The following is a 57,671-nucleotide window of genomic DNA, read 5'->3' on the forward strand; positions in this document are numbered from 1 at the left end:
GACCTCGCCGGCGCCACCGTCTTCCTCGCCTCCGACGCCGCCGCCTACATCCACGGCGTCCTCCTCCCCGTCGACGGCGGATGGCTCGGCAGATGACCGCCGATCTGGGGCTCGTCCTGGGCGGGGCACGCGTGCTGCCGGTGCTGACGGTGCCCGACCCGGCCACGGCCGGGTCGCTCGCCGAAGCGCTCGTGGCGGGCGGCGCCCGGTGCGCCGAGGTCACCTTCCGCACCCCGGGCGCCGAGCAGGTGCTCAAGACGATGGCCGCGCACGGCGGCCTGGCCGTCGGCGCGGGCACCGTGCTCACCGCCGAGCAGGCGGAGCGGGCCGTGGCGGCCGGAGCCCGCTTCGTCGTCTCCCCCGGCTTCGACGAGGAGGTCGTCGCCAGGTGCCGTGAGCTGGAAGTGCCCGTGGTGCCCGGTGTCGCCACGGCGACCGAGCTGATGCGCGCCCTGCGGGCCGGTCTCGACACCGTCAAGCTGTTCCCCGCCGAGCCCCTCGGCGGACTGCGGACGCTGCGCGCGCTCTCGGCCCCCTTCCCGGGGGCGCGTTTTGTGCCGACCGGCGGGATCGACGCCTACCGCCTGTCCGCCTACCTCGGCGACCCGGCGGTCCTCGCCGTCGGCGGCAGCTGGATGGCCACCCCCGCCCACCTCGCGAACGGCGATTACGAGGAGATCCGCCGGCTGACCGCGGACGCGGTGGAACGGAGCGCGCCGTGACCGACGTGGTGGCCCTGGGCGAGGTGATGCTCCGCTTCGACCCGGGCGAGGGCAGGATCCGTACCGCCCGCTCCTTCCAGGTCTGGGAGGGCGGCGGCGAGTACAACGTCGTGCGCGGACTGCGACGCTGCTTCGGGCTGCGGACGGCCGTGGTGACCGCCCTCGCCGACAACGCGGTGGGCCGGCTCGTCGAGGACCTGATCCTCCAGGGCGGGGTCGACACCTCGTTGCTCCGCTGGGTTCCCGACGACGGCATCGGCCGTACCGCCCGCAACGGCCTCAACTTCGTCGAACGCGGCTACGGCATCCGCGGCGCGCTCGGTGTCAGCGACCGCGCCCACACCGCCGTGTCCCAGCTGCGCAAGGGTGACGTGGACTGGGACGCGGTCTTCGGGGCCGGGGTGCGCTGGTTCCACACCGGAGGCATCTTCGCCGGCCTGTCCGACACCACCGTCGACGTCGCCGACGAGGCCATGGCAGCGGCCCGCCGCCACGGCGTCACCGTCTCCTACGACCCCAACTACCGCCCCAGCCTCTGGGCCGGCCGGGGCGGCGCCGACCGGGCGCGTGAGGTCGACCTGCGGCTGGCCCGGCACGCCGACGTGGTCGTTGGCGCGCTGGGTCTCGTGGGCACGCATCCCGGAGCCACCCGTCTGACGGGCGACGAGGTTCCCGACGCGCTCACCGTGGTCGCCTCCCTGTTGCCGGACGTGAAGGTACTGGCGACGAGCTTGCGCGAGGTGCCCTCGGCCGCCGTGAACGACTGGAGCTCGGCGGCCTGGTCGCCCGGGACCGGTTACGTCACCGGTCCCCGGATGCCCGGTCTGCACGTCCTGGACCGCGTCGGGTCCGGCGACGGCTTCGCCGCCGGCCTGATCCACGGCCTGCTCACCGGCGCCGGTCTGGAACGCGCCCTCGCCTACGGCACCGCCCACGGCGCCCTCGTCATGACCACCCCAGGGGACGTCTCCATGGCCACCCTCGCCGAGGTGGAGGCACTCATGGCGGGCGCCTCCGCGGCGGTCAGCCGCTGACCCACCGGCCGTACCCGCCACCGCCGGCGCATCCCTCAAGGAGCACAGATTGCGACACCGGAAGATCACCAGCACTCCCGTCGAACTGACCGACCTGGGCTTCGGCGCCTCGGTCATCGGCAACCTCTACCGCGTGACTCCGGCGGAGCAGGCCTCGGCCGCCGTCGACGCTGCCTGGGACGCCGGCATCCGGTACTTCGACACGGCGCCCCACTACGGGCTCGGCCTCTCCGAACGCCGTCTGGGAGCCGCCCTGCGGAACCGTCCACGCGGGGAGTACGTCGTCTCCTCCAAGGTCGGCCGCCTGCTCGTCCCCAACGAGCGGCCCAGCGGCGTCGACACCGAGGGCTTTGTGGTGCGGGACGACCTGCGCAGGCAGTGGGACTTCAGCCGCGACGGAGTGCTCCGCTCCATCGAGGCGACCCTGCGGCGCACCGGCCTGGACCGCCTGGACGTCGTCTATCTGCACGATCCCGACGACCACTGGAGGAAGGCGGCCGAGGAGGCCATGCCGGCCCTGGCGGAGCTGCGCGACCAGGGGGTGATCGGGGCGATCGGGGCCGGTATGAACCAGTCGGCGATGCTCGCCCGCTTCCTGCGCGAGACCGCCGCCGACGTGGTGATGCTGGCCGGGCGCTACACGCTCCTGGACCAGTCGGCGCTGGACGACGTGCTGCCCGCCGCGCGGGAGCACGACAAGAGCGTGGTGGCCGTGGGCGTGTTCAATTCCGGACTGCTCTCCCGCGACCGGCCCGCCGAGGGCATGAAGTACGACTACCAGGACGCCCCGGCGGCCCTGGTGGACCGTGCCCGGGCGATCGCCGACGTCTGCGCCGCGCACGGGACCACCCTGCCCGCGGCCGCGATCGCCTTCCCGTACACGCATCCCACTATCATCAATGTCACCCTCGGTATGCGGAATCCGGAACAGGTCGTACGAAACGTGGAACTCCACGCTCAGCACATCCCCGACGGTCTCTGGGACGATCTCCGCGCTCAGGGTCTGATCAGGTCGGACGTGCCCGAGAGGCACGCCGGGGGGAGGGAGTCGCGTTGTCTCTGACGGACAGGGCCATCGAGCAGATCCGTGAGCTGATCCGGACCGGTGCGCTGCCGCCCGGTTCCAAGCTCCCGCCGGAACCGGACCTGGCAGTCCAGCTGGGTCTGTCCCGCAACCTCGCCCGTGAAGCGGTCAAGGCGCTGGCCGTCGCGCGGGTCCTGGAGGTGCGGCGGGGCGACGGCACCTATGTGACCAGCCTGCAGCCGAGCCTGCTCCTTGAGGGGCTGGGCGGTGCGGTGGAGCTCCTGCAGGGCGACTCGGCCGCCCTGCAGGACCTCATGGAAGTACGCAAGCTCCTCGAACCGATCGCCACGGCGCTGGCCGCGACCCGGATCTCCGACGAGCAATTGGCGGAGGTGAAACGGCACTTGGACGCGATGCGGGAGGCCCGCGAGGACGTCGAACAGCTCAACGCCCATGACGCCGCCTTCCACCGCGCGGTCATCTCGGCCACGGGCAACGAGACGCTCCTCACCCTTCTGGAGGGCATCTCCGGCCGTACGCTGCGTGCCCGCATCTGGCGCGGCCTGGTCGACTCCCAGGCCGCGGGCAGGACCCTCGCCGAGCACGAGGCGATCTTCAACGCCCTCTCCACCCGTGACGCCCTTCTCAGCCAGTCCGCGGCACTGCTCCACGTGAGCAACACCGAACAGTGGCTGAGAGAACACCTGCGCACCACCGACGCCCTCCCCTTCCGCCCCGTGGCGGAGAGGTGACGGGCGGCGGCCCTCAGGACCGGGGCACGAGCCGCGGCGGGTCGCGTGCCGCGGGCTTCAGCGGTGGGCGCGGTGCGTCATGAGTGGCTACGGAACGGTTCCGGCTCGGGCTGCGAGGTGTGGTCGCTGCGGGGAAGCAGGAGCGGGGTGGCCAGGATGAGCAGCCCTGCGACCGCGAGAGCGGTGCGTGGGCCGGTGGCGTCGGCGAGCAGCCCGGCGAGTGCGGTGAGGACGGCGATGGACGCCTGCTGGCCGATCGACCAGGCCGTCAGGGTGCGGGCGACGAGATGCCTGGGGGTGCGCTCGAGCCGGTAGGTGGCGAGCACCGGGGTGTACAGGCTCATGTTGATGATGATCGCCAGCTCGACGGCGATCACGGTGACGAGCCCGACGACGCCGGGACGGACGAAGGCCAGACCGATCAGCCAGACGGCGCGCAGGGTGCCGACGGTCCGGAAGACCCGGTGTCGGCCGTAGCGGGCCACGACGCGTGGGGCCAGCCGGGAGCCGATGAGTCCGCCGAGGCAGGGGGCGGCGAAGGCGAGGCCGTACTGCCACGGTGGGAAACCCAGTCGGCGAAGCAGGAGTACGGCCAGCAGCGGCTCGGTGGCCATGATCAGACCGGCGACGAGCATTTGGTTGAGGTAGAGCGCCCGCAAGCCGGGATGCCCCATGATGTGCCGCCAGCCGTCAAGCAGTGCGCCCGCCCGGGCCGGGCTCTTGCCGGTGGGGTGCGGCACTTCTTCCCGGTCGCGGATCGCGGTGATGCCCAGCGCGGAGAGCAGGTAGCTGAGCGCGTCGGCCACCACGGTGGTGACCGGCCCGAACAGACCGATCGCCGCCCCGCCCAATGGTGGCCCGACCGCGATGGAGCTCCAGTTCGTGGACTCGAACCGCGCGTTGGCCACGAGCAGGTCGTCCGGCCGGACGAGGGCCTTGAGGTAGGCGCCGCTCGCCGCGTTGAAGGCGATCTTGGCTGCCGCGACCACGGCCGAGATCACGAGCAACTGGACGAACCCGAGCCGGCCGAAGGCGTAGGCGAGCGGGATCGTCGCCATGGCCGCGAACCGGGTCAGGTCCATTGCGATCATGACCGGGCGCTTGCGCCGGAACTCCACCCACGGCGCGAGCGGCGCCGCGATCAGCGCGCCCACCGCGGGCCCCACCGCGGACAGCGCGGACACCTCGGCGGGGCCGGCCCGCAACAGCAGTACGGCGATCAGCGGCAGTGCCCCGAACCCCAGCCCGGACCCGTACGCGCTCACCGCGTAGGCCGCCCACAACCAGCCGAACCGCCGGCCCAGCGGTCTCCTGCCCACCATGCTCAGCGCACTCCCCTTGGGCGACCCACTCGAACAAACCGGCGTTGACCCGGGAGAGCTAAGCGGGCGGCACAACGGCAGGTCAAACAACTGATCTGCCCGCTGTCAACAACCATCCGTTGTTCACTAGGGTGGCTCGACGTGGATCTCGAAGCCGTACGTACCTTTGTCGCCGTCGCGGAAGCGGGCCAGTTCCTGAGGGCCGCCGCCGACCTGTCGATCACCCAGCAGGCTGTCTCCAAGCGCATCGCCGCGCTGGAGGGCGACCTGGGCGTGCGGCTGTTCACCCGCACGCCGCGCGGCGCCGAACCGACCATCGACGGGCAGGCGTTCCTGCCCCACGCGCGCGAGCTGCTGCGCGTCTCCGAGCGGGCGGTCGCATCCGTGCGCACCGGCCGCCGTCCGCTGCGCGTCGACGTGATCGCTTCCCGGGTCGCGCCGTCGGGCCTGATGCGCGGCTTCCACCAGGCACACCCCGAGATCGACCTCGACGTGGTGATGCTGTTCGACGTCGAGACGGCCGTCGCCGCCATCCGGTCCGGTGCGATCGACGCGTCCTTCCGCGCCGTCGCCATGCCCGGCCGGCCCCTCCCCGAGGACATCGAGTCCGTCCGGGTGCTCGACGAGACGCTTCAACTCCTCACCGGCCCCGCCCACGCGCTGGCTGGGGCCCGGTCGGTGACCGTCGCTCAGCTCGCCGGGCACCGGATCTGGATGCCCGGCATCGTCCCCGGCACCGAGTGGGCCGCCTACTACGACGACCTCGTCGCCGAGTTCGGCCTCACCATCGAGGCGACCGGTCCCAACTTCGGCTCCGACGCGCTCCTGGACACCATCGCCGACACCCCGGCGCTGGCCACCCTCATGGGCGGGCAGACCCGCCTGGTCTGGCCCGCGGGCCACGGCCTGCGCCGGATACCGGTGACCGACCCGACGCCCGTCTACCCGCACTCGCTCCTCTGGCACCGCGACAACCCGCACCCGGCGCTGGCCGCCCTCCGCTCCCACCTCGCCGCCGCGACAGCCGGCCACGACGCCGCCGGGACCTGGAGGCCGGGCTGGGTGAGGGCGCGCTGAACCAGTGAGTGGGGCCTACGCGGGCGTGGGCCGGCCCACGCCGCAGGTCAGAACACGGTCGAGCGCCGCCCGGCCCGCGGGTCCCCATGCCGGCTTGCCGCCAGGAAGGCCCCGCTCCCCGTTCTGGCCCATGAGGATGAGGAAGAGGCTCTTCATGGCGGCCAGCCCGCGGGCGCGCCGGATCGTCGCCTCGTCGGCGTGCGCGTACGCCTCGAAGAACCGGGAGCCCGCGCCCGCGGGAAGCAGCACCCACGCGGCCGCGAGGTCCCACGCCGGATCGCCGGCGAACATGGCGTCGAAATCGATCACGCCCGAGAGCGTCCCGTCCGAGACGACGACATTCGCGGGGTGGAGGTCACCGTGCAGCCATACCGGCGGGCCCTCCCACTCGGGGGCCATGACGGCGTCGTCCCAGATGTCCCGGACGGCCCGGACGTCGGCGGCAAGGCCGCCGGGGGCAATGGCTTGCAAGAAATTCTCGAAGCCGCCCGTGCAGTTCTTGGGGTGAGCGCCGCGGTCCGAACTGGCCGGCGCCTCGGCGGGCGCCTCCACATGGAGCGCCCTGAGGAAGCCCGCCAGAGTGTCGGCCGCGTGCTCGCCGCGACTGATCGAGGTGTGGTCGAGTGGCTCGCCGCGAACCCACGTCATGATGCTCCACGGCCTCGGGAAGCGCGCGGACGGTTCGCCGATCCGCACAGGCGTCGGAACCGGGAGCGGGAGACGCGGGGCCAGGACGGGCAGCCACCGGCACTCCTTGCGCAGGAGATCCGGGGCACCTTCGGTGCGCGGCATACGCACGGCCAACTCGTCCCCGAGGCGCCACATCTGGTTGCCCCAGCCGCCCGCCACCTCGCTCATGGGCAGACCCGCGAGGTCCGGATGCTGGTCCTTGAGAAGGTCGTGCACGAGCTGCGCGGTGATCTCGATCTCGGCGTCGTTCATGCGAAGCCACGGTACGTGAGACAGGTGGAACGGACTCGCCCGCTACGGTGACGGCCGGGGCGGGCATCCTCCGCCCCGGCCGTCCTGCGCGTGGTCAGCGGATGCGGATCTCGGCGAGTTGCAGGCGGTACTTGGTCGTCTCGTCGGAGGCGGGTGCTCCGAGCCTGGTGGCGTTGATGCGCAGGTAGCGGCCGGTCGCGCCGGTGAGGCTGTAGGTCTGGGCGGCTCCGGCCGGGTTGGCCTGGCCGGTGACCGTGCGGACGGTGGTGTAGGAGGTGGCCCCCTCGGCGCGGGTCCGGATCGTGAAGTCGGCCGGGAAGCCCGCCGAGCCACCGCCGGCCGCTGCGGTGTCGGTGCGGGGCTGGAGGGTCACGGAACCGACGGCCCGGTCGGCGCCGAGGTCGATCTCGATCCACACGGGTGTGGCACTGACGTCGGCGGAGGGGAAGTCGATGCTGGTGAACCCCCTGCTGCCGGTCACGCTGGTGAGAGTGCCGTCCAGGAACCGGGTCTTGCCCCAGTCGCCGTTCTCCAGGGTGTAGTTGGCGGTGACGGTGGTCGCGGCGGTGGGGACGGTGAGTTCGGCGAGCTGGAGCCGGTACTTGGTGGTCTCGTCGGAGGCGGGCGTGCCGAGTCTGGTGGCCTGCAGGCGTACATAGCGGGCGGTCGTGGTTCTGAAGCCGTACGTCTGCACGAGCCCGCCCGGGTTGGGCTCGGCGGTGACCGTGCGGACGGTGGTGTAGGTGCCGGCTCCGTCGGGCCGGGTCTGGATCGTGAAGTCGACGGGGAAGCCCGCCGTGCCGCCGCCGGCCGCCGGGGTGTCGGTGCGGGGGAAGAGGCGTACGGCGTCGAGGTCGGTGTCGGCGCCGAGGTCGATCTCCACCCAGACGGGGTTCGCGCTGACATCGGCGGAGGGGAAGTCGTTGCTGGTGTAGCCCTTGGCACCGGTCACGCTGGTGAGCTTGCCGTCGGTGAGCCGGTCGCGGCCCCAGTTGCTGTTCTCGAGACTGTTGTTGCTGGTGACGGGTCGGCCGAGGGCGAGGTTGTCGAGGCGGCCGGCGCCGGTGACGGTGAAGGTCCAGCTGCCGGGCTGGAGGGTGAAGTAGACGTAGGACGAGTCCTTGCTCGCGTAGCCGAGGCCGGAGACGCTGCCGGTGGAGGCGCCGCCGGTGAAGACGGTGGTTCCGTTGGCCTTGATGACCGGTGCGGAGCCGCGGTACGTCGGGACACCCACGCGCGCGGTCGTCGCACTCGGCGAGGTGAGCGTCAGGGTGACCTGGTCGCCGTCGCGGGTGATGCCGAAGCGGATGTCGCCCTTGACGGTCGGAGTGACCGTGTTGATCTTGGTGAGGGTGCCGGTCTGCGGGACGACGTCGTACGTCTCCCAGCCGGGCTTGGTGGGACGAATGCCGGCGGCGTAGGCGGACAGCGTGTACAGGGGGCCGCCGTTCCAGGCGTGGTTGTCGGTTCCGCCCGACTTGTCCCAGATCTCCCACAGGGTGTAGCAGGCGGGATCGGCGACCTGGGCGGCGTAGCGGTTGCGCATCCGCTCCTCGGCGACGGTGGCCGCTCCCATCAGGTAGAGCGCTTCCAGGACGTAGAACTCCATGTAGGGGCTGGCGTTGAGGTGGGTGCGCAGCACCTCGGTGATCGCCCGGTAGCGGGAGGCGGGCGCGAGGCCGGCGACGACGGCGAGGCCGTTGGCGCGGTCGTCGGTGTCGCCGTTGTAGCCGGGTGAGCGGTACTCGTTCCTGGAGGTGTTCCACAGAACACTGTCGAAGTTGGCCTTGATGCTGTCGCGCTTGGCCTGCCAGGAGGCGACGTCGCCGCTGTTGCCGCTGAGACCGGCGAGGGTGATGGCCGTGCCGAGGGCCAGGTAGTACCAGCAGTTGTCCAGGACGCGGGCGTCGATGTTGCTGCCCCAGTCCTCCCAGTCCCAGTCCCCGGCGCGGTGGCTGACCAGCCCGGCCGAGTCCAGGCTCCACAGGTTCAGGTACGCCTTCACCGCCGGGTAGGTGCCGGAGACGGCGTCGGAGTTGCCCGTGTAGAGGTGGTACGTGCCGAAGGCCCACACCGAGGCGAGCATCTGGACGGGCAGTTCGGCGGTCCAGATGGTGGACGGGACCGGCGAGTAGAGCACGCCGCCGGGCTTCTGCCAGGCGGTCAGCTGGGCGATGGCCTTGGCGCCGAGGGCGTGGGAGCGGGTGTCGAAGGTGTAGAAGCCCTCCTTGAGCTGGTTGACCACGTCGCCCCACCACTGGGCGCGCTCGCGGGTGGGGCAGTCCATGTAGTTGTCGCGCATGTTGACGTACATGGTGCGGGCGGCCTTGCCCCACAGGGTGTCCAGGAAGGCGTCGCTGCTGCTGAACGAGCCGGCGAAGTCGGTGTCGTAGCCGGACTCCCGGTACTTCAGGCCCAGGATGGTGACGCCTGCGGGGATCGTGTACTTCACCGCCGTGCCGCTCATCCAGGCCAGCGCTTCGAACTCCTGGACACCGCCCGCGCAGACGTAGGTGGCGCGCACGTTGTTCTCCGCCCCTGGCGTGAGGCCGGTCAGGCCGTCGCCGTCGGCGTAGTGGTCGGTCTGCATGCCGATCACCGCGCCGGCCGGAGCGTCCACCTTCAGATACGGGGTGACCTGGAGGTTCGAGGGCAAGGTGGCCGTGATGGCGGTGGCGCCCTGTCCCGTGGACGGCAGCGACGACGCGTTGCCGTACGACTTCAGGCCCGAGTACCTGAACTGTGGGACCGGCCGCTGGACGAGATCGTTCCAGGGTGCGGCACCGGCGGGTCCGAAGTCGGTGGGGGCGCTCCAGGCGCTGTCGTCGAAGCCGGCCGACTCCCACGCGGTCATGGCGGTGGCGTTGCGGGCGTCGTAGTAGACGTTCGACTCGGGCAGGCGGAAGTTGACCTGCGTGCCGCTGGTGTTGTTGGAGTAGCCCGGGTGGACGGTGTGCTTCCAGCTGGTGTCGCTGACCACCCTTGTGGTGGTGGAACCGGTGGTGATGTCGGACTGGAACAGCAGACCGCCCTTGCCGCTGCTGCTGTGCGAGAAGCCCTGCTTGCCGAAGTACCACACCAGCAGCGCCACGGTGTTGCGGCCGCTCGTGAGGTACGGGGCGAGGTCGATCTCGTCGTAGTAGGTGCCGGTGCGGTTGGGGCCGCGCTTGAGCTGCCCGTCGAAGACGACGAGGGTGCCGTTCACCCACAGCCAGTACTTCGAGTCCGCCGCGATCTGCGTCACCGCCTTCGACGGCGCGGAGCCCAGGGTGAAAGACCTGCGGAAGGCCACCCACTGGTTCGTGGTGCTGGACGGCGCCCAGATCCACTTCGCGGTCCAGGAGACGGCGGCGGACGCGGCGGGGGCGAGTCCCGGCAGAAGGACAGGGCCGAGGGTGGGCGCGAGGGCGACGGCTATGGCGGAGCGCAGGACGGAGCGGCGGGAGACGGGCTTCATGGCGGTTCCTTCCGGAGAAACCGGAGCGGGGATTGAATCGATTCAATACGATGCTTGCAGGCGGGATGCTCTGTCCTCCGCAAGCGGATGTCAATACTCCGCGCACCATCACGGGGATGCCTGCGCCGGTCCGGGCCGGTCGGGTGCGCCCTGATGTCCGGGGGACCAGTCAGAGAGACAGGAGCACTGGGAGCGCCCGCGACGACAACTCTCCGTCTCCCAGAAGGGAGACGCATCGAACCCCGTGGCCTGCGCCTCCCAGGGGTCCGAGGTCTGGGCCGGCACGCCCGAGGGCCTTCCACGGCCGGCCGTGGAAGGCCCTCGTCGGAACGCGGCCGACGGACACTTCACCGTGTCCCTCCCCCGCCCGGCACCGCCGCCCTCGTCCGTCTGGGCACCGCACCGGCGAGGGCCCGCCTTCAGGTGACCGGGTCGAGGAACGTCAGGACGGACGCGTCCTCCTCGATGAGCGGGGAGAGGGCCGCGTTGAACGGCGCGCCGTACGGAGCCTTGATGTGGGCCTGGAAGGCGTCGTCGTCCCGGTAGACCTCGAAGATCCAGAAGGCGCGGGGGGCGGCGGCCTTGGTGTAGACGTCGAAGGCCAGGTTGCCCTCTTCCTCGCGCACCTTCCGGGCGTACTCCAGGATGAGGCGGGCGACCTCGTCCTCCGCTCCCTCGCGGGCGGTGAACTCGGCGAGCAGGGTCTTGTTCACGGTGTCCTGTCCTTGTGTCATGGCTGTTGTGGTGGGTGGCCGTGGCGTCAGTCGTGGGTGGAGTGGAGGTGCCAGACGGTGGCCTTGTCCAGCTTCACCGAGCCGTTCTCGGCGAAGACCTGGACTCCCTGGCCGGCGGGGTCGGGGAAGATCTGGTCGGTGATCACGGCTTCGCCGCTGCCGCCGAAGACCTCGACGGACGACCAGTCGACCAGGACGCGCAGTTTGATCTTGCCGTTTGCCGCCTTCAGAGGTGCGGTCTGGATGCCGGGGAAGGTGCTGTTGAAGTCCACGGTGCCGGAGTGGGTGCGGTCGACGTACAGCTCCTGGGTCGTGGTGTCGTAGCCGATGACGGTCTCCTCACCGCCCGCGCCGGTGCGCACCTTCAGGCCGAAACGCTCGGCGTCCTTGAGGGAGAACGTCGCCTCGACGTCGAGCGCGCCGCCGTCGGCCGCCGGGCCGATGAGGGGCTGGGAGGTGTTCTTGACGGTGATGCCGGCCGCGGAGGCCGGGTCGCCCTGTCGCAGGGACGCCACGCTGTCCACCGGCTTGCTGGTCAGCCGGATCCGGCCGTCGATCGTACGCAGGGCCATCTCCCGGGGAATGCTCTGTGCCCCCCGCCAGGGGGAGGTGGGGATGGCGCCGCCGTAGTCCCAGTTGTTCATCCAGCCGACCATGTACCGCTTGCCGCCCGGGGCGTTCTCCCAGGACACCGCCGCGTAGTAGTCCTTGCCGTAGTCGGCCCAGTCGGCGCGCTGCAGGACGGAGAGGGCGGGGGCGTCGGCGGTGGTGAACCGGTCGGCGAGGATGTGGCCCCAGCCGCCGGTGTTCATGTCGACGAGCTGGATCTGCGCCTTCTTGCCGAGGTAGGGGCGCATATTGAAGGAGGCCCAGTCCAGCATCTCGCTGTCGGAGCCGGTGGCGCTGCGGACGACCTGGCCGTCGACGATCAGATTGACGGACGTCTCCTGGGAGCCGGGCCGGGTCTGGGTGTCGGACAGCGTGATCTGGTCGGCGTTGATGTGGCCCCAGCCGCCGGTGTTGCCGTCGACGATCCTGATCCGGGCCTTCTTGCCGGCGAGGTCACTGACGTCCCAGGAAGCCCAGTCGAGTGCCTCGGCGTCCTTTCCGGTGGCGCTGCGCACGGCCTGGCCGTCGACGAGGAGTTCGACGGCGGTGGGGTCGGCGGAGCCTGCGGGGTGGTCGCCGCCGCCGATGAGGAAGTTGACGTAGCGCTTGTCGATGGTGAATTCGGGCGAGGTGAGGGTGCCGGTGGAGGCGTCGCCGTTCAGGAAGGTGTTGACCAGGCCGCTGCCCTGGAAACCGGTGATCTGCTGCTGGCCGGGGAGGGTGCCGGTGGCCGGTGCCGGGCCGAAGGCGTCGCCGGTCGTCGTCCAGTCTCCGTAGGTGCCGCCCTCGAAGTCGGCGAGGACCTTCCCGGGCTGGTGCGGGTGCCGGCCGCCTCCGACCTTGAAGTTCAGGTAGGGGCTGCCGACGGTGAAGGAGGGCGAGGTGAGGGTGCCGGTGGTGCCGTCCCCGGAGTGGAAGCTGTTGGCGAGGCCCTTGCCGTCGAAGCCGGCGACGGTCTGCTGCCCGTCGAGCGTCCCGGCCGCCGGTCCCGGGCCGAACGCCGTGCCCGTCGCCGTCCACGAACCGAAGTCGGTGCCCTCGAAGTCCTGCGTGATCGTGCCGACGGGCGGGGTGTAGGCGCCCTTGTCCTGTGCGGTGAACGTCTTGCCGTCGAAGTCGCCGACGAAGTACTGGGCCGCCGAACCGCCCGCTATGCCACCGGGGTTGATGTTGACGACCAGGACCCACTTGATGTTGTTCGTGTCCCCGTCGACGGCGAGGGGGAACAGGTCGGGGCACTCCCACACACCGCCCGTCGCGCCGGCCGGGCCGAACTCGCTGAGCTGCGTCCAGTCCTTGAGGTTCTTGGAGGAGTAGAACCGGACCTTGTGCTCGGTCGACAGCGACACCGTCATCAGCCAGCTCCGTGTCGGCGCGTACCACTGGACCTTGGGGTCGCGGAAGTCCCGGGAACCGATGTCGATGACGGGATTGCCCTGGTACTTGGTCCAGGTGCGGCCGCGGTCGGTGCTGTAGGCGAGGGACTGCGACTGGATGCCGGTGGATTTGTCGTGGCTGGTGTAGATCGCCACCATGGGCGGGTTCTCCCTGGTGCCGAAACCGGTGGTGTTGTTCTCGTCGACGACGGCGCTGCCGGAGAAGACCATCTCCTTGTCGTCGTGCGACAGGGCGAGCGGCAGTTGCTGCCAGTGGACGAGGTCCGTGCTCACGGCGTGGCCCCAGGACATGTCGCCCCAGGAGTTGCCATTGGGGTTGTACTGGTAGAAGAGGTGGTATTCGCCCTTGTAGTACACGAGGCCGTTGGGGTCGTTCATCCAGTTCTTCTCCGGCGTGAAGTGGAACTGGGGACGATAGGTCTCGGAGTACGGCGCGGTGTCGGCCGCGGCGACCTGAGGGGCGAGCGGGGCAGCGGACAGGGCGCATACGGTTGCCACCGCCGCGATCATCCGCACGCGGGCAGGCCGGGGTACACGTCCAGAGCTCATGGCGTCTCCTGTGCTGCGGCCGTCCACGCGGCAGAGCCTGCGATGGCCGGTCCGGACATTACGCCCTGGTCCGCGACGACGTCCCCGCCGCCGACCAGAGGTGTCATCGTTGACATCGAGTTGCCCGATGATGGACGCAACTCGGCCGACGCGTCAACGGTTCGGCCGGGATCGGCGGTTGCGGGACGCCTGCCCCTCAGGCGTGATCGGTCGTCGTGAGCGGCGCCAACTGGCTCTGCCACGGCGGGTTGGGGCCGGGGACCGAGCAGGTCAGGGCGGCGACCCGGGCGGCGAACGCGCAGGCCTGCGCGACGTCGTCGAGGCGGACGTCCGTCAGCCGGCCGCCGAGGAGTCCGCGGGTGTCGAGGTGGTGCAGCAGCCCGGCAGTGAAGGAGTCGCCCGCCCCGACGGTGTCGGCGACGCTCGTCGGTACGGCCGGCACGTGGACCCGCTCGCCGTCGAGCGAGGCCAGGGCGCCGCCGGCGCCGCGAGTGATCACGACGAGACGCGCGCCGGCCGCGTGCCAGAGGTCGCAGGCCTGCTCGGGCGGAGTGCCGGGCAGCAGCAGTTCGAGGTCGTCCTCGCTCAGCCGGAGCACGTCGGCGAGCTCGCACCAGTGGGCCAGCCGGGCGCGGTAGACCTCGGGACGCACCAGCAGTGGCCGGACATTCGGGTCGATACTGACGGTGGCCCGGGAGGCGGCCGCCGCCAGGAAGTCCTCCACCACGGCCGCGCCCGGGTCCCGGACCAGGGCCAGTGATCCGGTGTGCACGCAGGCGGTCCCGGTCAGGTCGACACGGGCCAGTTCCCCGGCCGTCCACTGCCAGTCGGCGGTGCTGTCGGCGTGGAAGGAGAACGCGGCCTGCCCCTGGGCGTCCAGTTCCGCCACGGCCAGCGTGCTGGGTTCCGTGGCTGTGACGGCGTTCGAGAGGTCGACGCCCGACGCCTCCAGGTGGGCGCGGAACAGGCGGCCGAACACATCGCCGGACAGGCGTGCGAGGAAGCGGGCCGGGGTGCCCAGCCGGGCCAGGGCCACCGCCGTGTTCGCGGGTCCGCCGCCGGGCAGGACGCGCAGGGCGAGTTCGTTGGAGGCGCTCGCTGGTTCGGCGAACGCGTCCGCGACGCACTCCCCCAGCACGGTGATCTGACGCGGTCTCATGGGCTGCTCATCTCTGACGGGCGTACGGGCCTGCCGGGCACGTGGTGGGGTCACGTGCGGCGAGCTACGGGTGGGCGGGGGCCGGGAGCGTTGCCGATTTGTGACGGGTGAAGGGCATTGACGTTTCCGGGAGACGGAGTCCATCATCCTCGCCATGCAGTGTCAACGATGACATAAGTCAACGATGACACCTCGGGACGGCATCCTCCGATGCCGGCCGCGCCGCTCGTGATCCCGCAGGAGTCGTTTCATGTCTCGCACCCCTCGTCTGCCCTCCTCCCTCCTCCGAGCCGCCGCCTGTACGGGTATCGCGGCCCTCACCCTGACGGCCTGCGGTTCCGGCTCCGGATCGGGTTCCTCCAGCACTGGTTCGGGCGAGGTCAAGGTCGGCCTGATCACCAAGACCGACACCAACCCGTTCTTCGTGAAGATGAAGGAGGGCGCGGAGAAGTCCGCGAAGGCCGAGGGGGTCAAGCTCATGACCGCGGCCGGCAAGTTCGACGGTGACAACGCCGGTCAGGTCACGGCGATCGAGAACATGGTCGCCGCCGGTGTGAAGGGCATCCTGATCACCCCGAGCGACTCCAAGGCGATCGTGCCCGCGATCGAGAAGGCGAAGGCCAAGGGTGTCCTGGTCATCGCCCTGGACACGCCGACCGAGCCGCAGAGCGCGGTCGACGCCCTCTTCGCCACCGACAACCTCAAGGCCGGCGAGCTGATCGGCGAGTACGCCAAGGCCGCCATGAAGGGCAAGTCGGCCAAGATAGCCGCCCTCGACCTCGCGCCCGGCGTCTCCGTCGGCGTCCAGCGGCACAACGGTTTCCTGAAGGGCTTCGGCGCCACGGACAAGGACGTCGTCTGCGCCCAGGACACCGGCGGCGACCAGTCCAAGGGCCAGACCGCGATGGAGAACTGCCTGCAGAAGGCGCCCGGCATCAACGTCGTCTACACGATCAACGAGCCGGCCGCCCTGGGCGCCTACACCGCCCTCAAGGCCAAGGGCCGCGAGAAGGACGTACTGATCGTCTCCGTGGACGGCGGCTGCACCGGCACCCAGGCGGTCAAGGACGGCAAGATCGCCGCCACCTCCCAGCAGTACCCGCTGAAGATGGCCGCCGAGGGCGTCAAGGCCGTCGTGACGTACGCCAAGGGCGGCAAGAAGGCGTCCGGTTACACCGACACGGGCGTCACCCTGATCTCCGACAAGGCGCAGGACGGAGTCGCGTCCAAGGACACCGCCTACGGCCTGGACAACTGCTGGGGCTAAGAGGACCCCTCAGCCGGCCCCGAGGACCGTACGTTCGCCGCATTCCCCCCGAGCGGGGCGGCCGCCCCAGCACCTCCCCGACCGGGACGGCCGCCCCCCGCTCCCTTTGTCCTGGCGACAAGGGCTTCTGTCTCCCGACAAGGACTTCGCATGACCGCCACGTCCACGCCCCCGAGCACTTCCTCACCGTACGCGGAGCTCAAGGCACCGACCACGGCCCGCAGACTGCTCACGGCACCGACCACCGGCCCGCTGGCCGCACTCATCCTGGCCTGTGTCTTCTTCTCCTTCTCCTCCGACCAGTTCCTCACCGGCGGCAACTTCTCGCTGATCGTGCAGCAGGTCATGGTCGTCGGCACCCTCGCCATCGGCCAGACCTTGATCATCCTCACGGCCGGCATCGACCTGTCGTGCGGTGCCGTGATGGCGTTCGGCAGCATCGTGATCGCGAAGATGGCCGCCGAAGGCTCCGTGCCCCCGCTTCTCGCCATCGCGCTGGGCCTGGTCGTCTGCGGCGGATTCGGGCTGCTCAACGGGCTGTTGGTGCAGAAGATCCCGCTGCCGCCGTTCATCGTGACCCTCGGCATGCTCAACGTGGCGTTCGCGCTGACCCACATCTACTCCGAGGAGCAGACGGTCACCAACCTGCCCGGCCCGCTGACGGCGCTGGGGCAGACCTTCCCGCTCGGCCACACCGACATCACCTACGGCTCCCTGGTCACCGTCGCCCTGTTCCTGCTGCTCGCCTACGCGCTGAGCAACACCGGCTGGGGCCGGCACGTCTACGCGCTGGGCAACAGCCAGGAAGCGGCCCGCCTCAACGGCATCCGCACCTCCCGGCTGACCATCGGCATCTACACGGTGGCCGGCCTGCTCTACGGCATCGCCGCCCTGCTGCTCATCTCCCGCACCGGAGTCGGCGACCCGCAGGCGGGCCAGACCGACAACCTCGACAGCATCACCGCCGTGGTCCTCGGCGGCACCAGCCTCTTCGGCGGCCGCGGATCGGTCCTGGGCACCTTCATCGGCGTCCTCATCGTCGGTGTCTTCCGCAACGGCCTGCAGCTGATGGGCGTCGCCTCCATCTACCAGACCCTGATCACCGGTGTCCTGGTGATCCTCGCGGTGACCGTCGACCAGATCTCCCGGAAGAAGGCACGATGACCGCCCCCTCCTCCCCCACCCCCGTGCTGCAGGCCCGCGGTCTGGTCAAGCGCTACGGACATGTCACCGCCATCGACGGCGCCGACTTCGACCTGCTGCCCGGCGAGGTGCTCGCCGTCATCGGAGACAACGGCGCCGGCAAGACCAGCCTGATCAAGGCCCTCACCGGCGCGGTGGTGCCGGACGCGGGCGAGATCCGGCTGAACGGCGAGCCCATCACCTTCTCCGGTCCGCAGAGCGCACGCGCCCACGGCATCGAGACGGTCTATCAGGACCTCGCCGTGGCCGCCTCCATGGACATCGCCTCGAACATGTTCCTCGGGCGCGAACTGCGCCGCCCCGGTGTCCTCGGCAGTGTCTTGCGCATGCTGGACAAGAAGCGCATGCGTCAGGAGGCCGCCGAGCACATGGCCGACCTGAAGATCGGGCTGCGCTCGCTGACGCAGTCGGTCGAGACGCTCTCCGGCGGACAGCGGCAGGCCGTCGCGGTCGCGCGTTCCGTGGCCTGGGCCCGCAGCGTGGTCGTCATGGACGAACCCACCGCCGCCCTCGGGGTGAAGGAGTCCGGTCAGGTCCTCGACCTGATCCGCCGGGTCCGGGACAAGGGCATGCCGGTCGTCCTGATCAGCCACAACATGCCGCATGTCTTCGAGATCGCCGACCGGATCCATGTGCACCGGCTGGGCCGGCGCGCCGCCGTGATCAAGCCCTCGGACTACTCCATGGCGGAGGTCGTGGCCATCATGACCGGCGCACTCACGGTCGACGCGGCCGGAGATACTGTCGTAGCGGATTCCGAGGCGGCGAAGGCCGCCGGAGTCCAGGCCAACTGACGACGAACGCAGCACTCCCAGGTTCCGGCCGAGGCCGCGGCCGGAACCGACGAGCACAGGAGACCGTTTCCTCCATGGCAGCGAACCGCCGCCCGACCCTGGCAGACGTGGCCCGAGAAGTGGGCGTCAGCGCCAAGACCGTCTCCCGCGTCCTCAACGACGACGGACCCGCGTCGCCCCGGACCAGGGAACAGGTTCTCGCCGCCGTGGCCAAGCTGGGGTTCCAGCCGAACCTGATGGCCCGCAACATCCGCGTCGGGGGGCCCGACACCACCGTGGGGCTGGTCATCCCCGACCTGGGCAACCCGTTCTTCGGCGCCGTGGCCAGCAGCATCGAGGACACGGTCCGCGACCGCGGTCTGACCCTGCTGATGGGATCCTCCGCGGACGACCCCGAACGGGAACGCGCCCTGACGGACAAGTTCCTGGCCCGGCGCATCAGCATCCTCATGGTCGTGCCGTCCGTCGGCGCCGACCACGCGCACCTCAAGACGCACCGCGCCGGGGGGCTGCCCGTCGTCTTCATCGACCGTCCGGGAGCGAGCCTGGCCACGGACAGCGTCGTCAGCTCCAACCGGGCGGGCGCCCACGAGGGTGTCGCCCACCTGATCGCCCACGGGCACCGGCGCGTCGGGTTCATCGGTGACCTGCCCACCCGGCTCTACACCCGGCGCGAGCGTCTGGCCGGCTATCGGACGGCCCTCCAGGAGGCCGGTCTGCCGTACGACCGCTCCCTGGTCACCAACGCCCATGACCAGCACGGTGCTTCGGCCGCCACGTCCCAGCTGCTGGCGCTGCCGGATCCCCCGACCGCCCTGTTCGCCGGCAACAACATCGTCGCGCTGGGGATAGTCACCGAACTCGCCCGCAGCGGGCGCAAGGACGTCGCCGTGGTCGCCTTCGACGACGTGGCGCTCGCCGAGGCGCTCGAACCGGCCCTGACCGTCGTCGCGCAGGACCCCGATGAGATCGGCAGGGCCGCGGCGACCACCGCACTGGCCCGCCTGGACGGCGACCGCTCCCGCGCCGGCACCGTCACCGTACCGACCCGGCTGATCGTCCGCGGCTCGGGCGAACGCCCCGCCCCGGTGCTGCAGGAGGCCTGAGCCGGAGCCGGCCCGCGGACCCGTGGTCGGGCGCCGTTGTGGCCGGGGCGGTGGTGGAGGCGGCCGGTGAAGCGGTGATACACGCCGAGGACCGCCGCCTGGGGTGTCTGTGTCGACTCAGGTCTCCTCGGATCGTCATCGGCCTCCCACGATCCCGCCCGTCGCCCGCCGCGACCTGAGTGGCCGTACTGAAGTCCGCACCGTGGAGTACCCCGTCTGCACCCGCGTGGCCACGGCCAGGCCGAACAAGCCAATGTTGTGCATTTTCTTGACGGCAGTCATCGAAGAGCCTAATTTCGCGGTGTCCTTCCCCCGGTCAAGGGAGACCGTGATGCCCCCGTCCCCCCTCGCATCCCCGCCCCCGAACCGCGAACGAACCCGGCAGCTGCGCCGCGTGGCCCTGTCCGGACTGCTCGGCACCGCCGTGGAGTTCTACGACTTCCTCGTCTACGGCACCGTCGCCGCCCTCGTCTTCGGCGAACTGTTCTTCCCCGGCGCCGACCCCGCCGTGGGCACCATCGCGGCGTTCGGCACCTTCGCCGCCGGCTATGTCGCCCGACCGCTCGGCGGCGTCCTCTTCGGTCACTTCGGCGACCGGCTGGGCCGCAAGTCCATGCTGCTGCTGACCATGGGTCTGATGGGCGGCGCCAGTTTCCTCATCGGTCTGCTGCCCACGTACGACACGATCGGTGTGTGGGCACCGGTCCTGCTGATCACCCTGCGTGTCGTGCAGGGCGTCGCCATCGGCGGTGAGTGGGGCGGTGCCACGCTGATGGTCGTCGAGCACGCCGGGGATCGGCGGCGCGGACTGTGGTCCAGCTTCACGCAGATGGGAGCACCGCTCGGCTCCCTGCTGTCCACCGCCGTCGTGACGTTCGTCGTCGCCCTGCCCAAGGACGAGTTCGCGGCCTGGGGTTGGCGTGTGCCCTTCCTGCTGAGCGTGGTGCTGCTCGGCGTGGGGCTCTTCGTCCGGCTCAAGGTAGTGGAGAGCCCGCTGTTCGCCGAGGTGAAGCAGGACCGTGCCGAGTCACGGCTGCCGGTCCTCGACGTGCTGCGCCAACCTCGCCCCGTGCTCCTCGCCTGTTGCGTCGGCATCGGCGCGTTCACCGCCCAGTCCCTGCTGACCAGTTACCTGATCGCGTACGCCACCGGCATCGGCTACGCCCGCCCGCAGGTGCTCACCGCGCTCACCGTGTCCGCCTGTGTCGCCCTCGTCGTGCTGCCCTGCGCCTCCGCGCTCTCCGACCGGGTCGGCCGCCGTCCCGTCGTCCTCGCCGGGGCCCTCGTCTCCGCCGCGCTCGCCTTCCCCGTGCTCGCGCTGGTCGACTCGAAGTCCCCCGGGCTGCTGATCCTCGCCGTCGTCCTCGGCCACGGCATCGCCCAGTCCACGATGTACGGCCCGCTGGGCGCGCTGCTCAGCGAGATGTTCGGCACCCGGGTCCGCTATACCGGCGCCTCTCTCGGCTACCAGAGCGCCACCCTGATCGGCGCCGGCTTCTCCCCCATGATCGCCGGGAGCCTGGTCGCCGGGAGCGGCAACGGCACCCCCGTCGCGCTGCTGGTGTGCGGGGGCTCGCTCATCACCGCGCTGACCGTCTGCTTCGTACGCGAGACCAGCCGCACCTCCCTCACCGGCACCTCCGAGAGTCCCACCGCCCCCCACTCGCAGGAGATTTCCGCATGACGAGCCCCACCCGCACGTCCGCCCCCACCCGCAGCCGTGTCCGCGCCGCCCGGCGCACCGCCTGCGCGGCGGCCCTGCTGCTCGCCGTCACCGCCCTGCCCACCTCCGCGGCGGCGGCCACGGCACCCCCGAGCCATGTCGAGGGCCGGCTCCCGTCGGGCGCCACGTACGTGATGGACGTTCCGGCCGACTGGAACGGTACGGTCCTGCTGTTCAGCCACGGCTACACCCCGGCCGGCGCGCCCAACCCCGCCCAGGACGCCCCCGAGGACGCGACGAAGGCGCTGCTGCTCGGGCGGGGCTACGCGCTCATCGGCTCCTCGTACGCCACCACCGGCTGGGCGGTGACGGACGCGGTCCCCGACCAGCTCGCCACGCTCTCCGCCTTCACCGACCGCTTCGGGGCGGCCCGTCGCACCATCGCCTGGGGCCGGTCGTACGGCGGACTGGTCACCACCGCCATCGCCGAGCGGCACCCGGACCGGATCGACGGCTCCGTCTCCACCTGCGGTCTGGTCCACGGCGGCGTCGCCAACTGGAACAACACCCTCGACCCCGTCTTCGCGCTCAAGACACTGCTCGCCCCCGGCTCCGGCATCCCCCTGACCGGGCTGCCCGATCAGGCGGCCGCCTCGGCCGCGGCCGACACCCTGACGAGCGCGGTCGACTCCGCGCAGTCCACGGCCGCCGGACGGGCCCGGATCGCGCTGGCCGCCGCCCTGCACAACATCCCGGTCTGGAACCAGCCGACGCAGCCCCGGCCGGACCCCGACGACTGGGACGCGCAGCAGATCAACCAGTACGGAGCGGTCAAGGGCCTGCTGAAGACCGCCGCCTTCAACTGGCGGCAGGAGGCCGAGGTCCGGGCGGGCGGCAACATGTCCTGGAACACGGGCGTCGACTACGCGAAACTGCTCGGCCGGTCGTCCGTGCGCAAGGAGGTCACCGAGCTGTACAAGAAGGCCGGTCTCTCCCTGCGCGGCGACCTCGCCACCCTGAACCGCGCTCCGCGCATCAGCGCCGACCCGGCCGCCGTCGGGTGGCTCAGCCGCACCAGCTCCTTCACCGGCCGGCTGACCAAACCGCAGTTCAGCGTCCACACCACCGGCGACGCCCTCGTCCCGGTGCAGACCGAGAGCGCCCTGCGCCGGGCGGTCACCGCCACCGGTTCGGCACCCCTGCTGCGTCAGGCGTACGTCGACAACACCGGCCACTGCACCTTCAGCCCCGCCGAGCACCTCGCCGCCCTGCGCACCCTGGAGGACCGACTGGACACCGGCACCTGGCGGGGAACCGACCCCACCTCCCTCAACTCCCGCGCCGCCGCGGCCGATCCGACCACCCCGGCGCGCTACGTCACCTACCGCCCCACCCCGTACCTGCGGCCCTACGACCTCGCGCACCCCGCCGACGGCCGGTGACGCGGCACGGCCGCCCGCCGCGGGTCCGGTGGGCGGCCGTACGCTTGCCGAATGGAGGACGACGACATCCTGGACACCTCGGACAGCGACATCCGGGACGACATCCCGGACGGTGACGGCCTGGAGAGCCCGCAGCCGCGACCGCAGTCGCTCATGCTCGCCTTTTTCGGCAACCATGTCCTGGACGAGGGGGACCTGTGCGTCTACTCCGGCAGCATCATCGACGTCCTCGGCCGCGTCGGGGTCGGTGAGCAGGCCGTACGGTCCACGCTGACCCGGATGGTCAACCGGGGCCTGCTGCGGCGCCAACGAGACGGCCGCAAGATGTACTTCGGCCTCACCCCGCAGGCGACCCGGGTCCTGGAGGACGGACGCGTCCGCATCTGGACCCAGGGCGCCGTCAACGACGACTGGGACGGCACCTGGACGCTGCTGGGCTTCTCCCTCCCCGACTCCTGGAAGCGCCAGCGCCACGACCTGCGCTCACGGCTCACCTGGTCCGGGTTCGGCGCGCTGTACAGCGGGCTGTGGATCGCCCCCGGACAGGTCGACGTCTGCGATGTCGTCGCCGAGCTGGGTCTGACCGACCACGTCAAGATCTTCCACGCCCGGGCCGACCAGGCCACCGACATCGAGCTGATGGTCCGCGACACCTGGGACCTGGAGAGCATCGCCGCCCGGTACGTCACCTTCGACAAGCGCTGGACCGCCCACCTGGTCGGGGGCTCCGGCGAGGACCCGATCGGTACGCGGCTGCGGCTGGTCAGCGAATGGCTGGACACCATCCGCGCGGACCCCAGACTCCCCGCCCGCCACCTTCCCCCCGCCTGGCCGGCCCGCCCCGCCCAGGACACCTTCCATCGCGTCGCGCGGCATACCGACGTACCCGCACGCACGATGGCCCGCCGGCTGCTGGAGACCACGGCGGCGCGCTAGCCGGGCGGGAGTCGGCACAGCTTGGCCATGAAGGTGCCGAGCCGGGTGATCCCCTCCCGCAGGTCGTCCGTCGAGGCCGCGTAGGAGAGGCGGACGTGCGTGTCCGCCGTGCCGATGCCGAAGTCGCGGCCGGGGGTGAGGGCGACGTGGGCCTCCTGGAGCGCGCGTTCGCAGAACTGCCAGGAGGTGAGTCCGGTGCCGCTGACGTCGAAGTAGACGTAGAACGCGCCGTCGGGCGGCACGGGGACGGGCAGTCCGATCGCCGCGAGGCCTTCGAGGACGAGGGCGCGCCGCTCGGCGAACTCGGCGCGGCGCGCCTCGCAGACCGCGAGCGACTCGGGGGTGAAGCAGGTCAGGGCGGCGTGCTGGGCGGGAGCGGAGGCGCAGAGGAAGTAGTTCTGGGCGAGGCGCTCCATCGCCGGTACGAGGGGCTCGGGGACCACGCACCAGCCGAGCCGCCAGCCGGTCATCCCGAAGTACTTCGAGAAGCTGTTGATCACGACGGCGTCGGGGTCGAAGGACAGCGCGCTGCGCGGCGGCCGACCGTGCTCGTCGTGGTCGCTGAGGTTGAGGTAGATCTCGTCCACGATGCGCCATGCGTCGCGTTCCCGCGCCAGGTCGCAGATCGCGGCGAGCTCGTCGGCCGGGACGGAGGTACCGGTCGGGTTGGACGGAGTGGCGATCATGATGCCGCGGGTGCGGTCCGTCCAGTGCGACCGCACGGATGCCGAGTCCAGCTGGTATCGCGAGGCCGCGGTGGTGGGGACGAGGGTGACGCGGGCGCCGAAGCTCTCGACGATCTGCCGGTTGCACGGGTAGGACGGGTCGCCTATCAGCACCTCGTCGCCCGGGTCGACGAGGGCTGCCGTGGCGAGCACCAGGGCGGCCGAGGCACCGGCGGTCACGACGACCCGGGAGGCGTCGACCTCGACGCCGTGCTGCTCCTCGTAGAAGCGCGCGATCGCCTGGCGCAGGGAGGGCAGTCCGAGTGCCGCGGTGTAGGCCATCGGCCGTCCGTCCATGGCCTCTCGCATCGCGCCGAGGACGGCCGGGGGCGCGCCGAAGTCGGGTTCGCCCAGGCTGAGTTTGACGACGTGGTGCCCCTGGGCCTCCAGTGCCGCGGCGTGCTTGCCGAACTCCATCGCGTAGAAGGGGGCGACGGCCCGGGCGCGCTGCGAGATCCTCATGCCGGCCTCCGGCTCGACGGGACTCGTGAGTGGGTTCATGTCGCCTTCCTGGGATGTCACTGTTCGGACCCTGGACGCCGAAGCGCTCCAGCCGGCACACGGCCGGGGTCCGTCCGGCCTTCCCTACCGTACCCACGGCCTCGATGTGGTCGCCCTCGGCGGGGACCGGGCGCCCCGCTCCGGCCAGGACCGGACTGCCCTACCGTGGGGCGTCATGAGGATCCTGATCATCGGCGGCAGCGGATTCCTGGGGACGGAGCTCGTGCGTCAGGCGGCCGCCGCGGGCTGGGAGACAGCCGCGACGTACTGTTCCCGCCCGGGCGGCGGGTCGGGAGCGTCATGGCACCGGCTCGACGTCCGTTCCGCCGGACAGGTCGATGAGCTGCTGGCGGCGGTCGCTCCCCATGCCGTCGTCGACGCGACCAGCGGGGGGAGCGACTGGGCGGTCACCGCCGACGGCTCGTTCCACGTGGCGGCAGCCGCGGCGAAGGTCGGCTGCCGCCTGGTCCACGTCTCCAGCGACGCCGTGTTCTCCGGTGCCCGGGTCCACTACGACGAGGCCTGCCTCCCCGATCCCCTCACCCCGTACGGCGCGGCGAAGGCGGCCGCCGAGACCGCTGTACGACTGCTGTCGCCGGCCGCCGCGGTCGCACGCACGTCGTTGATCATCGGTGACGGCGGATCCGCGCACGAGCGCATGGTCCACGCCCTGGCGGCCGGTACCCGCGACGGCGTGCTGTTCACCGACGACGTCCGCTGCCCGGTGCACGTCCAGGATTTGGCCCGCGCCCTGCTGGAACTCGCAGGGTCCGACCGTGCCGGGATGTTCCACCTCGCCGGGGCGGACGCCCTCAGCCGTCACCGACTCGGCGTCCTCATCGCCCGACGCGACGGCCTCGACGCGGCCCGCCTGCCCACGGGGCGCCGAGCCGACGCCCCCGTCCCCGGCGCCCTGGACGTCCGCCTCGACAGCAGCGCCACCCAGGAACACCTGCGCACACGGCTGCGCGGAGCCCCGGAGTTCCTGCACGTGCGGTGACCGCCGTCGGTCGCAGGAGGCGGTGCGGGCGGCAGTCGCACGCGTGGCGCGCGATCGGCGTCCTGAGCAGCCCCCGCTGGAGCCCGGCATCCGCTCCCCACGGAGGTCGCTGAAGGCCGGCTCAGAGTCGGAACACGGTGGTCACCCGGTCGGTGAGATCGTCTTCCGTCATCGTGGTGTCGACGTGGATGGTGCGCAGGTGGAGGCGCTCGGCTTCCTCCCGGATGTGGGACGTGAACAGGTGGTCGCGTTCGGCCACGTTGCGGGCGGCCCGTTCCGGGTCACTGGTCCGCTGCACGAACCCCTCCCCTGCCGCCGACCTGCTCCGGATGGCCGCCTGGCGGAAATCTGGCGTGGGGAGGAGCCAGACGGCGTGCTCGGGGGCGGCGAGCAGAGGCTTGACCAGATGCGGGAGCAGCCGGAAGCCCTCGACGACGCATGGGTCCCGCGGGAGGCGGAGAAGGTCTTCGAGGATCAGTCCGAAGGCCTCGCCCCGGAACCAGTGGAACGTCTCCAGCATGACGTGTGCGGACCGGTTCACCCACCGCTCGTCCATGTCCATGGCCATGAACTCGTGCAGGAGGGGCGCCTCCTCGGGCGTGGTCCGGCCGGCGTGGTCCCGCATCACGTCGTCGGTCGCGTAGAGGCGCCAGCCGTGGCGGTCGGCCAGCCGGCGGGCGATCGTCGACTTGCCCGCGCCGCTCCCACCGCCGATCCAGTAGACGTGCCGCAGCCGTGCCGCGATCTCCGCGGGTTCGGCCACCTCTTCGGACGGTCCGGGCTGCATTCCTCTCCCATCCAACGGGCTGCGTCCAAGGCGGCGGCGGACGCGGACATCATCGCGGGTCTCGGCGCCTGACCACCCTCAGCCCCGCCGGCTCGGCCGCGTCGAAGCTGTCGTCGACGACGCCGACATCGCGGCCCGCGGCGTCCAGCAGAGATGCTGCGATGGCCGCGCGCATGCCGCTGGCGCAGTGCACCCATACCCGGCCGGCGGGGATCTCACCGATCCGCTGGTAGAGGGTGTGGAGGGGAATGTGCAAGGAGATTTGGAGGTGGCTCTCGGCCCGCTCGGAGTCCCTCCGGACGTCCAGGACGACCAAGTCGCCGCGCTCGGAGACCAGTTCGGTGGCCAGCTCGGCGAAGCCGACGCGTGGGAAGGTGCGCGGTGACTCCCCGTCGCGGATCCACGCCGTAGGCCCTCCGGTCGCCGCGGCGGCCGGGCGGTCGATGCCGACCCGCACCAGCTCGCGCTGTGCTTCGGCCAGTTGGCGCGGAGACTCGGCGAGGAGGGTGACCGGCTTGCCCCACGGGACCAGCCAGGCGAGGTACGTGGCCGGCTTGCCGTCGGCCTCGAAGTTGAAGGAGCCGGCGACATGGCCGGCGGCGAAGGCGACTCGGCCGCGCAGGTCGACGACCCACTCCCCGGCGGCCAGCCGGTCCGCGATGTCGTCGGCGTCGGCGACGGCGGGCCGGGTCAGATCCACCGGGGGCGGGCCGACGGCGTTGAGCGGTCCCAAGTGGGCGTAGTACGCGGGGACGTCGTCCAGGCCGGCGAGTACCTGCCGCACGAAGGTGTCGACGTCCTGCACGAGGGCGTCGTTGGCCGTCTTCTCCTTGCCGATGGTCGTGGCGTCGCGGCCGGCCGGGCCGGAGGAGCAGAAGCTGCCGAAGCCGTGCGTGGGCAGCACCGGGGTCTCGTCGGGCAGCTCGGCGGCGAGGCGGCGGGCGGAGGCGTGCTGGTCGCGGGCGAGTCGTTCGGTCAGCCGGGGGTCGACCAGGTCGGGGCGGCCGACGGTGCCGATGAGGAGGGATCCGCCGGTGAAGACGGCGACCGGCGTCCCACCGTCCTGGAGCACGTACGACATGTGGTGGGGCGTGTGGCCGGGGGTGGCGAGCGCGCGCAGGGTCAGGCCGGAGTCGATGTCCGTGGTGTCGCCGTCGTGGACGGGGACCCGTTCGACGGACACCCTGGCGGCGGCCGGGACGAGGTACGCGGCGCCGGTGAGGCGGGCCAGCTCCGGGCCGCCCGTCAGGTAGTCGTTGTGGATGTGTGTCTCGACGACGTGGGAGACGCGCACGCCTCGGCGGGCGGCTGCGGCGATCACCCGGTCGACGTCCCGGGGCGGGTCCACGGCGACGGCCGTGTGCGCGGCTCCCGCGAGGTAGCTGTGGTTGCCGAGCCCTGCGGTCTCGATGGTGTCGATGTAGAACACCGGGGCGCTCCCTTCCTGTGGCCATTGTCCGCCGGGGGTCGTGGTGACGCTGTCGACTACCCGTGTGACCTTCGGTGACACCGTGGGCAGGCAGGAGCGGTGGGCGGGCGCGTTGGCTGAGAGTGCACCGCCTGTGGTCCGGGAGCGCAGGGGGCGGCGGTGTTCGCCCGGCCGCCCTTCTACCCTGCTCCCAGGGGGTCGAGGGCAGGGGGTTGCACGGAGTTGACGCGGTTCGAGGTATTGGGTCCGCTGCGGGTGTGCGAGGGGGGCAGGGAGCTCGATCTGGGGTTCCCCCAGCAGCGCGCCCTGCTGGGCCTGCTCCTGGTGCGGGTGGGCCGGCCCGTGCCGGCGGGCGAGATGGTGGACGTGCTCTGGCCGGAGCGGCCGCCGGTCAGCGCGCCGAACGTGGTGCGCCGGTACGTCGGGGCGCTGCGGCGGCTGCTCGAGCCCGGTCTGCCGCCCCGGGCGCCCGGCCGCAGGCTGCTGCGCCGGGCCGGTGGCTGTCTGCTGGCGGCGGACGAGGACGAGGTCGACCTGCTGCGCTTCCGCGGTCTGGCCAAGCGGGGCAAGCGGGCGGCCGCCACGGGCAGGCCCGAGGTGGCGCTGCGGCACTTCGTCGAGGCGCTCGGCGAGTGGCGGGGGCCGGTGGCGATGGGGATCCCCTCGTCGGTGCGGGAGCACGCGGTGTTCGCCGCGGTGGAGCGCGAGCTCGTGCACACGACGGTGATGGCGGCCGACGTGGCGCTGCTGTGCGGCCGGACCGAGCCCGTCCTGCCGCGGCTGCGCCGGGCCGTCGAGCTCGACCCGCTGAACGAGTCGTTGCACGCCCGCCTCGTCATGGCCCTCGCCGCCTGCGGGTTGCAGGCCGAGGCGCTGGCCGCGTACGAGGGCGTACGACGGCTGCTGGCCGAGGAGTTGGGCGTGTCGCCCGGGGGCGAGCTGGCGGCCGCCCACACCCGGGTGCTGCGTCAGGAGCTGCGGCCCGTCGGCCTGGCGCCTGGGCCGCGGACGTGGACGGCTCGGTGCGCGGAGTCGCAGGCGTCCCAGGTGTCCGAGCCGGTGGTGCGGCCCGCGCAACTGCCGCCGGATCTGCCGGTGTTCACCGGTCGGCAGGGCGAGCTGAGCAGCTTGCTGGAGGTCACCGGGGTGGCGGCCGGGTCGGCGGGCGCGCCCGCGACGGTGCTGATCGGCGGCATGGCCGGCATCGGCAAGACCACGCTCGCGGTGCGCTGGGCCCACGAGGTCGCCGACCGGTTCCCGGACGGTCAACTCCTCGTCGAGCTGCGAGGGTTCGCCCCGTCCCGGACGCCGGTGGAGCCGGCCGAGGCGCTGCGTGGGATGCTCGCCGCGCTCGGCGTGCCCGCGGGCCGGCTGCCGGGTGGCCTCGACGCCCTCGCCGGGCTGTACCGGAGCGTGCTGTCGGGACGGCGGCTGCTCGTCCTGCTGGACGACGCCTCCGACACCGACCAGGTGCGGCCGCTGCTGCCCGCGTCGCCCGGCTGTCTGACGCTGGTGACCAGCCGCAACGGGCTGCCGGGACTGGTCGCCTCCGGTGCTCACCCACTGCGGCTGGACCTGCCGTCGGCCGCGGACGCGCGGGCCGTGCTGGCCCTGCGCGTCGGTCGGGAGCGGCTGGCCGCCGAGCCCGCGGCGGCCGACGAGATCGTCGAGCGCTGCGGCCGGCTGCCGCTGGCGCTGGCCATCGTGGCCGCCCGCGCCACCGCCCGGCCGGGCTTTCCGCTCGCGGCCATCGCCGCGGAGCTGCGGGAGTCCCGGGGCAGCCTCGACGCGTTCGCGGGACCGGTGGGGGCCGCCGACGCCCGTCTCGCCTTCGCCTCGTCCTACCGCTGTCTGCCGCCCGAGAGCGCCCGGCTGTTCCGTCTGCTGTCCCTGCACCCCGGCCCGGACCTCACCCCGGACACGGCCGCCGCCCTCGCGGGTCTGCCCATTCGCGCGGCCCGTCTGATCCTCGACGACCTCGCCGAGGCCCACCTGGTCACCGAGCACGCCCCGGGCCGCTACGCCCCGCACGACCTGTTGCGCGTATTCGCCACCGAACTGGCGCAGACGTACGACTCCCTGACGGATCGCCAGTCCGCGCGGCAGCGCCTGTCCGACCACTTCGCGCGCAACGGCGGTACGTAGCCCGGCCGTTGTCACCGCGATGTCACTTCTTTTGCACAACCGTCCTTCTACGCTCCCTCCCGTGGTGAATGTGCAGGTGAGCTGCGGTGAGTTGGCCTCGGAGGCGACGAAGATGAACGAGACGGTGTGCCGGATGCCGAGAGGCCTGGACGTCGTCGTCACCGGTGCGGACCCCGCACGGCTGCCCGGCGGGGGTCCGTGGTCCCCGGGTCGGCGGCTGATCGCGCAGGCGGGTGGCGCGTACCTCTTCGTGGGCATCCGCGGCGGCGGCCGGGCCCTGGACGTGCCGGAGCCCCGAACCTCCCTGATGGAGCCGGGGGACATCTGCTTCTACGACGCGGACCGGCCGCCCGTGCTGGACTTCCCGGAGCACTGCCGGCTGAAGGTCTTCCTCGTTCCGCGCGAGGCGCTGGGGCTTCAGGAACGGGACGTGCGCCGGGTCATGGCGGCCCCGGTGAGCCGGTCCTCGCGGATGGGGGCGCTGCTGTCGCCGTTCCTGTCGGAGCTCGCGGACACGGTCTCCGTGTCGCGTCCGTCGGTCGGCGAGATGCTCGCCTGGAACGCCGTGAACCTGCTGACCACGCTGGCCGCGGACCAGCTGGGCCAGGACGCGGCGGGCCTGCCCGAGACCCGGTCACCGCTGCTGTCGCGCATCCTGGGCTTCGTCGACCGGCATCTGGCCGACTCGGACCTGTCCCCCGAGATGATCGCCGGGGCCCATCACATCTCCGTGCGCTACCTGCACAGGCTGTTCCAGGACGAGGGCACGACGGTCGGCCGCTGGATCCAGCGCCGCCGTCTGGAGGAGTGCCGCCGGGACCTCGTGCACCGGGTGCGCGGCAGGCAGACGATCGCCGCGGTCGCGGGCCGCTGGGGCTTCCTCAGCGCCACCCACTTCAGCCGCGTGTTCCGTGCCGCGTACGGCATGTCCCCCAGCGAGTGGCGGGACACGGGCCGGGGGACACGGGCGCTGAGCCGATAGAGAGCCGGTGGGTGGAGTCGACGGCTCGGTCAGGACGGGGGTCTCGTCCAGACCGCGCCGGACACCGAGAGGCGGTACGCCGACCCCGAGACCGTGGCCAGCAGCAGGAACGCCAGGACCAGGGTGAGGTGCAGGTCGGCGTGGAGAAAGAGGGCGGCGCCGACGAGGGCGCCGAGGAACATGGCCACGACCGACAGGACGCGTCGGCCGGGCCGGGGGGCTGCGCCGCCGGCCGGGAGGGAGTCGGCGGCGAGCCCCGTGAGGGTGAGGGTCAGGACGGTCGTGGTCAGATCCGGGACGCGCAGCCGCCTGGCGACCGCGTTCTGCAGGCCCATGGCGAGGGCGAGGACCACGATCAGGGCGTACTGGACCCTGGTGGTCACCTCGCCGTGCGCGATCAGCACGACGGCGACGGTGACGGCGAAGAGCACCGCCTGGAGCCCGGTGGCCGCGGCCAGCAGGCGCCCGCGATGCCCGGCGAACCGGGTGCCGAAGCGTCCCCCCGCCAGCGCCCCGGTCAGGAACGCGGCCATCGCGACGATCGACGCGCTCGCGGACAGTCCCGGCGCGCCGGCCAGGGCGAACCCGAGGAAGACCACGTTCCCGGTCATATTGGCGACGAAGACATGGCCGAGCGCCAGATAGCTCACGGCGTCGACCAGTCCGGTGACGACGGTCAGCGCCAGCAGGAGCGGGGGCAGCGGGCCGTGCGGGTCCTCCCGGGGCGGCGCGAGCGTGCGGGCCGCGTCAGTCAGCAGCTTGCGCATACGGGGTCCTCCTGCCCGGAGCGGACGGGCGGCGCAGCACCACACGGGTGAGCAGTCCGCAGGCGGGGCCGGTCACGAGAGCCGCGGGGCCGGCCCACCACGGCCAGGGAGTCAGCCCGACGACGTGGTCGGCGGACCAGCGGCCGGGGCCGGTGAGGGCCAGTACCCCGGCGACGACGACGAGGACCAGGGGGTACTCGTACCCGTCGTTCTGTACCCAGAGTCCGTTGTGCCACTTGACGGTGGCGGCGACCGTCATCACCCCCACGGCGGTCGTCGCCGCCGCGGGGGTGAGCAGTCCGGCCGCCAGGAACAGACCGGCGCCGAGCTGGCCGGCGCCCGCGGCGAGCGCGGTGAGCCGGCCGCCGCGGAAGCCGTCGTGGCGGAATTCCTCGGTGCCGCCCGCGAGGCCGTTGCCGCCCAGGTGGAAGCTGACCTTCTGCACTCCGTGCCCGGCGATGAGAAGGCCCGCCACCAGCCGGAGGATCAACAGTCCGGTGTCCATTGCGTGTGTGTTCCTGTCCGTTCCTGACGCCCAGGGATCGGCGGCTCAGCCGGCCGCGTGGGCGCCGATGACGGCCTGCGCGTAGACGACCCCGAGGCCGTAGGCGCCGGCGTGCTCCTTCACGACCTCCGTGGTGGACACGTACGTCTCCGTACGCGCCCAGTCGCGCTGGAGCTCCAGGAGCACCTGGACCCAGGTCACCGGGACGGCACCCGCCTGGATCATGCGCTGGACGGCGTGCTCGTGGGCCTGCGGGCTGACACCGCCGGAGGCGTCGGTGACGACGTAGACCTCGTAGCCCTGAGCGAGCGCGGACAGGGTGGGCAGGACGATGCAGACCTCGGTCCACAGGCCGGCGATGACGAGCTTCTTGCGGCCGGTCGCCTTGACCGCCTCGACGAAGTCGACGTCCTCCCAGGCGTTCATCGTGGTGCGGTCGATGACCTTGTGGCCGGGGAAGACGTCCGCGAGCTGCGGCAGGAGGGGGCCGGAGAAGGACTCGGCGGCCACCGTGCTCAGCACCACGGGCACGTCGAAGACCTTGGCGGCCTTGGCCAGGCCGACGGTCGCGTTGATGATCGCGGTGCGGTCGCCGCTGCCGGTGCCGAAGAACATCTGCGGCTGGTGGTCCACGAGCAGCACGGCGGCGTTGTCCGGGGTGAGCAGGTCGGGGCCGGGGGCTGCGGTGACGTTGTCGATGTCGACCATGGGAGTGCCTTTCATGAGGGGAGGGGAGGGGAGGGGTGAAGGGTCAGAGTGCGAAGCAGGGGTCGAGGGCGACCGTGTTCGCGTCTTCGGGGGCGAGCCCTCGGCGGGCGCGCCACTGGCGGTGCTGCTCGGACTCCGCCACGGCGTGGCCGAGCAGTTCGGCCTGGCGGGCGCCCGAGCGGCCCGTGCGGGGTGCGGCCCGGTAGCCGCCGTAGTGGGCCACCGGGCTCCAGTCGGGGCTGACCGGTGGCAGTTCCTCGTCGAGGCCCTCGTACTCGGCGGCGGCGTAGACGATGCGGCCGCCGACGACCGTCAGCAGGGATTCGATGTGGGCGATGTCCTGCTCGGGCACGGTGAAGTAGTCGTCGGAGAGGACGGCGAGGTCGCCGAGGAAGCCCGGGCGCAGCAGGCCCTTGACGTCCGCCTCCCCGGTCAGCGCGGCTCCGGCCGCGCTGAACATGGCGAGGGCGGTACGCCGGTCCACCCGGTTGCGCGGCGGCCGGATCGTCAGGTCGCCGACCGTGCGGCCGGTGACCAGCCAGTGCAGGGCGATCCACGGGTTGTAGGTGGAGACGCGGGTGGCGTCGGTACCGGCGCCGACGGTCAGGCCGCGGTCCAGCATCGCCCGGATCGGCGGGGCGTCGGCGGCGACTCCGAGGCCGTAGCGGCGTACGAACGCCTCGCCCTGGAAAGAGAGCCGGTTCTGCACGGACAGGGCTCCGCCCAGGGCCGCGATGCGGTCGAGGCTGGCGGCGGAGACGGTCTCGGCGTGGTCGAAGAGCCAGCGGTTGCCGGCCGGGAAGAGCCCTTCCGCGGCGAGTTTCTCGAACACCGCGAGATCGCGGCGGATGGTCTCGTCGTAGGTGGCGTGCAGCCTGAATCCCCAGCCGTTCTCCATGAGGAGCCGTACGGCCCTCTCGAATTCCGACTCGTAATCGGTGAGTTCCGGGCGCGGCTGGGAGAAGTTCTCGAAATCAGCGGCCGCCCAGGTGAGGTTCTCGCCCGCGCCGTTCAGCCGTAGCCATTCGTCGCCGTCCTCCGGCCCGACTGTTTGCGTCCAGCGGGCGAGGTCGGCGATTTCCTGGCCCGGGGTCTGCGGGAAGAGGTGATAGGCGATCCGCAGGGAGAGTTGTCCGGCCTCGGCGAGTTCGACGACCGTGCTGTAGTTGTCGGGGAAGTTCTGGAACCCCCCGGCGGCGTCGATCGCCGAGGTGAGGCCGAATCGGTTGAGTTCGCGCAGGAAATGCCGGGTGGAGGTCTTCTTGTCCTCACCCTCCAGGGCCGGGGCCTCGGCCAGCGTGGAGTAGAGGATCAGCGCGCTGGGCGCGGCCAGCAGCATGCCGGTGGGCTCGCCGCCGCGGCCGCGGACGATCTGGCCACCCTTGGGGTCCGGGGTGTCCCTGGTGTATCCGGCGGCCTTGAGAGCGGCGCGGTTGAGGACGGCCGACTGGTAGAGGTGCAGCACGAACACCGGGGTGTCGGGCGCGGCCGCGTTCAGCTCGGCGACGGTCGGCAGCCGGCGTTCGGCGAACTGCTCGGCCGACCAGCCGCCCACCACCCGCACCCACTGTCCCCTGGGCGTACGGGCCGCCTGCTCCCGCAGCATCGCGAGGCCCTCGCGCAGGGTGGGTACGCCGTCCCAGCGCAGTTCCAGTACGTAGTTGAGGCCGCCGCGGATCACGTGCAGGTGGGAGTCGTTGAGGCCCGGCACCACGCGACGGCCGAGCGCGTCGACCACCCGCGTGGCCGGGCCGACGAGGGGAGCCATGTCCTTGTCGTCACCGACGGCCGTGACGACACCGGCGCGGATCGCGATCGCCCCGGCGTGCGGACGGGCCGGGTCCGCGGTGTGGATCCTGGCGTTGCGGACGATCAGGTCCGCTGCGTCGTCGGTGGCGCGGGGAACGAGCCCGCCGACCGGCATCGTGGACACCGTGGGACAACCTCCTCGGGGCGAACGGATTTCCTTGGGAGCCGTCACGCTATTCCGCGGGCACTCGGCCTTGTGTCCCCTCGGTGCACCGAATACGTACTGACAGCGCACTGGCTCTTTCTCGCCGGGACGGGCTCATTCTTTCGTGCGCTGTGAGGTCGACTCCGGTGCGCTCGTGGACCATTCACCGCGAATTTCCGGTTTTATCGTGCTGCCCGACTCATCCACGGATCGCACGCGAGGAATCAGGAGAACCACATGTCCGACACCACCGAGCAGATCAAGCCGGTCCTGGAGCCGGCGGCGGCCGCGTTCGCCGAGGCCACCGCCAACCCGCCCTATCTCTTCGACCTGGCGCCCGCCGAGGGCCGCAAGGCGGTCGACGAGGTGCAGTCCGGCGAGATCGACAAACCGGCGATCGACGAGGAGTGGATCACCGTCGAGGGCGGTCCGACGGGCACCGTCCGGGCGCGCGTCGTCAAGCCGGCGGGTGCCCGTGGCACGCTGCCGGTGATCCTCTACATCCACGGCGCGGGCTGGGTGTTCGGCAACGCCCACACCCACGACCGTCTGGTGCGCGAACTCGCCGTCGGCGCGAACGCGGCGGTCGTCTTCCCGGAGTACGACCTCTCGCCCGAGGCCCGCTACCCGGTCGCCATCGAGCAGAACTACGCGGTGGCCCGGTGGGTCGTCGAGCAGGGCGCGTCGAGGGACCTGGACGGCTCCCGGCTGGCGGTGGCGGGCGACTCGGTCGGCGGCAACATGACGGCGGCGCTGACGCTGATGGCCAAGCAGCGCGGTGACGTGCCCCTGGTCCAGCAGGTGCTGTTCTACCCCGTGACGGACGCGGCGTTCGACACCGGCTCGTACCACCAGTTCGCCACCGGCTACTTCCTGCGCCGTGACGGCATGCAGTGGTTCTGGGACCAGTACACGACCGACGAGGCCGAGCGCGCCCAGATCACCGCGTCCCCGCTGCGCGCCACCACCGAGCAGCTGACCGGCCTCCCCCCGGCGCTGGTCATCACCGGTGAGGCGGACGTACTGCGCGACGAGGGCGAGGCGTACGCGAACAAGCTGCGCGAGGCGGGGGTGCCGGTGACCGCCGTACGCTTCCAGGGGATCATCCACGACTTCGTGATGCTCAACGCGCTGCGTGAGACGCATGCCGCCGAGGCCGCGATCTCGATGGCCGTCGAGACGCTGCGCACGGCGCTGCACGGCGGCTGAGCCGGGGCGGGAACGGGCCCGGAAGACTCCTCGAACCCCGGACGGGCCGAGTGGTGCCGACCGGCGGGGTTTGATGGGGTCACCTCCGTCGGTCCTTGGCCGCCGTCAACGCCACCAGTGTCGCCAGCAGCACACCGCTCGTCAGTGCCGGGGCCGGCGACCAGGTGGCCGTGAGGACGGCGGCGCCCGTGGCGAGGTACGGGACGTGCTCGGCGGGCCTTCGCCGATGGGGGCGCAGGTGTACCGCCCACACCGTGAGCAGGAAGACCGCGGCGGGCACGGTCACCGCCGCGCCCGCCGCGGTGGCGGAGGCGTCGGTGCCACGGGTGACGTGGTCCGCATACGCGGCCAGACCCGCGCCCTCCGCCGTCGCGGAGGCGAAGACGAGGTAGTGGCCGTAGGCCCAGGGGAACCGTCTGCGGTGGGCCTGGTGGGTCGTGGCCAGCAGGGTGTGGGCGGGGCGGGCGAAGTACAACCACCACATGGCGTACGCCGTGAGCAGACCGCCACCGGCGAGCGCGTACAGCGCGCCCGTGCCCTGATGGCGCTCGAAGGCACCGCGGACGGCGACGGTCGCGGCCGCGACGGACTCGCCGAGGACGATGAGGGTGAACAGCTCGTAGCGCTCGGCGATGTGCCGCGGATGCCACGGCGTCATCCCGGCGGACTGCGCCCACACGGGGACGGAGATCTCGGCTGTGATCATCACGCCGATGAGCGGCAGACGAATGGTCTCGGGAGTGAACAGCAGCCCCAGCCAGCCCAATTGACATACCGTCACACCTGCCGCGAACCGCAACGCCGTACCGCGCCGGGCCGGGTCGGACAGCGCGGCCCGCAGCCACAGCGCGGCGAGCGTCGTGCGCAGGACGACGTAGCCGAGCGTGATGATCCGCAGGTCCCCGTCTTCGAACGCGCGGCTCACCCCGGCGGCGAGGACGAGGGAGCCGGTGATCTGGGCGAGGACGGCGAGCCGGTAGGGGACGTCGTCGGGGTCGTAGGCGGAGGCGAACCAGGTGAAGTTCATCCACGCCCACCAGATGGTGAAGAAGACGAGGGCGAAGCGGAGTACGCCCGCGGCGTGATGGCCCTCCGTCAGCGCATGGTGCAGCCCTGCGGACGCCTGCGCCACCGCGATGACGAAGCACAGGTCGAAGAAGAGCTCCAGCGGGGTCGCCGCCCGGTGCGGTTCGGAGGGGTCACGGCCGGGCATGGCGGGTGAACGGCCTTTGCGCAGGGGCCTGTTGATGAGGTTCAGCGGAGTGCGGTTCAGTGCGGGGCTCCCGAGGGGCAGACGTCCTGCCGAGGCTAGGCCGGCTCTCCGGAGGGCCCTGTTCCATCGGCGCACGGAGCCTTGCCCGAGAGTGAACGCGGCGGGCGGCAGTGCGCTCAGGGGCACCGCCGCGTGCACTGCCGGGCCATCCGGGAGCCGTGCACGCGCCCAGCGTCACCGGCGTACACGCACAGCACCGCACCACAGGAGGCGGATCATGACCACCAGCTCCCAGCCCGCGGGCGGCAGCCAGCCCTGGCTGCACCAGAAGGGCGAGGCGATCCAGGAGTTCGGGACCGTGAAGCAGTTCCCGGTCGGCCTGTCCTATGAGGCCCGGATGTACTCCTGCCAGCGGCTGAACAAGGTCCTGGCGGACACGCAGATCCTCCACGGGCTGTACAAGAAGCACCACTGGCTGATGCGCGGCGCGACCTTCTACCAACTGCACCTGGTCCTGGACAAGCACGCGGGGGAACAGCTGGAGATCGTCGACACGATCGCGGAGCGGGTGCAGTCCCTGGGCGGTGTCGCGGTGGGCGATGCCCGGCACGTCGCGGAGATCACGTCGATCCCGCGTCCGCCGGACGGGGTGGAGGAGGTGCCGGCGATGCTGTCACGGCTCCTGGAGGCGCACGAGACGATTCTCGTGGACGCCCATGACGCCGCCGCCCGGGCCGCCGGGCTGGGTGACGACGGCACCAACGACCTGCTGGTGTCGCAGGTGATCAGGACCGGTGAGCTCCAGGCGTGGTTCCTCGCGGAGCATCTGGTCGACACCCCGCTGGTCCGCGCCTGAGCCGGCGCCCCCGGAGGGTCGGGGTCACCCGTCCCGCAGCACGAAGGGGGCCACGTACGCGGTGAGTCCGCCCGCCTTCCGGGCCGGCCAGGTACGGGCGTGGGCGGGTGGGCGCTCGCCGGGTTCGGTGAGGACGGCGACCGGAGTGCCGTGGGCGGCCCGCACCAGGCCGGCCGCGGTGATGCTGGTGTCGTGGCCGCGGGGCTGCCGGGAGGCGCAGCCGGCGTAGTAGGCGATCGGGACGGCCTCGTGCCCGGAGAGGACGCAGGGTGGACGTACGCCGAGGCGGTGCAGGTCGGCGGCGGTGCGGGCCCAGTCGCGGTGGGCGGCGGTGGTGCGGTGCACGGTGCGTTCCAGGACCGCGAACTGGACGGTGAGGTGCCCGGCGAGCGCCAGCACCAGTGCGGTCACGACGACGGTACGCCGGATTCCGTGCGCCGCGGGCACCAGGTGGACGAGGGCGTCGGCGACGGGGAGGGCCAGCAGCGCGTAGGCGGGGAGCAGGAAGCGGGGAGCCGCGTAGCCGATCAGGAGGAGGTAGGGGACGGCGGCCGCGGCGGCGCAGGCGAGGGGCAGGAGGGTGGGTGCCGCGCGCCGGGCCCGGACCGCGACGATCAGCCCGACCACGGCGAGGGCGGGCAGCAGGAACCACCACGCCGTGATCGCCGGGTGCGCCATCGCGCCGGTGCAGGGGCGGCAGAGGGTGCGCCCGTCCAGGCTGCGCAGCTGGTCGTCGAAGGCGAGTTGCCAGCCGAGTCCGCCCTGGATCCTGGAGGCGTCGGACAACCGCCGGGCCAGGCCGCCGTAGTCGGTGTAGGCCTCGACCACCCATGGGGCCGCCCCGGCGGCCAGGCCGAGGAGCAGGGCCGCGAGCAGCCCGGGTCGCCGCCATCGCCGTACCGCGACCGTGAGGGCGAGCAGGGGCAGGGCGGTCCAGGCCGCGTCCATGGGGCGCATCCCGGCCATCAGGGCCGCCCCGGCGAAGACACCCCAGGGGGCCACCCGGCCGCCTGGGTCGGCCCCGGCGCGCAGGACGCAGCCGGAGCAGATCAGGGCGCCGAACGCCACCCAGAGGTTCGGCATGGCCTGCGGGCCGTAGAAGAGCGTGATCCACAGCGTGGCGAACAGGGTGCCGCCGAGTGCGACGACCCGAGTGGGGAACAGGCCGCGCCAGACGCGTAACGCGAGGAACAGGGCGAGGCCGGACAGCAGCGCCAGGTAGATCCGCAGCAGGGGTGTGGAGGACGACCAGGCGGCGACCGGGGCCACGAGTAACGGCACCCCGCGGGCGCGGGGCGCGCTGAAGAAGGCGGCGGGGGCGTGGTCGGCGACCTGGCTGACGTAGACCGACTCGTCCCAGCCGAGGCCCATGCCGGGGCGGACTAGCACGAGTTGGGCCAGGGTGAAGCCGACGGCGACCAGGGCGAGCCACCGGTCGCGCCAGGCGTGCCAGTAACGCCGGTGGGGGTGGGTGGCGGCGGGTTTACCGGGGTGCCGGGTGCCGGCCGGGGTGGTGCCTACGCCGTGAGCCATCCGTCTGTGTCGCCTCTCGTCGCCGCTCTCCGCGTCTCCTCCGCAACACGCTGGACGAACGCGCGGACAACGGCTGCTGGGACAGGCCCGAATGGCTCAGAAGTCACCCCTGTGTCGAAACCATTGACGCGAACTTATGCGACCCATATCTTCTGGCCGAAGTTACGAACTACGTTCGAAATCACGGACAAGGGACGGTCCTGTATGTCGCGGATGCGCGGTCGCAGACCCCTGATCATCTGGGTGCTCGCCCTCTTCGTCGCCCTCGTGGCGTCGACCCAGCCGGTGTCCGCGGCCGACGGCCGCCCGTACACCAACCCCCTGAAGTCGTCGAAGGGCGCCGACCCCTGGCTGGAGTACTACGACGGCAACTACTACCTGGTCACCACCACGTTCACCGGCATCCTCGGCATACGGAAGTCGCCGACCCTGGCGGGTCTGGCCACCGCGCCCAACGTGCAGGTGTGGTCGGACACCACGCCCACCCGCAACACCAACATCTGGGCGCCGGAGATCCACCAGTTCAACGGCCACTGGTACCTGTACTACTCGGCCGGCCAGAGCGGTGTCTCCTGCTGCGACTCGCAGCGCACGCACGTTCTGGAGAGCGCCGGCACCGACCCGCTGGGCCCCTACACCTACAAGGGCTCGCTCACCGGCTCCAACCTCACGCCGGGCGGCTGGCTGATCGACGCGACCGTGCTGCAGGCCAACAGCAAGCTCTATCTCGTCGGCAGCGGTTTCATCAACGGCAGCAAGCAGAGCCTGGTCATCGCGCCGATGAGCAACCCGTACACCCTGGCGAGCAACACCTTCACCGTGATCTCCAGCCCCACGCTGAGCTGGGAGACCTCGGGCGGCGCGGTCAACGAGGGGCCGGAACCGCTGTACCACGACGGCCGGACGTTCCTGACCTTCTCCGCCAGCTTCTGCGGCACCCCCGACTACAAGCTCGGTCAGCTGGAGCTCACCGGCAGCGACCCGCTCGACCCCGCGTCCTGGACCAAGAAGCAGACGCCCGTCTTCCAGCGCAGTGACGCGAACAGCGTCTACGGCCCGGGCCACAACGGCTTCTTCACCTCGCCGGACGGCACCGAGAACTGGATCGTCTACCACGCCAACTCCGCCTCGAACGGCGGCTGCGGCAACGGTCGCACCACCAGGGCCCAGAAGTTCACCTGGAACGCCGACGGCACCCCGAACTTCGGCACGCCCGTCGCGCTCGGCACGTCACTGCCCGGGCCGTCCGGCGAGAGCGCGGCCACCCCGACCTCGTACACCCTCGTCAACCGCAACAGCGGCAAGTGCCTGGACCTCGACGGCGGCAACAGCGCCAACGGCACCAACATCTTCCAGTGGACCTGCACCGGCGGGGCCAACCAGAAGTGGCGGATCGAGGACCTCGCCGACGACACCAACCGGCTGGTGAACGTGGCCACCGGAGGCGTGATGGACACGGCGTCCTGCTCCACGGCAGACGGCGCCGACATCCAGCAGTGGTCCTGGCTCAACAACAAGTGCCAGCGCTACCGCCTGGTGTTCACCGCGAGCGGCGACTACGTGCGCATCGTCAACGAGAACAGCGGCAAGGTCGCCGACGTGGCCAACTGCGGCACCGCGAACGGCACCGACGTACGGCAGTGGGCGTGGCTGAACAACACCTGCCAGCAGTGGAAGCTCGTGCCCACCACCTGATCGCTCCCCTCTGATCTCGCTCCGCTCTCCCCTCTGATCTGGAGAACCCCCTTGAGACGCAACGCCGTCCGGCTGCTCATGGCCGTCCTGGTGGCCGTCGCCGCCGCCCTCGTCGGCCCGGCCTCCCCCGCTCAGGCCGCCGTGCCCGACTCCCCCGCCGTGACCTACACCAACCCGATCGCCGAGAAGCGCGCCGATCCGCACATCTTCAAGCACACCGACGGCTACTACTACTTCACCGCGACCGTCCCCGAGTACGACCGCATCGTGCTGCGCCGGGCCACGACCATCCAGGGCCTGTCGACGGCCCCGGAGGTCACCATCTGGACCAAGCACTCCAGCGGTGTGATGGGCGCCCACATCTGGGCACCGGAGATCCACTTCATCGACGGCAAGTGGTACGTGTACTTCGCGGCCGGCGCCACCAACGACATCTGGGCGATCCGGATGTACGTCCTCGAGGGCACCGGCGCCAACCCGCTCACCGCGACCTGGACCGAGAAGGGCCAGATCAAGACGACGTGGGAGAGCTTCTCCCTGGACTCCACCACGTTCGTCGTGGGCGGTGTCCGCTACCTGGCCTGGGCACAGCGCAACCCGGCCGAGAACAACAACACGTCCCTGTTCATCGCGAAGATGGCCAACCCCTGGACGATCACCGGTACTCCGGCGGAGATCTCGCAGCCCACGCTGTCGTGGGAGACGGTCGGCTACAAGGTCAACGAGGGCCCGGCGGTGATCCAGCACGGCGGCAAGGTCTTCATGACCTACTCGGCGAGCGCAACCGACGCCAACTACTGCCTGGGCATGCTGACCGCCTCGGCGAGCGCCGACCTGACCAACCCGGCGTCCTGGACGAAGGGTTCGCAGCCGGTGTTCAAGACCAGCGCCGCGACCTCGCAGTACGGTCCGGGCCACAACTCCTTCACCGTCTCCGAGGACGGAAAGTCGGACATCCTCGTCTACCACGACCGCAGCTACAAGGACATCACCGGCGACCCGCTCAACGACCCCAACCGCCGCACCCGCGTGCAGAAGGTGTACTGGAAGGCCGACGGCACGCCCGACTTCGGCATCCCGGTCGCCGACGGCGTCACCCCGCAGCGGTTCTCGTCGTACAACTTCGCCGACCGCTTCATCCGGCACTGGGAGTTCCGCGCCAAGATCGAGGCCAACGTCTCCCCGCTCGCGGACTCGCAGTTCCGGGTCGTGACCGGGCTGACCGGCAGCGGCACGGTGTCGCTGGAGTCGGCCAACTTCCCGGGCTACTTCCTGCGGAGCAAGAACGGCGAGGTGTGGGTGGAGAAGAACGACGGCACCGCGCAGTTCGCGTCCGACGCCACCTTCTACCGGCGTGCCGGTCTGGCCGACTCCGCCGGGGTCTCCTACGAGTCGTACGGCACCGCCGGACGCTACATCCGCCACTACGACTACCTGCTGTACGTACAGACGCCGAGCACGACCCTCGACAAGGCGGACGCGACGTTCTACGCCCAGTGACCCTCTGGTGAAAACGGTGCCCCGGGGACGCCCCGGGGCACCGTCACGCCACCTGGGAGGGCGGCGCGTGGCCCACGGCGACCTGCCGGTAGACGTGTTCCACGCCGTCCGCGACGCGCTGCCAGGTGTAGCGGGCGAGGACCCGCTCGCGCCCCGCCTCGCCGTAGCGGTGGCGCAGTTCGTCGTCGGCGAGCAGCACGCGGACGGCGGAGGCGATCGCCGGGATGTCGTCGGGCGGCACCAGCCGTCCCGTGCGCCGGTCGGCCACGGTGTCCCGGTGGCCGCCCACGTCGGTGGCGACGACGGGCACCCCGCACGCCATCGCCTCCAACGGCACCATGCCGAAGGGCTCGTACGCCGGTGCGCACACGACCGCGTCGGCGCTGCCGATCAGCGCGGGCATCCGGTCCGGCTCCACGGCGCCGAGCAGCCGCACCCGGTCGGCCACCCCCACCTGGTCGGCCAGCCGCAGCAGGTGTTCCGCCTCGGGGTCGGTCTCCACCAGGTCGGCGGGCGGTCCCCCCGCGACGAGGAGTTCGGCGTCGGGGATCTCGGCGAGGGCGCGGACGGCACGGTCGTAGCCCTTGGGGCGCACCAGGCGGCCGCAGGCGAGCAGTCGGTGCCGCCGCTGCCGTTCCGGCACGCCGGGGTCATGCGCGCCGGGGTGGAAGCGGTCGATGTCCACTCCGCACGGCACGACGGACACGTGCCGGGGCGGTACGCCCATGCCGGTCAGCTCGTACACCTCGTCGGTACTGGTCGCCAGGACCCGCCCGCAGCTGCGGCCCGACTCCCGCTCGGAGCCGACGCGTTCGTAAGGGCTGGTGTCCCGTCGGCCCTGGTGACGGCGTTCGACGGTGCCGAGGGAGTGGAAGGTCTGCACGACGGGGATGCCGTGCGGGTGCGCGCCGGTGCGCGCGGCCACGCCGGACATCCAGAAGTGGGCGTGCACGACGTCGGGCCGTTCGTGGTCCCAGGCGCGCGCGAGATGGGCGCCGAAGCCCGTCATGTACGGGTAGAGGTCGTCCCTGGGGAGGAGGTCGGGCGGCCCTGCCGGCACATGGTCCACGACGCCGCCGCCCGGCAGGGGCACCCGGTCGGGCAGGTCGGTGGAGTCGCGCCGGGTGTGGACGGTGACCTCGTGGCCGCGCCGCGTCAGTTCCTCGGTGAGGCGGGCGACGTACACGTTCTGGCCGCCGGCGTCGGTGCCTCCGGGTGCGGCGAGCGGACTCGCGTGCTCGGACACCATGGCGATCCTCATCGGGTCGACTCCTCGTGGTGGGTGGGGTTCACCGGCGCCTTCCGTCTTCCTGTTCGTGGTTGTACGCCGCCTCGAGGGGCCGCTCGTCGGCGATGACGTGCCCGCGCGGCGGCCCGGTCAGCAGCACCGCGCGGACGGCGGTCAGCAGGTCCGGCGCGACGTGCTCGGCGGCCGCCGTCTCCTCCGGTGGCGTGTGCGGTGTCGGTACGAGGACGCCGTGGGCGCCGGCCCGGCGGGCGGCCTCGACGTCGGAGACCCGGCCGCTGATGACGACGGTCCCCTCCGGCCCGGTGCACACCCGTCCGGCGGCCCACAGCAGCAGACCGGGCTCGGGGCTGCGGCAGTGGCAGCCGTCGTCGGGCCCGTGGGGGCAGACGCCCCGCACGTCGAAGGGGCCGAGGAGTTCGTCGACACGGGCGTCGACCCGGCGCACGTCGGCCTCGGTGAGGGTGCCGCGCGCGACGCCCGGCTGGTGGGTGAGGAACCCGGTGGCCAGGCCCTGGTGTCGCAGCAGTTCCAGGGCCTCGCGGGCACCGTCGGTGGGGCGGACGCGCTGGGGGTCGGCGTTGTCGGGGACGTCCTCGACCAGGGTGCCGTCGCGGTCGAACAGCACGGCTCGCACGCGGCTCACGGCGTCACCTCCCGCCAGGGCGCACTCCCGCGGTGCCGCCACAGACCCCGCAGCCAGTGCCAGGTGGCCACGGGCGGGATGAGCACGCTGCTGGCGAGCATGGTGTCGACCTCGTGGCGGGTGCGCGGGCCGGGCTCGATGCGTGCCCACGCGAGTTCGGCGGTCCCGGCGGCCCAGATCAGCCCGGCCGTGAAGGCCTCCCGGCGGCGCCCCGCCGCGGCGAGCGCGCAGGCCGCCGCGCCCGCGGCGGTGATGGCGAGGTGGCTGCGCAGCCGGCCGCGCGGGGCAAGGGCCCGGTGCCACCAGTCGGGTCCGTGCAGGCTCCGCATGAGCGCGTCGTCGACATTGCCGCGCTGGGCGCGCAGCGAGACCCATCGGCCGGTGGGCCGCACCGGGTGCAGGCTGGTGCGCCGGCCCTGCCGGATCCGCCAGCCGGCGTCGAGGACGCGCAGCGCGAGGTCGGCGTCCTCGCGGTAGGCGCGCCGGAAACGTTCGTCGAAGCCGCCGACCTGTTTGAGTGCCTCGGTGCGGTACGCCATGTCGGCGGTGATCCAGCGGGCCCGTGCGAGTCCCGCGGTGCCGCGTTCCCAGTCGGTGGGCCGGCGCTCGTCGGGCAGCGGTACCGCGAGCACACCCTGGACGCCCGCGGTGTCGGGGGACGCCTCGGTGAGGTCGTGGGCGAGTTGGTCGCACCAGTGCGGGCCGCACTGCACGTCGTCGTCGAGGAACACGATCCACGGCGAGGTGGCCGCGCGCAGGCCTGTGTTGCGGGCCGCGGCGGGACCGCGGCCGTCGCTGTGCAGCACGGTGGTGCGTGCGCGCAGGTCGCCGAGGACGCTCAACGGGTGCTCCAGCGGGCCCGGTTCGGGGTCGGGCCGGTCGTCGACGAGGATGATCTCCTCGGGGCGCGGGCCGGTCGCCGCGGCCAGCGCGGCGAGGCAGTCGGCGAGCGTGTCGCGCGCGAGGGTGGGGATGACCACGGAGTAGGCCCTGTTCATGCGTACGCCCTTCCCCTGCGCACCGCGTACGGTCCGATGGCGAGCAGGTCCACGGGCGCGGAGGCGAAGAACTCGAGGGCGTCGCGCGGATCGTCGGCCATGGGCCGTCCGGCGGTGTCGAGGCTGGTGTTGACGACGACGGGCAGTCCGGTGCGCCGTTCGAAGGCGGCCGGCATCCGGGCCACGAGGGGTTCCTGCCGTTCCTCGACGGTCTGGACGCGGGCGGTGCCGTCCACGTGCACGACGGCGGGGATGCGCTCGCGCCGCGGGCTGGGCAGTGGTCCGGCGAAGAGTTCGGGGGCGCCGCTCGTGTACTCCTGGCACAGCGGGTCCCAGGGGTCGTGCAGGCCCGGCTCGTGGGCGGGCCGGGCGCGAGCCGGGTCGAAGGAGTACGTCCAGGGCAGGAGGCGCTTGCCGTACTTGCGGCGGTTGAAGCGTTCCTCCTCGGCGGCCGCCGTGACGCGCCCGTCGACGACGAGGGCGGCGGCCGGGTCGTGGAACAGGGCGTTGATGCCGAGGATGCGCATGGTGACGCGGGTGCCGCGCGGCGGGCTGTCTCAAACGCTCGGACACGACGTGGTGGCAAGCTGGGACAAAAAGCAACTATATACTCAATATATACTCACTGTGTATAGTCCGGGCATGCCTTCTCCGACCAAGAAGACGAAGAACACGGGGACCTCGTTCCGTATCGCCGCGAAGATCTGCGGGGCCGTCGGCCTGGCCCTGGCGCTCACCGGCTGCGCGGGCGTGGACACCACCGCGCCGAGCGCCGCCCGCGCCGCGACCGCCCAGGCCCGTTTCGGGACCGTCGACTGCCGCCAGGCCAAGTGCATCGCGCTGACCTTCGACGCCGGGCCGAGCGAACACTCCGCCCGCCTGCTGGACATCCTGAAGGAGAGACAGGTCCCGGCGACCTTCTTCCTGCTGGGCAAACGCCACATGGTGAAGTACCCGGAGCTCGTCAGACGCATGGCCGACGAGGGCCACGAGGTCGCCAGCCACACCTGGGACCACAAGATCCTCACGCACCTGAAGCCCGAGGAGATACGCGAGGAACTGGAACGCCCCAACGCGGAGATACAGCGCCTCACCGGCCGCCGCCCCACCCTGATGCGCCCGCCGCAGGGCCGCACCAACGACACCGTGCACGAGATATGCCGCGAGCTGGGCCTCTCGGAGGTCCTGTGGAGCGTGACCGCCAAGGACTACACCACGACCGACTCCGCCCTGATCCAGAAGCGCGTCCTCGCGCACGCCACCCGGGACGGGATCATCCTGCTGCACGACATCTACGACGGAACCGTGCCGGCGGTGCCCGGGATCATCGACGCGCTGAAGGAACGCGGGTACGTGTTCGTGACCGTCCCGCAGCTGCTGGCGCCCGGCAGGGCGGAGCCGGGGAAGGTGTACCGGCCCTGACGTACGGGGCGTGACGTACGCGCCGTGACGTACCGGGCTCGATGTACCGGGCCGCCTAGAATTCACATGTGGTCACCTTCCTCCTGGAACGCACGGCACCGCTCCCGCTCGACGAGGCCTGGCGCAGGCTCACGGAGTGGCCCCGGCACGGCGACGTGGTCCCGCTGACCCGCGTCACCGTGGTGACTCCCCCGCCGACGGCCGCGGGCACGGTGGTCGTGGCCCGCTCCAGCCTCGGCCCGCTCTCCTTCGACGACCGGATGGAGGTCACCGTGTGGGACCCGCCGGCCGACGGCGGGCCAGGGCGCTGCCGGCTGGAGAAGCGGGGCCGTGTCGTCCTGGGCTGGGCCGAGATCGAGGTCCGTCCCGGCCCGGGCGGCCGGACGCGCGTGGTGTGGCGCGAGGAGATCGGTGTCCGCTTCCTGCCCGCCCCCTTCGACCCGGCCCTGCGGACGGCGGCGCGCTCGGTGTTCGGACGGGCGGTCGACTCGCTCCTCCGGCGCCCCTGATGCCCGTCGAACGGGTCCACTGGGAGGACCACTTCGCCGCCGGACACGGTTTTCTGACCGCGGACGACCACGAACTCCGCCTGCTCGCCGAGGCGGTGGGCCCACCCGCCCCGCACGCCCGCGCCCTGGACATCGGCTGCGGCCTGGGCGCGTACGCGGCCGCCCTGGCCCGTCTCGGCTACGACGCCCTCGCCGTCGACTGGGCCGACGCCGCGGTGGCCGCGACCCGCGACCGTTACGCCGGCCTCCAGCCCCGACTGCGCGCCCGCCGACTGGACTTCACCGACGACACCGAAGTGGAGTCCCTCCCCGCGCACTCCTTCCACCTCGTCACCATGCGTCTCGTCCTCGCCTTCCTCCCCGACAAGGCGGCGATCGCGGACCGCGTCCGCCGCCTGCTCACCCCGGACGGCGTGTGGCTCGTGACCTCCTCCCTCACCGGCCGGCTCCCCGAGGAACGCCGCCACATCGGCCTCACCCCGTCCGACGTGGCCGCCCTGACGGACGGCTGGGAACGGGGCCACTGGTACGACCTGGAACCGGGCGGCCTGCGCTGCTTCGTGCTGCGCGGACCAGACCACGGCCCGCCCCCGGTACGGGCGTTGGGAGGATCGTGCGAGAGTGGGCGCCGTGACGGCAGTCGAGAGCACGACCGTGGACGAGGCCGAGACGCTGGCGGAGGACGGGCTGCGGTGGTTGCTCGCGGCGGCGCGTGAGACCGAGGGCGGCGGCCTCGCCTGGCCGGCCGACCCCTCGGACGACGAGCTCGAACCGACGCTCTACGGCGGTACGGCCGGGATCGTCCCGACGCTCCTGGAGGCGCGCCGGCACTTCGGGGACGACTCCTACGGCGACACCGCCCTGTGCGCCGCCCGCGCCCTGGAGACTTTCGTCGAAGGCCTCGACGACGACTCCCTGTACTTCGGCCGCACCGGAGTGGCCCTCGCGCTGCGGGCCGTGCACGACGAACTCGGCGACCGCGCCGCCGGTGCCGCGGCCGACCACGCCCTGCGGCTGATCCGGTCACGGTTCGACGGAACACGCTGGGGCCCGCTGTTCGAGCTGATGGGCGGCAACGCGGGCATCGCCCTCGGCGCGCTGGCGGTCGGTGACCCCGAGCTCGCCGTCCTCGCACTGGAGCCATACCTGCGTACGGCGGAGAAGACCCCGGCGGGCGTCACCTGGGCCCACCGCCCCGACACCGAGTCACGCCTGTACCACATCTCGCACGGCGCGCTCGGCATCGTGTACGCGCTGGCCCACGTGGGCCGGGCGACCGGCCGCGCGGATCTCGTCGAGCTCGCCCTGGCCGGCGCGGCGAACGTCGTGGCCCACGACGAGGCCGGCCCGGACGGCTTCCTGGTCCCCCACTCCGACCCGCAGTACCGCCCCGACCGGATCGAACGCCACAGCTACGGCTGGTGCCACGGCCCGGCCGGAGACGCCCAGGTCTTCCGGCTGCTGCGGGACGTCTCGCGGGAGACCGCCCCCGCCTGGTCGGCCCTCGCCGACCGCTGCTGGCACACCGTGACCCACTCCGGTCTGCCCCGCCGGCTGCGCCCCGGCTTCTGGGACAACAACGGCCGCTGCTGCGGCACGGCGGGCGTCCTCGCGCTGGCCTGCGACCGCATCGCCGAACAGGACGACGCCCCCGGCTTCGCCCACACCCTCGTCACCGACCTCGCCTCCCGGGCCCTGCGGGACGCCGACGGCGCCCGCTGGTCCAACGTCGAACACCGCGCCACCCCGAGCGACCTCGAACCCCGTACCGGCTGGGCGATGGGCAACGCGGGCATCGTCCGCGAACTGCTCCGCTTCGTACGGCTGAGCCGCGGCGGCGACCCGGCGTACGCGTTCCCGTGGCCGGATCAGCCGCCGGTCGCTCACCGCGCCGGCAGGTAGGGCTCCAGGGCGTCGGCGACGGCCTGAGTGCGTAGGTACTTCTCCACGCCGTGAAAGGCGAACAGCCCGATGAGCTCCGGGAGATCGAGTTCAACTCCGTCGAAATACCGGCGCAGCGGCCGCAGCACCGCGACGGGATCACCTCGGTCCGCCACGTTCACCCAGCGGGCCACGCCCGGCGGACGAACGCCCTTGTTCGCGACCGGTTCCGGCTGGAGGCGGTGGAAGACGCCGTGCGGCAGGGCGAGGGGCGAGCCCAGGGTGATGAAGAGGTCGACACTCAGCTCGGGATGGGCGTGCAGGGCCTCGTAGGTCACCACGGTACCGAGGGAATGGGCGATGACCACCCGCGGCCGGTGCGTGGCGATCACGGAGGCGACCTCCTCGCGGGCCGCGTGGCGGGCCGGCGCGTCCGGCACGCGTACGTAGGCGGCGAGTTCGCGCAGCAGGTCGAGGCTGAAGATCCGCAGGCGAGGCCCGTCCAGGTCGAAGCGTTTCGCCACCATCTCCACGGCATGCCGCACGGGCACGAACAGGCGTCCCTGCACGGTGGCCTCAGGCAGGTCGAGGGCTTCCAGCCAGTGTCTCGCCAGTTCGGCCTCGGCCGGGGTGAGGTTGTCCAGGCCGTCGTACGAGCCCTGGGGCACCGGCAGGTCCCGCCACAAGTGGTGGGCGTAGTAGGCGAATGCCATGTCACCGTCGTCGAGCGGGCGGCCGAGACCTGCGGCGAGGTGTTCGGCCCACAGTGCGGCCTTCTGGGCGGCGACGCCTTCCGGGGAGTGGCCGGGATAGTAGTTCCTGATGCCGTGCACACCGACGATCAAGGACATGGAGGTGCCTCCGGAGTTCGTCACTTCAACAGGTCTCGACAGCCCAAGGGCGCAACGGCTGCAGATGCGGCGGGGGTTCCAGAGCGAGGACGGTGTCGGTGAGGGAGACGACCAGCGTGCCGTCCGTCGCCACCGCCAGCGTCCTCGGCATCTCCGGCAGACCCAGAACGTCCACCTGGGTGGCGGACTCCAGGTCCCAGACGCGGAGCGTGCGGTCGCCTCCGCCGGTGACCAGATGCGGACGGCCGCCAACGGAGGCGAGCGCCACACACCAGACCGGACGCTCATGTCCCGTCAGCACGCGCAGCTCCTTGGCCTCCTCCAGGTCCCAGACGCGCACCACACCGTCCTTTCCGCCGGTGACCGCATGCGAACGGCCACCCATCGATGCGAACGCCACACACATCACCGCACGCTCATGTCCCGTCAGCGCACGCGTCTCTTTCCCCTCCTCAAGGTCCCAGACGCGCACCACACCGTCCTCCCCACCGGTGACCGCATGAGGGCGGCCACCCAGTGACCCGGCCGCCACACATGACAGCGGGGCTCCTGTGTCGAGGAGCAGTTCGCCAAGGTGCCGGTCCCCGGACGGGTCCCACAGCACCAGCGATCCGGTGGCGCCGAGTTTCCACGTCCGCCGGTAGCCGCACAGGACCACGGACGGCCGGTCCCGTACGGTGGTCGCGGCCACTGCGACGAAGACGTGCTTGGTCTCCGTGCTCGCCTTCGGAGAGCGTGTGACCGGCAGGTCCCAGACGTTGAGACGTGATGCGCTGGCGCCCGACCTGTCGATGTGATGAACGGAGACGACAAGGCTGTCCAGGACGGTGCAGGTCGCGCTCCAGTCCTCGTCAAGGTGCCAGCGGTGGGCCCCACGCGCGACGACCTTGCCCTCCCGAAGATCCCAGACACGGACCACGCCGTCATCGGAAGCAGTGACAACGTGAGGCAGTCCGCCCAGGCTGACCGGAACAAGACCGGTGACCTCGGAAATCTCCTCGCCGACGCTCGGCACGGCGTCGACACCAGGGACGAACAAGAACGCTTCCCGCCTCGCGTCGTGCGGCGGCACGCGCCCGATCCGGTGAGCCAACCAGGAACCGCTGACGGTGAGGGCCAGTGACACCTCCTGCTCGCCTTTCTTGGCTGCGGCCAGGCTGAGGATCTGGCGGCGCTGGGAAGGCGATCGGTCGCGGTGGGCGCCGGCGGTGTCGACGTACACTCTTGCGAGCGGCATGAGACGGTGGGGGTTCCGCGCCCACTTCGGCAGCCAGGGTGAGCCGTCGAGTCGCAGCAGGAGTCGTTCCAGTAGCTCGGCGTCGGCGTGGACGACAAACTCCGTGTCCGCGAGGAGTTCGTCCAGCCTCCCGGCGTCGGCCGCGTGGTGTGCCGCGTGGCGCAGCAGGTACGGCTCGGCCGATGCCCAACGACGGGGTGTGCCGACCACAGTGAGCAGTCGCGTCCACACCGCTTCCGCGCCGCCGCCCGCCCGGGAGCGGAGTGTGTCGGCGAGGCCCTGGTGGAAGAGGCGGTACAACGCCTTGCCCTCGTCATCCATGCCGCGGCGCAGAAAGAAGCGTGCCGCGTCCAACGCCTGCCGGATCTGCTCGGACTGCGGCTCGCCGTCCCCGAAGGCCGCGGCGGTGGCCGTCACCACCTCTTCCGGCATGCCCGCGCCCTGGGCGAACGCCAAGGCGGAGAGAACGGCGGGCAGCCACGGAACATCGCGATGGTGCTTTCGATGCAGGTCGACGACGCCCAGCAGATCGCGGGGTACGGCCTCACAGATCCGTTCCACCTCGGCCGGGTCGTCCCGTACAGGCTGGTCCAGCACGTGCCGCACGTACAACGCGGCCACCAGGAACTCGCCGTACTCCGGCACTCTGCGCCGCACCAGTTCTCGAGCGATACCGTCCGCGAGCCGGCGGGCGGTCTCCCCGAGCTCGCTCTTCGCGTAGGGCCCCCGGACCGTCAGTACGCCGTACAGGTACATGCGTAACTCGTCGTACAGGCGGCTCCGGGGCACCTTGTCCAGGTCGACACGGTTCGGACCGACGAGGCGGAGCAGCCGCTTGAAACGGCGTCCCGGACGGACGCCGATCAACATCCGGCAAGCCCCGTCGAGTCGCAGTAGCGCCTCCGTCAGTTCCTCGGGGTACTCCGCCTCGTCGAGCGCGTCCAGGATCAGCACCCGCGGGCCGGTCGGGACGCGCAACGCGGAGACCACATCGTCCACTTGTCCGGTCCTGCCGAGCTTCCACTGGCTGCCCAATGCCTCCATCACCTCGGACACGGAACGCCCGCGCGCGTGCACGACGGCCAAATTCTGGACCTCGAGGGGCGGGTCCTCGAGCAGCCGCCACAGCCCCTCCGTCTTGTCCCGCAGGACTGGGTGTGCCGCGCAAACCAGGGCCCCGAGCAGCGCGGACTTGCCGGCACCCGGCTTGCCGGTCACCACTTGCACATCCTGGCCCTCTCCCCGCAGCCAGGCCGACAGGGTCCGGACTTCGTCGTTCCTGCCCCGGAAGAAGCCGTGATCGCCCGTCCGGAACACCGCCTCCGTACCGGAGGCACGGCCCGTGAAGTGGATCACGTCCGCCATCTCGTCGAGCAGAGCGGCAACCGTACGGTCGACGGCGGCGGCACCGGGGCGCGAACCGTCCCGTTCATGCGCCGGGTTCGGAAAGAACGTCAGATGAGGAAGGTCGGCGTACTTCAGGGCCGGCGGCGAGAACGTGACCGTCTGCGGATACCCGTCCACCGCATACCGCTGCACGAGATCGGCGACCTCTCGGCAGAACCGACCAATCGGAACGTGAGGGAGGGAGGGATGCCCATCGGCCTTCCCGTCGGCGAATCTCCGGAGCGCCTCGGTGACGGCCCGGGTCAGGCGACCGTCGTAGGTCTCCTGACCGATCCCGCCGGCAGCGATCACCCAGGCCCGTCGCTTCTCGACGTCCAGGTCGTACTGCCACTCCAGCCGTGCCGCCCCTCCGGCGAAGCACAGGTCCAGCAGGAACAGCACCTGCGGCGCGGACTCGGCCGGTTCCGCGTCCTCGACCCGCTTGATCCAGTACTCGATGTCATGGACGGTACGCTGCCCGTCCCCACCGATCGGGTAGATGCCGCCGCTGTTGGAGCCCACGGTGCCGTGGGCCAGGAGGTGCACCACGACGAACCCCGGACCGGCGGAAAGCACCGATTCGACAGCCCTCTCCAGGGCTTCCGCCGAGGTGGCGGGGTCCACGTCGGCGGCGTGCAGGCGGTAGCCGAGGCCTCCCAGGACGGTGCGAAGCTCCTCGGCACATCCGGGGGCGTACGTCAGCGGCAGCCGCCGGGGTGGGGAATCGTCCCTCAGGTCCGGTTGCGGGCCTTCGATCCCGACCACCAGCGCCCGGTGGCCCGGCAGGCGCTGCTCGTCCATGTCCCTGGCTCCCTCCCCCGGCGCGCAGAAGCACTGTAGACGGAGCATCAGGCCGTCCCCCGGACTTTCCGGCAACATGCCCGGATGCAGCCGCACTTCACCGATACCTGCCTGATCACCGACGACGTCCCCGGCCTCGCCGCCTGCTACGCCGCGCTTCTCGACGCGGAGGTCCAGGGCGGGGCCCCTCACGCTCGAGTTCCGGGTGACCGACGTGGACGCACGTCACGAACGCCTGCCGCCCGGGGCATCGAGATCCTCAAGCCTCCGACGACCCAGCCGCGGGGGCGCCGGTCGGTGTGGCTGCGTGATCCGGAGGGCAACATCGTCAACCTGTACCAGCAGGCATGACCGCTGTCGCCGCGGATCGGCTCAGGCCACCGAGCCGATCCGGCCCACGGGGCCCGGCTCCGTGTCGTGATGGATCGGGGTGTGGGCGCCCGCCAGTGAGACGCCGCTGCCTCCTCGACGGTTGGCGACGATCTCCGAGGCGATCGACAGAGCCGTCTCCTCCGGGGTGCGGGCGCCGAGGTCGAGGCCGATGGGGGAACGCAGGCGGGCCAACTCCAGCTCTGTGACGCCGACTTCGCGGAGTCTGTCGTTGCGGTCGAGGTGCGTGCGCCGGGAACCCATCGCGCCGACGTACGCGACCGGGAGCCGCAGGGCGAGCTTCAGCAGGGGTACGTCGAACTTGGCGTCGTGGGTGAGCACGCACAGGACGGTCCGCGCGTCGACCTCCGTGCGCTCCAGGTAGCGGTGCGGCCAGTCGACGACGATCTCGCCGGCCTCCGGGAACCGCGCCCGGGTGGCGAACACCGGGCGGGCGTCGCAGACCGTCACGTGGTAGCCGAGGAACGTGCCGATGCGCACGAGCGCCGACGCGAAGTCGATCGCGCCGAAGACGATCATCCGGGGCGGCGGTACGGAGGACTCGACCAGCAGCGTGAGCGGGGCCCCGCAGCGCGAGCCCTGCTCGCCGATCTCCAGGGTGCCGGTGCGGCCGGCGTCCAGGACGGCGCGCGCCTCGGCGGCCACCGTGCGGTCCAGTTCGGGGTGGGCGCCGAAGCCGCCCTCGTGGGAGCCGTCGGAGTGGACCAGCAGCGCCCGCCCGATGAGGTGCGCCGGGCCCGCTACGATCCGCGCCACCGCCGCCGTCCCACCACGCGCGGCGGCCGCCAGCGCGGCCGCGATCACCGGGCGGTCCGGGTCGCCCGCCCGGACCGGGGTGACCAGGATGTCGATGACGCCGCCGCACGTCAGGCCGACGGCGAAGGCGTCGTCGTCGCTGTAGCCGAAGCGCTCCAGGACCGACTCGCCGTCCCGCAGGGCCTGTTGGCACAGATCGTAGACCGCGCCCTCCACACAACCGCCGGAGACCGAGCCGATCGCCGTGCCGTCCGCGTCCACCGCGAGGGCGGCGCCAGGCCTGCGGGGCGCGCTGCCGCCGACGGCCACCACGGTGGCCACGGCGAAGTCACGGCCCTGCTCGACCCAGCGGTACAGGTCTTCGGCGATGTCCAGCATCTCTCGGTCTCCTCGACGACGGTCGCGTGCAGGTCGGTCGCGGCGGGTGGCCGGTGCACGCCCAGCCGGCCCTCACGGGGATGGAGGCCGAATGGACGGCGCCGGTTGTCACGCCGTGCCGGTGAGGTGTTCCGGACGCACCGGCGTTCTGTTCAGGTCGAGGCCCGTCGCGTCGCGGATCGCCGCGAGGACCGCGGGGGTCGAGGACAGGGTCGGGGCTTCACCGATGCCTCGGAGTCCGTAGGGGGCATGGGTGTCGGCGAGTTCGAGGACGTCGACGGGGATGGTCGGGGTGTCGAGGATGGTGGGGATGAGGTAGTCCGTGAAGGAGGGGTTCTTCACCTTCGCGGTCTTCGGGTCGACGACGATCTCCTCCATGACCGCCACCCCCAGGCCCTGCGTCGTACCGCCCTGGATCTGGCCGAGCACGGACAGCGGGTTGAGCGCCTTGCCGACATCCTGCGCGCAGGCCAGTTCGATCACCTTCACCAGGCCGAGCTCGGTGTCGACCTCGACGACGGCCCGGTGCGCGGCGAAGGAGTACTGGACGTGTCCGTCGCCCTGGCCGGTACGCGGGTCGAACGGCTCGGTCGGCCGGTGCCGCCACTCCTCCTCGACCTCCACGGCCTCGTCGCCGAGCACGTCCACCAGGTCGGCGAGGACCTCGCCGCCGTCGGTGACGACCTTGCCGCCCTCCAGGAGGAGTTCGGCGGTGGCCCAGGCGGGATGGTGGGCGCCGAACCTGCGGCGGCCGAGCTCCAGGACCTTCTCGCGGACGATCTCGCAGGCGTTCTTCACGGCGCCTCCGGTGACGTATGTCTGCCGGGAGGCCGACGTCGAACCGGCGCTGCCCACCTCCGTGTTCGCCGGGTGGATGTTCACTTGGCCGACGCCCAGCTCGGTGCGGGCGATCTGCGCGTGGACGGTGACTCCGCCCTGGCCGACCTCCGCCATCGCGGTGTGCACGGTGGCGACGGGCTCCCCGGCGACGGCCTCCAAGCGGACGCGTGCGGTGGAGTAGTCGTCGAAGCCCTCGGAGAAGCCGACGTTCTTGATGCCGACGGCGTAGCCGACGCCCCGTACGACGCCTTCGCCGTGGGTGGTGTTGGACAGGCCGCCCGGCAGCTGTCGTACGTCCGCGCCCTCGCTGCTCTCCCACTGGCGCTCCGGGGGCATCGGCATCGCCTTGACGCGGCGCAGGAGTTCGGCGACCGGCGCCGGGGAGTCGACCCGCTGGCCGGTCGGCATGAGGGTGCCCTGTTCCATGGCGTTGAGCTGCCGGAACTCCACCGGGTCCAGGCCGAGTTCCTTCGCCACCTTGTCCATCTGTGCCTCGTAGGCGAAGCACGCCTGGACCGCGCCGAAGCCGCGCATGGCACCGCAGGGCGGGTTGTTGGTGTAGAGGGCGATGGCCTCGATGTCGACGTCGTCGACGACGTAGGGGCCCACGCCGAGGGAGGAGGCGTTGCCGACGACGGCCGGGCTGGCGGAGGCGTACGCGCCGCCGTCCAGGACGATCCGGCACTTGACGTGGGTGAGCTTGCCGTCACGGGTCGCGCCGTGCTCGTAGTACAGCTTGGCGGGGTGGCGGTGGACGTGGCCGAAGAAGGACTCGAAACGGTTGTAGACGATCTTGACGGGTTTGCCGGTGCGCAGGGCGAGCAGGCAGGCGTGGATCTGCATCGACAGGTCCTCGCGGCCGCCGAACGCGCCGCCGACGCCGGCCAGCGTCATCCGCACCTTCTCCGGCGGGAGGCCGAGCACCGGGGCGATCTGCCGCAGGTCGCTGTGAAGCCACTGGGTGGCGATGTAGAGGTGGACGCCGCCGTCCTCCTCGGGCACCGCGAGGCCGGACTCGGGGCCGAGGAAGGCCTGGTCCTGCATGCCGAAGGTGTACTCGCCCCGGACGATGACGTCGGCGCGTTCCCGGGCGGCCGTGACGTCGCCGCGGACGATCGGCTGGCGGTGGAGGACGTTCGGGTGCGGGACGTGGGCCATGTGGTGGTCGGTGCGGTGCTCGTGGACGAGGACCGCGTCGGGGGCGGTCGCGGAGGCCTCGTCGGTGATGACGGGCAGCTCGCGGTACTCGACCCTGATCTTCGCGGCGGCGCGGCGGGCGGTCTCCGGGTGGTCGGCGGCGACGACGGCGACCGGCTCGCCGTGGTGGCGGACCTTGCCGTGGGCGAGGACGGGGGTGTCCTGGATCTCCAGGCCGTAGTGGCGTACGCCGGTCGGCAGGTCGTCGTAGGTCAGGACGGCGTACACGCCGGGGGTGGCGAGGGCCTCGGAGGTGTCGATGGAGACGATCTCGGCGTGGGCGACGGTGGAGCGCAGGATCTGGCCCCAGAGCATGTCCTCGTGCCACATGTCGGAGGAGTACGCGAACTCGCCGGTGACCTTGAGGGTGCCGTCCGGGCGGAGCGTGGACTCGCCGACGCCGCCCTTGGTCTGCGAGCCCTGGGTGATCTTGGT

At 71.7% G+C, this 57,671-nt stretch carries 46 protein-coding genes and 3 pseudogenes (1 of these 49 running past the window's edge); 25 read left to right on the forward strand and 24 right to left on the reverse strand.

Annotation, left to right across the window (positions count from 1 at the left end; genetic code table 11):
- The 5 genes and pseudogenes from IG99_RS48150 to IG99_RS35770 all read left to right on the forward strand — a co-directional run.
- Nucleotides 1–96: pseudogene (locus IG99_RS48150) on the forward strand (2-deoxy-D-gluconate 3-dehydrogenase); the annotation flags it as partial.
- Nucleotides 93–722, forward strand: a complete 630-nt coding sequence (locus tag IG99_RS35755) for a bifunctional 4-hydroxy-2-oxoglutarate aldolase/2-dehydro-3-deoxy-phosphogluconate aldolase (protein ID WP_037681712.1) — start codon at nt 93–95, stop codon at nt 720–722. The pseudogene IG99_RS48150 and the gene IG99_RS35755, both read left to right, overlap by 4 nt.
- Entirely contained in the window at nt 719–1,756 is a 1,038-nt protein-coding gene (locus IG99_RS35760) for a sugar kinase (RefSeq protein WP_037681715.1), read from the forward strand. Before IG99_RS35755 ends, IG99_RS35760 begins: the two co-directional genes overlap by 4 nt.
- 49 nt (nt 1,757–1,805) lie before the next feature.
- Complete coding sequence (locus IG99_RS35765) at nt 1,806–2,819, forward strand: aldo/keto reductase (RefSeq protein WP_037681717.1); 1,014 nt, start codon at nt 1,806–1,808, stop codon at nt 2,817–2,819.
- Nucleotides 2,810–3,532, forward strand: a complete 723-nt coding sequence (locus IG99_RS35770) for a FadR/GntR family transcriptional regulator (RefSeq protein ID WP_037681718.1) — start codon at nt 2,810–2,812, stop codon at nt 3,530–3,532. The genes IG99_RS35765 and IG99_RS35770 overlap by 10 nt, the downstream gene beginning before the upstream one ends.
- Nucleotides 3,533–3,609: 77 nt before the next feature.
- On the opposite strand, the gene IG99_RS35775 is transcribed toward IG99_RS35770, so the two are convergent.
- The gene (locus tag IG99_RS35775) at nt 3,610–4,854 is read right to left on the reverse strand and encodes an MFS transporter (protein ID WP_037681721.1); all 1,245 of its coding nucleotides are present in this window, start codon (nt 4,852–4,854) and stop codon (nt 3,610–3,612) included.
- A 141-nt stretch (nt 4,855–4,995) separates the two neighbouring features.
- Here IG99_RS35775 and IG99_RS35780 point away from each other — a divergent pair, with 141 nt between their 5' ends.
- Entirely contained in the window at nt 4,996–5,931 is a 936-nt protein-coding gene (locus tag IG99_RS35780) for a LysR family transcriptional regulator (protein ID WP_037681722.1), read from the forward strand.
- Between the two features lie 15 nt (nt 5,932–5,946).
- On the opposite strand, the gene IG99_RS35785 is transcribed toward IG99_RS35780, so the two are convergent.
- The 5 genes from IG99_RS35785 to IG99_RS35805 all read right to left on the reverse strand — a co-directional run bounded on the left by IG99_RS35785 (nt 5,947) and on the right by IG99_RS35805 (nt 14,778).
- The gene (locus tag IG99_RS35785) at nt 5,947–6,873 is read right to left on the reverse strand and encodes an aminoglycoside phosphotransferase family protein (protein ID WP_037681723.1); all 927 of its coding nucleotides are present in this window, start codon (nt 6,871–6,873) and stop codon (nt 5,947–5,949) included.
- A gap of 94 nt (nt 6,874–6,967) precedes the next feature.
- The gene (locus IG99_RS35790; RefSeq protein ID WP_267882590.1) at nt 6,968–10,330 is read right to left on the reverse strand and encodes an alpha-L-rhamnosidase-related protein; all 3,363 of its coding nucleotides are present in this window, start codon (nt 10,328–10,330) and stop codon (nt 6,968–6,970) included.
- A gap of 419 nt (nt 10,331–10,749) precedes the next feature.
- Nucleotides 10,750–11,043 carry a putative quinol monooxygenase gene (locus tag IG99_RS35795; RefSeq protein WP_037681725.1) on the reverse strand — a complete coding sequence of 98 codons (294 nt, stop codon included), beginning with the start codon at nt 11,041–11,043 and terminating at the stop codon, nt 10,750–10,752.
- A 47-nt stretch (nt 11,044–11,090) separates the two neighbouring features.
- Nucleotides 11,091–13,619: a glycoside hydrolase family 32 protein gene (locus IG99_RS35800; RefSeq protein ID WP_037681727.1), complete on the reverse strand. Its 2,529-nt coding sequence runs from the start codon at nt 13,617–13,619 to the stop codon at nt 11,091–11,093.
- Between the two features lie 196 nt (nt 13,620–13,815).
- A complete protein-coding gene (locus tag IG99_RS35805; protein ID WP_037681729.1) occupies nt 13,816–14,778 on the reverse strand; it encodes a carbohydrate kinase family protein in 963 nt (320 codons plus the stop codon).
- Nucleotides 14,779–15,028: 250 nt separating this feature from the next.
- Here IG99_RS35805 and IG99_RS35810 point away from each other — a divergent pair, with 250 nt between their 5' ends.
- The 7 genes from IG99_RS35810 to IG99_RS35840 all read left to right on the forward strand — a co-directional run bounded on the left by IG99_RS35810 (nt 15,029) and on the right by IG99_RS35840 (nt 23,189).
- Nucleotides 15,029–16,045, forward strand: coding sequence for a sugar ABC transporter substrate-binding protein (locus tag IG99_RS35810; RefSeq protein ID WP_037681732.1), 1,017 nt, complete (start codon nt 15,029–15,031; stop codon nt 16,043–16,045).
- Between the two features lie 150 nt (nt 16,046–16,195).
- The gene (locus tag IG99_RS35815) at nt 16,196–17,209 is read left to right on the forward strand and encodes an ABC transporter permease (protein ID WP_037681735.1); all 1,014 of its coding nucleotides are present in this window, start codon (nt 16,196–16,198) and stop codon (nt 17,207–17,209) included.
- Nucleotides 17,206–18,042 carry an ATP-binding cassette domain-containing protein gene (locus tag IG99_RS35820; protein ID WP_037681737.1) on the forward strand — a complete coding sequence of 279 codons (837 nt, stop codon included), beginning with the start codon at nt 17,206–17,208 and terminating at the stop codon, nt 18,040–18,042. Before IG99_RS35815 ends, IG99_RS35820 begins: the two co-directional genes overlap by 4 nt.
- 74 nt (nt 18,043–18,116) lie before the next feature.
- Nucleotides 18,117–19,148, forward strand: coding sequence for a LacI family DNA-binding transcriptional regulator (locus IG99_RS35825; protein ID WP_037681740.1), 1,032 nt, complete (start codon nt 18,117–18,119; stop codon nt 19,146–19,148).
- A gap of 331 nt (nt 19,149–19,479) precedes the next feature.
- The gene (locus IG99_RS35830) at nt 19,480–20,832 is read left to right on the forward strand and encodes an MFS transporter (protein WP_037681743.1); all 1,353 of its coding nucleotides are present in this window, start codon (nt 19,480–19,482) and stop codon (nt 20,830–20,832) included.
- Nucleotides 20,829–22,253 (forward strand): alpha/beta hydrolase family protein, encoded by a 1,425-nt coding sequence (locus IG99_RS35835; protein ID WP_037681746.1) that lies wholly within the window; start codon nt 20,829–20,831, stop codon nt 22,251–22,253. The genes IG99_RS35830 and IG99_RS35835 overlap by 4 nt, the downstream gene beginning before the upstream one ends.
- A gap of 51 nt (nt 22,254–22,304) precedes the next feature.
- Nucleotides 22,305–23,189: a PaaX family transcriptional regulator gene (locus IG99_RS35840; RefSeq protein ID WP_051866293.1), complete on the forward strand. Its 885-nt coding sequence runs from the start codon at nt 22,305–22,307 to the stop codon at nt 23,187–23,189.
- Here the strand turns inward: IG99_RS35840 and IG99_RS35845 are convergent.
- A complete protein-coding gene (locus IG99_RS35845; protein ID WP_051866294.1) occupies nt 23,186–24,415 on the reverse strand; it encodes a pyridoxal phosphate-dependent aminotransferase in 1,230 nt (409 codons plus the stop codon). The two genes, IG99_RS35840 and IG99_RS35845, sit on opposite strands and share 4 nt — an antisense overlap.
- 175 nt (nt 24,416–24,590) lie before the next feature.
- Here IG99_RS35845 and IG99_RS35850 point away from each other — a divergent pair, with 175 nt between their 5' ends.
- Nucleotides 24,591–25,415, forward strand: a complete 825-nt coding sequence (locus IG99_RS35850) for an SDR family oxidoreductase (protein WP_037681748.1) — start codon at nt 24,591–24,593, stop codon at nt 25,413–25,415.
- 121 nt (nt 25,416–25,536) lie between these two features.
- Here IG99_RS35850 and IG99_RS35855 read toward each other — a convergent pair whose 3' ends face one another.
- Both IG99_RS35855 and IG99_RS35860 read right to left on the reverse strand, forming a co-directional pair.
- Nucleotides 25,537–26,202 (reverse strand): shikimate kinase, encoded by a 666-nt coding sequence (locus IG99_RS35855; RefSeq protein ID WP_051866296.1) that lies wholly within the window; start codon nt 26,200–26,202, stop codon nt 25,537–25,539.
- A gap of 49 nt (nt 26,203–26,251) precedes the next feature.
- On the reverse strand, nt 26,252–27,631 hold the full coding sequence (locus tag IG99_RS35860; RefSeq protein ID WP_037681753.1) for an MBL fold metallo-hydrolase: 1,380 nt from the start codon (nt 27,629–27,631) through the stop codon (nt 26,252–26,254).
- A gap of 222 nt (nt 27,632–27,853) precedes the next feature.
- Here IG99_RS35860 and IG99_RS35865 point away from each other — a divergent pair, with 222 nt between their 5' ends.
- Entirely contained in the window at nt 27,854–29,776 is a 1,923-nt protein-coding gene (locus IG99_RS35865) for an AfsR/SARP family transcriptional regulator (protein WP_234312069.1), read from the forward strand.
- Between the two features lie 61 nt (nt 29,777–29,837).
- Nucleotides 29,838–30,758, forward strand: a complete 921-nt coding sequence (locus IG99_RS35870; RefSeq protein ID WP_324606159.1) for a helix-turn-helix domain-containing protein — start codon at nt 29,838–29,840, stop codon at nt 30,756–30,758.
- A gap of 29 nt (nt 30,759–30,787) precedes the next feature.
- Here the strand turns inward: IG99_RS35870 and IG99_RS35875 are convergent, their stop codons facing one another.
- From IG99_RS35875 to IG99_RS35890, 4 genes are read right to left on the reverse strand one after another with little or no spacing between them, the layout of a single operon-like run.
- On the reverse strand, nt 30,788–31,525 hold the full coding sequence (locus tag IG99_RS35875; RefSeq protein WP_037681756.1) for a YoaK family protein: 738 nt from the start codon (nt 31,523–31,525) through the stop codon (nt 30,788–30,790).
- Complete coding sequence (locus IG99_RS35880) at nt 31,506–32,030, reverse strand: DoxX family protein (protein WP_037681759.1); 525 nt, start codon at nt 32,028–32,030, stop codon at nt 31,506–31,508. Before IG99_RS35880 ends, IG99_RS35875 begins: the two co-directional genes overlap by 20 nt.
- Nucleotides 32,031–32,075: 45 nt before the next feature.
- A complete protein-coding gene (locus IG99_RS35885) occupies nt 32,076–32,738 on the reverse strand; it encodes a hydrolase (RefSeq protein ID WP_037681762.1) in 663 nt (220 codons plus the stop codon).
- A 43-nt stretch (nt 32,739–32,781) separates the two neighbouring features.
- Complete coding sequence (locus IG99_RS35890) at nt 32,782–34,662, reverse strand: amidohydrolase (RefSeq protein ID WP_199815681.1); 1,881 nt, start codon at nt 34,660–34,662, stop codon at nt 32,782–32,784.
- A gap of 267 nt (nt 34,663–34,929) precedes the next feature.
- On the opposite strand from IG99_RS35890, the gene IG99_RS35895 reads away from it, so the two are divergent.
- Complete coding sequence (locus IG99_RS35895; RefSeq protein WP_037681767.1) at nt 34,930–35,901, forward strand: alpha/beta hydrolase; 972 nt, start codon at nt 34,930–34,932, stop codon at nt 35,899–35,901.
- 79 nt (nt 35,902–35,980) lie between these two features.
- Here the strand turns inward: IG99_RS35895 and IG99_RS35900 are convergent, their stop codons facing one another.
- Nucleotides 35,981–37,114 carry a low temperature requirement protein A gene (locus IG99_RS35900; protein ID WP_107056104.1) on the reverse strand — a complete coding sequence of 378 codons (1,134 nt, stop codon included), beginning with the start codon at nt 37,112–37,114 and terminating at the stop codon, nt 35,981–35,983.
- 277 nt (nt 37,115–37,391) lie between these two features.
- On the opposite strand from IG99_RS35900, the gene IG99_RS35905 reads away from it, so the two are divergent.
- Nucleotides 37,392–37,970 (forward strand): Dps family protein, encoded by a 579-nt coding sequence (locus tag IG99_RS35905; RefSeq protein ID WP_037681768.1) that lies wholly within the window; start codon nt 37,392–37,394, stop codon nt 37,968–37,970.
- 24 nt (nt 37,971–37,994) lie between these two features.
- Here the strand turns inward: IG99_RS35905 and IG99_RS35910 are convergent, their stop codons facing one another.
- The gene (locus IG99_RS35910) at nt 37,995–39,503 is read right to left on the reverse strand and encodes a hypothetical protein (RefSeq protein WP_037681769.1); all 1,509 of its coding nucleotides are present in this window, start codon (nt 39,501–39,503) and stop codon (nt 37,995–37,997) included.
- A gap of 204 nt (nt 39,504–39,707) precedes the next feature.
- On the opposite strand from IG99_RS35910, the gene IG99_RS35915 reads away from it, so the two are divergent.
- Together IG99_RS35915 and IG99_RS35920 are read left to right on the forward strand one after the other, a co-directional pair.
- Nucleotides 39,708–41,198, forward strand: coding sequence for a family 43 glycosylhydrolase (locus IG99_RS35915; protein ID WP_037681770.1), 1,491 nt, complete (start codon nt 39,708–39,710; stop codon nt 41,196–41,198).
- 78 nt (nt 41,199–41,276) lie between these two features.
- On the forward strand, nt 41,277–42,698 hold the full coding sequence (locus IG99_RS35920; RefSeq protein WP_037681838.1) for a family 43 glycosylhydrolase: 1,422 nt from the start codon (nt 41,277–41,279) through the stop codon (nt 42,696–42,698).
- A 43-nt stretch (nt 42,699–42,741) separates the two neighbouring features.
- Here the strand turns inward: IG99_RS35920 and IG99_RS35925 are convergent, their stop codons facing one another.
- From IG99_RS35925 to IG99_RS46515, 4 genes and pseudogenes are all read right to left on the reverse strand, one after another.
- Nucleotides 42,742–43,959, reverse strand: coding sequence for a glycosyltransferase (locus tag IG99_RS35925; protein WP_037681772.1), 1,218 nt, complete (start codon nt 43,957–43,959; stop codon nt 42,742–42,744).
- 28 nt (nt 43,960–43,987) lie between these two features.
- Entirely contained in the window at nt 43,988–44,590 is a 603-nt protein-coding gene (locus IG99_RS35930) for a D-glycero-alpha-D-manno-heptose-1,7-bisphosphate 7-phosphatase (RefSeq protein WP_037681774.1), read from the reverse strand.
- Nucleotides 44,587–45,588, reverse strand: coding sequence for a glycosyltransferase family 2 protein (locus IG99_RS35935; RefSeq protein ID WP_037681776.1), 1,002 nt, complete (start codon nt 45,586–45,588; stop codon nt 44,587–44,589). The genes IG99_RS35930 and IG99_RS35935 overlap by 4 nt, the downstream gene beginning before the upstream one ends.
- Nucleotides 45,585–45,890: pseudogene (locus IG99_RS46515) on the reverse strand (carbamoyltransferase C-terminal domain-containing protein); the annotation flags it as partial. The gene IG99_RS35935 and the pseudogene IG99_RS46515, both read right to left, overlap by 4 nt.
- Nucleotides 45,891–46,230: 340 nt before the next feature.
- On the opposite strand from IG99_RS46515, the gene IG99_RS35945 reads away from it, so the two are divergent.
- The 4 genes from IG99_RS35945 (at nt 46,231) to IG99_RS35960 (ending at nt 49,421) form a co-directional block, all read left to right on the forward strand.
- Complete coding sequence (locus IG99_RS35945; protein ID WP_037681779.1) at nt 46,231–47,010, forward strand: polysaccharide deacetylase family protein; 780 nt, start codon at nt 46,231–46,233, stop codon at nt 47,008–47,010.
- A 68-nt stretch (nt 47,011–47,078) separates the two neighbouring features.
- Nucleotides 47,079–47,519: an SRPBCC family protein gene (locus tag IG99_RS35950; protein WP_037681780.1), complete on the forward strand. Its 441-nt coding sequence runs from the start codon at nt 47,079–47,081 to the stop codon at nt 47,517–47,519.
- Nucleotides 47,519–48,235, forward strand: coding sequence for a class I SAM-dependent methyltransferase (locus IG99_RS44475; protein ID WP_063768374.1), 717 nt, complete (start codon nt 47,519–47,521; stop codon nt 48,233–48,235). The genes IG99_RS35950 and IG99_RS44475 overlap by 1 nt, the downstream gene beginning before the upstream one ends.
- A complete protein-coding gene (locus IG99_RS35960; RefSeq protein ID WP_037681781.1) occupies nt 48,150–49,421 on the forward strand; it encodes a lanthionine synthetase LanC family protein in 1,272 nt (423 codons plus the stop codon). The genes IG99_RS44475 and IG99_RS35960 overlap by 86 nt, the downstream gene beginning before the upstream one ends.
- On the opposite strand, the gene IG99_RS35965 is transcribed toward IG99_RS35960, so the two are convergent.
- Both IG99_RS35965 and IG99_RS35970 read right to left on the reverse strand, forming a co-directional pair.
- The gene (locus tag IG99_RS35965; RefSeq protein ID WP_037681845.1) at nt 49,403–50,251 is read right to left on the reverse strand and encodes a hypothetical protein; all 849 of its coding nucleotides are present in this window, start codon (nt 50,249–50,251) and stop codon (nt 49,403–49,405) included. The genes IG99_RS35960 and IG99_RS35965 overlap by 19 nt on opposite strands.
- 25 nt (nt 50,252–50,276) lie before the next feature.
- Nucleotides 50,277–53,675: a WD40 repeat domain-containing protein gene (locus IG99_RS35970; RefSeq protein WP_037681782.1), complete on the reverse strand. Its 3,399-nt coding sequence runs from the start codon at nt 53,673–53,675 to the stop codon at nt 50,277–50,279.
- Between the two features lie 84 nt (nt 53,676–53,759).
- On the opposite strand from IG99_RS35970, the gene IG99_RS48155 reads away from it, so the two are divergent.
- The gene (locus IG99_RS48155) at nt 53,760–54,026 is read left to right on the forward strand and encodes a VOC family protein (RefSeq protein WP_037681784.1); all 267 of its coding nucleotides are present in this window, start codon (nt 53,760–53,762) and stop codon (nt 54,024–54,026) included.
- A gap of 21 nt (nt 54,027–54,047) precedes the next feature.
- On the opposite strand, the gene IG99_RS35980 is transcribed toward IG99_RS48155, so the two are convergent.
- From IG99_RS35980 to IG99_RS35985, 3 genes and pseudogenes are all read right to left on the reverse strand, one after another.
- Nucleotides 54,048–54,821 (reverse strand): XdhC/CoxI family protein, encoded by a 774-nt coding sequence (locus IG99_RS35980; protein WP_234312071.1) that lies wholly within the window; start codon nt 54,819–54,821, stop codon nt 54,048–54,050.
- Between the two features lie 156 nt (nt 54,822–54,977).
- Nucleotides 54,978–55,199, reverse strand: a pseudogene (locus IG99_RS50820) (XdhC family protein); the annotation flags it as partial.
- A gap of 108 nt (nt 55,200–55,307) precedes the next feature.
- Nucleotides 55,308–57,671: the 3' portion of a xanthine dehydrogenase family protein molybdopterin-binding subunit gene (locus IG99_RS35985; RefSeq protein WP_051866300.1), read on the reverse strand. Its footprint extends 57 nt past the window's final position; only the last 2,364 of its 2,421 coding nucleotides appear in the window; its start codon lies beyond the right edge, outside the window — the gene reads right to left on this strand; the stop codon is at nt 55,308–55,310.

Origin of the sequence: Streptomyces griseus subsp. griseus (assembly GCF_000720255.1) — a bacterium.
Classification (GTDB): domain Bacteria; phylum Actinomycetota; class Actinomycetes; order Streptomycetales; family Streptomycetaceae; genus Streptomyces; species Streptomyces griseus_I.

Coding starts and splice junctions, on each gene's coding strand:
- IG99_RS35755 (WP_037681712.1), top strand. CDS start 93: ATGACCGCCGATCTGGGGCTCGTCCTGGGCGGGGCACGCGTGCTGCCG.
- IG99_RS35775 (WP_037681721.1), bottom strand. CDS start 4,854: ATGGTGGGCAGGAGACCGCTGGGCCGGCGGTTCGGCTGGTTGTGGGCG.
- IG99_RS35785 (WP_037681723.1), bottom strand. CDS start 6,873: ATGAACGACGCCGAGATCGAGATCACCGCGCAGCTCGTGCACGACCTT.
- IG99_RS35790 (WP_267882590.1), bottom strand. CDS start 10,330: ATGAAGCCCGTCTCCCGCCGCTCCGTCCTGCGCTCCGCCATAGCCGTC.
- IG99_RS35800 (WP_037681727.1), bottom strand. CDS start 13,619: ATGAGCTCTGGACGTGTACCCCGGCCTGCCCGCGTGCGGATGATCGCG.
- IG99_RS35805 (WP_037681729.1), bottom strand. CDS start 14,778: ATGAGACCGCGTCAGATCACCGTGCTGGGGGAGTGCGTCGCGGACGCG.
- IG99_RS35810 (WP_037681732.1), top strand. CDS start 15,029: ATGTCTCGCACCCCTCGTCTGCCCTCCTCCCTCCTCCGAGCCGCCGCC.
- IG99_RS35815 (WP_037681735.1), top strand. CDS start 16,196: ATGACCGCCACGTCCACGCCCCCGAGCACTTCCTCACCGTACGCGGAG.
- IG99_RS35820 (WP_037681737.1), top strand. CDS start 17,206: ATGACCGCCCCCTCCTCCCCCACCCCCGTGCTGCAGGCCCGCGGTCTG.
- IG99_RS35825 (WP_037681740.1), top strand. CDS start 18,117: ATGGCAGCGAACCGCCGCCCGACCCTGGCAGACGTGGCCCGAGAAGTG.
- IG99_RS35830 (WP_037681743.1), top strand. CDS start 19,480: ATGCCCCCGTCCCCCCTCGCATCCCCGCCCCCGAACCGCGAACGAACC.
- IG99_RS35835 (WP_037681746.1), top strand. CDS start 20,829: ATGACGAGCCCCACCCGCACGTCCGCCCCCACCCGCAGCCGTGTCCGC.
- IG99_RS35840 (WP_051866293.1), top strand. CDS start 22,305: ATGGAGGACGACGACATCCTGGACACCTCGGACAGCGACATCCGGGAC.
- IG99_RS35845 (WP_051866294.1), bottom strand. CDS start 24,415: ATGAACCCACTCACGAGTCCCGTCGAGCCGGAGGCCGGCATGAGGATC.
- IG99_RS35850 (WP_037681748.1), top strand. CDS start 24,591: ATGAGGATCCTGATCATCGGCGGCAGCGGATTCCTGGGGACGGAGCTC.
- IG99_RS35855 (WP_051866296.1), bottom strand. CDS start 26,202: ATGCAGCCCGGACCGTCCGAAGAGGTGGCCGAACCCGCGGAGATCGCG.
- IG99_RS35875 (WP_037681756.1), bottom strand. CDS start 31,525: ATGCGCAAGCTGCTGACTGACGCGGCCCGCACGCTCGCGCCGCCCCGG.
- IG99_RS35880 (WP_037681759.1), bottom strand. CDS start 32,030: ATGGACACCGGACTGTTGATCCTCCGGCTGGTGGCGGGCCTTCTCATC.
- IG99_RS35885 (WP_037681762.1), bottom strand. CDS start 32,738: ATGGTCGACATCGACAACGTCACCGCAGCCCCCGGCCCCGACCTGCTC.
- IG99_RS35890 (WP_199815681.1), bottom strand. CDS start 34,662: ATGCCGGTCGGCGGGCTCGTTCCCCGCGCCACCGACGACGCAGCGGAC.
- IG99_RS35895 (WP_037681767.1), top strand. CDS start 34,930: ATGTCCGACACCACCGAGCAGATCAAGCCGGTCCTGGAGCCGGCGGCG.
- IG99_RS35900 (WP_107056104.1), bottom strand. CDS start 37,114: ATGCCCGGCCGTGACCCCTCCGAACCGCACCGGGCGGCGACCCCGCTG.
- IG99_RS35905 (WP_037681768.1), top strand. CDS start 37,392: ATGACCACCAGCTCCCAGCCCGCGGGCGGCAGCCAGCCCTGGCTGCAC.
- IG99_RS35910 (WP_037681769.1), bottom strand. CDS start 39,503: ATGGCTCACGGCGTAGGCACCACCCCGGCCGGCACCCGGCACCCCGGT.
- IG99_RS35915 (WP_037681770.1), top strand. CDS start 39,708: ATGTCGCGGATGCGCGGTCGCAGACCCCTGATCATCTGGGTGCTCGCC.
- IG99_RS35920 (WP_037681838.1), top strand. CDS start 41,277: ATGGCCGTCCTGGTGGCCGTCGCCGCCGCCCTCGTCGGCCCGGCCTCC.
- IG99_RS35925 (WP_037681772.1), bottom strand. CDS start 43,959: ATGAGGATCGCCATGGTGTCCGAGCACGCGAGTCCGCTCGCCGCACCC.
- IG99_RS35935 (WP_037681776.1), bottom strand. CDS start 45,588: ATGAACAGGGCCTACTCCGTGGTCATCCCCACCCTCGCGCGCGACACG.
- IG99_RS35945 (WP_037681779.1), top strand. CDS start 46,231: ATGCCTTCTCCGACCAAGAAGACGAAGAACACGGGGACCTCGTTCCGT.
- IG99_RS44475 (WP_063768374.1), top strand. CDS start 47,519: ATGCCCGTCGAACGGGTCCACTGGGAGGACCACTTCGCCGCCGGACAC.
- IG99_RS35965 (WP_037681845.1), bottom strand. CDS start 50,251: ATGTCCTTGATCGTCGGTGTGCACGGCATCAGGAACTACTATCCCGGC.
- IG99_RS35970 (WP_037681782.1), bottom strand. CDS start 53,675: ATGGACGAGCAGCGCCTGCCGGGCCACCGGGCGCTGGTGGTCGGGATC.
- IG99_RS48155 (WP_037681784.1), top strand. CDS start 53,760: ATGCAGCCGCACTTCACCGATACCTGCCTGATCACCGACGACGTCCCC.